This is a genomic window from Pedobacter nototheniae (assembly GCF_004335085.1).
GTDB classification, from domain to species: domain Bacteria; phylum Bacteroidota; class Bacteroidia; order Sphingobacteriales; family Sphingobacteriaceae; genus Pedobacter; species Pedobacter nototheniae.
The window spans coordinates 128,027-185,697 of the sequence record NZ_RQRS01000006.1; the positions used below are offsets into that span (position 1 = coordinate 128,027).

A 57,671-nucleotide genomic window follows, 5' to 3' on the forward strand; every position below is an offset into this window, starting at 1 on the left:
ACGGGCGATACTTATGTTTACAATGGTACAAGCTGGGTTTCAAATGGAAATATTAAAGGTGCAAAAGGTGATACAGGTGCTGCTGGTACAAATGGAACCAACGGTACATCATTAACAAGTGGTACCACAGCTCCAACTGGAACTGGCGCAACAGGCGATACTTATATTAATACAACTACAGGCGATACCTATGTTTACAATGGTACAAGCTGGGTTTCAAATGGAAATATTAAAGGTGCAAAAGGAGATACGGGTGCTGCTGGTACAAATGGAACCAACGGTACATCATTAACAAGTGGTACCACCGCTCCAACTGGAACTGGTACAACAGGCGATACTTATATTAATACAACCACGGGCGATACCTATGTTTACAACGGTACGAGCTGGGTTTCAAATGGAAATATTAAAGGCGCAAAAGGAGATACGGGTGCTGCTGGTACAAATGGAATCAACGGTACATCATTAACAAGTGGTACCACCGCTCCAACTGGAACTGGCGCAACAGGCGATACTTATATTAATACAACCACGGGCGATACCTATGTTTACAACGGTACTAGCTGGGTTTCGAACGGAAATATTAAAGGTGCAAAAGGAGATACGGGTGCTGCTGGTACAAATGGAACCAACGGTACATCATTAACAAGTGGTACCACCGCTCCAACTGGAACTGGCGCAACAGGCGATACTTATATTAATACAACCACGGGCGATACCTATGTTTACAATGGTACAAGCTGGGTTTCAAACGGAAATATTAAAGGTGCAAAAGGAGATCCGGGTGCTCAAGGTGCTCAAGGCCCAATTGGTGCAACAGGAACAACAGGTGCTGCTGGTCAAGGAGGGGTAACAACAGCAGGTACAGACATTAGTGTTACTGGTGCAGGTACTGCAACTGATTCTTATGTAATCAATAGTAAAATTACTGCGAGTAATGGCTTAACAAAATCATCAAGTGATATTCAATTGGGAGGTGCATTAACCAAACCCACTACCATTACAACAACAGTAGCAAATACATTAGCTGTTGCAGGTTTACAAACAGGTGTCTCAACTGATAAAATAGTGGTCGCTGATCCAAACGGTGTATTAAAAACGGTAAATGCTTCGTCTTTAGCTGCAAATAACATTTATAATGCAAATGGTTCTCTTACTGCCGATCGTGAATTAGACTTTAATGGGCGTAGTTTAACTTTTAAAGGCACAACGGGATCGTTTGATTTAGAGACAGGTGGCGGTTATGCTACTTTACATGGATCCAACCCAGACAGGGCTCGTTTTAGATTATCTACAGATGACATCAATGCTAATGGAACAAGTTCGGTTTTTGATATGAGTTTATTTTCAGATAATTATCTTCAAATGTTCGCCATGGGCGAAATGAATGGAATATCTTTTGGAACACATGTAACACTAAATCCTTCACCTATTGAGTTTGTTACCAGTCCTGGGGCTAATGCTTTGGGAGAAACCAGAATGAAAATTGAGGGAAATGGAAATATCGGTATTAATGAAAGTAATCCAACAGAAAAATTAGATGTAGGCAATGGTAATGTTCGTATTAGAGATATCAATACCATTACAGGAAACATTACAACAGATAAAATGATAGTTGCTGATGTAGATGGTGTTTTAAAAACAATTTCTCCTAGTAATTTAATAGTTGAACCTTGGCAAGTGCAAGGAACCACAGCGCAAGCTACTACTAATGCTCAAAATATTTATCAAACAGGCGCTGTAGCTATTGGTGCAAATACGATTCCTTCGTTTACAGTAGGCTCTGCGACTATTAACCCAATGCTTCATGTTGCCGGTGATATTTCTACAACTGGTAAAATTTATACAACCAATAGCGTTTATGCTGATTATGTATTTGAAGATTATTTTGATGGTTTTTCGAAAATCTATAAAGATTACAAATTCAAATCATTGAAAGAAGTTGCTGAATATATTAAAGCCAACAAACACTTACCGGGTGTAACGCCTATTGATGAATTAGCGAAAAGTAAATCTGGTTATACCATTGATTTAACGCAGCTTTCTGTACAGCAGCTTGAGAAGTTAGAAGAACTTTATCTACATGTAATTGAAATGAATGATGCCTTGAGCCTAAAGGACAAAGAAATCAAAGCACTACAAAATAAAACTAACGACTTAGAAGAGCGATTGAAAAAACTGGAGTACTTATTAATCAAAAAGTAAGCTATTTCTATACAAAAAAGCCCTAACAGTATTCAAAATATTAATTCAATATCCCCTTTCCTATAGCAAAAGGAGAGGGGGATATCAAGTTTGCATCATGAAAGATATATCCTTATTCATATTGTCTGTGTATAATAATTGTGCTGCTGTTGCAAAAGTATCTGTCAAGCTGCATTTAGGTTTGATAAAAAATGTGGCCTTTCTTTTATTGATGAGCCTATCCGCAAATTCGCAAAATATCAGTAATCCTAATTTTGAAATTTTTTCTGCATGTCCAAATAACCAAGGGCAATTAATCAGAGCTACAGGCTGGACACAGCCAACCACTTTAGGTACTCCAGATTATTTTAATGTTTGTACACCTGTTAGTGGTTCAAGTTTAACTTTAAATCCAACGGCATTAATTGCTCAAAATGGAACTGGTTTTGCAGGCGCTTATGCAGAGGTTAGCAATACATTTACTAATTATAAAGAATATCTTACCAATAGGTTATCTGCTCCTTTAATAGCTGGCATTACCTACCGTTTCTCTTTTTATGTAGCGCATTTGAATGGCGCCTCGCCAACCAGGCTATTACCACCAATGACTTATGTGGATCTTCCTGCTGCAGAGCAAGGCTATATCGGAGCAGTATTTTCTACTTCATCACCCAGTAATACCAACACCGTTACTGACGGTTCTCCATCAAGTAATGCTGGTTATGCACCACTCAGGAATAGTTTTGGAAGCGGTAGAGTATTAATTCCCGCAAGTAATACCGCTGTATATGGGGCCGAATCCAGAAACGCTTGGGTGCAGGTAACATTAGAATACACAGCAGTAGGAGGTGAAGAATACATGACTATTGGACAACTAAGGGAAGGACATACAAATCTGCCAACAGCAAACGCCGTTTATTATTTATACGATAATTTTTCATCAGCTCTCGAGTCAACCGATTGTACACAATTAGGCAATTTCGATGCGCCGGGAGAAACCAGCAAAACTGGTATTTCTGATTTGGTGGGTTTTACAGGTGGTACAACAGGTTGGCCAGCTAATGTATCCAATGGATTTATTGTGATAGAATCTAAGAAAAAAGGTTTTGTAATTACCCGGGTTAGCTCTTCTTCAGCAATAACAAATCCAGTAGAAGGTATGCTGATTTACGATATCGGTGCAGCTTGTGTAAAGCTATACAATGGCACTTCATGGAAATGTTTGGAAAAAGATTGTAATCCTTAAACGAATTAACATCAATACAATGAAAAAATACTTCATGCTATTAATCATCAGTTTAGGATTTTGCAGTATTGCAAGTGCCCAAACAGCGATTGAAAAAAAATCAGTTGACGGCTCAGCCTTATTGGACTTTGCTACAGGCGATACAAAAGGAATTATTTTGCCGGCAGTTGAAACTTTACCTATTACGCCAGCTAATGGAACATTCTTATTTGATAAAACAGACTTAAAGGTCAAAATGTATCAAAATAATACGTGGATTGGATTATCCGATGTAGGCAATAGTACCTCCCTTGTTCCTTATAGCGGAACCGTAGACAACGGCAAACAAACAGTAATTGGATCGAGATCAACAACAGTAGATGGCGTTTTGGTGCTAGAGTCTATAGATAAAGCTTTGGTTTTACCGAAGATTTCCAGCCCGCATTTAAATGTGAAAAGCCCTTATCCGGGTATGATGTGTTATGACACCGATAGAAAGGCGCTAGCCGTGTTTAATGGTACAGTTTGGAATTACTGGAAGTAGCAGAATATAGATTACTATCTTTTTTTAAAAGGAGAAATTATGAAAGGACATTTACAGTTATTAATATTTATCTCGTTTGCATGCTCACTACAAACCAGTATTGCCCAAACAGGATCTGGAAGCATGACTGTCGATAATTCTGTTGTTACCGTTTCTACTGGCACAACAGAGCAGCGTTTTAGCGAGGGTACCTATTTTGGACCAAATGCAAACTGGCAAATTGATGGTACGTTGGAAATTTACAGTAAAAACATTTGGGTAGCTCCAGGTGCAACCTTTACCGGAGCTGGGAAAATCGTGATTTACAATCCGGGGAATAATCCTTTCTATACCACCATGCCGTCTGGGCCGAGCAATATAGATGGAAATAATTCAGGCTTTATCAACCTATTATTGGAGCATCGCAATGCAAATAACATTTTATTAAATGATGTTACAGATCCCGGTTTCGGGACTGTTAATCCAGGTGGAGCTTCATCAGCTGCCTTAAATATTGGAGGTACTTTAGATCTTGCCATAAATGGTGCCGATGTAATTTTAAATGGTAAGAATTTAGCTTTTAGTAACAATGGAAAAATTACAAATTACAGCAAAGATCGTATGGTGGTTACCGGCAATAGCATTGTTGGGCACATGATTAAAGAATATGCAGGCGCAGATTCATTTGTTTTTCCAGTGGGTATTTCCGAAGGTGATTATACACCAGTAACGTTAACTCCTCAAAGTGCTAACAAGTTATATGTTAGTGTTCAGGATTATGCTGCGGCATCAAAAGCAATAAAAAACACATTGCTTGGAATGGATCGGGTTTGGCACATCTATGGTTCACCTGCTGCTACGGTTTCAATGATTTTGCAGCACAATAGCATTACCAATGGCAATCTTTTTAAAGATGAAAATGCAGCAATTTCCCGTTATGTAAGTGGCGATAAATGGGATATTTTAAAGGGTACAAATCCTGCTCCGGGCGTACATACTCGTAATAACATCGCATTATCAGCAGATATGGCTGCCAACGGTGGTTTCTTTACCAAGCTTGCCGTTTCGGGCTCGACATTATTTATCCCTAACCTTTACACGCCTAACGGAGATGGAAATAACGATACGTTCGAAATTAAAGGGTTAGAGTTATTTGCCGAAAATGATCTGATGATCGTAAATCGTTGGGGTAATCAAGTATATAAATCAGATAACTATCGAAATGACTGGACGGGAGATGGCCTAAATGAAGGAACCTACTATTATGTCCTTCGTGTTAAAGAAGCCTCAGGAAGTGAATGGCAGGTGTTTAAAGGATATATTACCCTAATTAGAGCATTTAAATAATAAACCTGTCAAGTATTCAAAGGCTTATCCTATTTAAGTTATTTGATGGATTAAATCACAAGAACACAATTGAAAACATGAAAAGAATATTACAGATACTAAGCTTGCTACTTTTCTTATCCAGTATGGTCAAAGCCCAACAGGATGCACAGTTCAGTCAGTATATGTTCAATGGGATTTATATCAACCCAGCTTATGCCGGATATAAAGAGCAATTAAATGTTCATGCGTTTTACCGTAATCAGTGGACCGGGATTACTGGTGCACCAAAAACCATGTCCATAGCTGTTGATGCTATTGCAAATGACGGAAATGTTGGGCTTGCGTTACAAATCTCAAGCGATCGTTTAGGCGCCCAACGCAATGAATCTATTTATGGAAATTACGCCTACAGAATAAGAATGAATAACGACGGTTCTGCAAGGTTGGCATTTGGTTTAGGGGTAGGAGCGGTACAGTTGGGTATTGATGGTGCAAAGTTAAATCCTAACAATCCTGAACTTTATCAGCCAGCAGGCGTACAAAGTACAATTATACCTGATGCAAGGGTTGGTGTTTACTTTTCAAATGATCGTTTTTATGCAGGTTTATCGGCAGATAATTTAGTCTCTCAATATATCAACATTGATAGGTATGCCTTTATTGCGCAACCAAAACCACATTATTATTTAACAGCAGGCTTATTAGTGCCATTAAATCAAGACATTTTATTAAAACCATCTTTCTTATTAAAGGATGACCGTGGTGGGCCAACAAGCTTAGATTTGAACGCTTTTATAATTTTCGCCAGTAAATTCTGGGTGGGTGGTTCATATCGAACAGGTGTAAAACTTTATGATAAAAATTATCTTCAAAAAGATTTAAGTCAATTGAATTCGGCAGTTGCAGCTGTACAATTTTTACCAACCGAAAACATTAGGATTGGCTATGCTTATGATTTTTCCATTGGCCCTCTTCAAGGATATAGCGGTGGTACACACGAAATTTCAATCAGTTATTTATTCAATAGAAAAAATGTGAGAATGCTTACGCCGAGATATTTTTAATCGTCGATATGCATTTAAATCAATAAAGAAAGCATGAAAAAATATATAAACAGATTAATTCTTTTTGCCACCATATTATTTTCATATCAAAGTAAGGTGCTTGCACAATATGTATTGCTCGAAGCGGATAAACAATATGATCTTTATAATTTTAGTAAAGCTATTGATTTATATGAGCAGGCCTATAAAAAGAAACCAACACTTCATGCGGCAGAAAGGCTTGCACAGGCCTACAGGTATCAAAATGATTATAAACAAATAGAAAGCTGGTATGCAATAGCTGCTGGAATGACAAAAACCGATCCTGAAAACATATTGCAATATGCTAAAGCATTGCAACAAAATTCTAAATATGCAGAAGCAAAGGCGCAGTACCAAAAGTATATTGGATTAAATAAAAATGTTGATGCAAAGCAGCAAAATCTTTGGCTGTTGAGTTGTGATTCTGCCAGATTTTGGATGAAAAACCCAACGGCAATAGCAATTGTAAATGAGAAAAAATTAAACAGCCCACAATCAGATTGGGGCGCCACCGTTTACGAAAATAACCTAATTTTTTCATCAGATCGTGGAAATACTTCAAAAGATAAAGCATCTGGAAACAGACCATTCTTAAAATTTGATGGTGCTAAAAAACCAGATCGTTTGATTTATGGCTGGACAGGAAATCATTATCTAAAGCTCTTTAGAAAAGATAAAGACAGTATTTATAATTTCAATATACATGCAGATTACCATGTGGGACCTGCAAGTTTTACCAGAGATGGAAATGAAATGTTTTTTACATTAACTAAAATGCCTAAAAAGCCTGTCTATGTTAATGGAAAACTAGCGACAGTTAACGTTGAAATTTATTCGAGTAAAAAAGATGCAGATGGTAAATGGGCAGCCCCTATTCCTTTCAAATACAACAAAGTAGACGATTATTCTGTAGGTGATCCTTTTATCTCTGCTGATGGTAATAGCCTTTATTTTGTTTCAAATATGCCAAAGGGATTAGGTGGAACAGATATTTATGTAAGTCGACGTACTGAAAAAAACGATTGGGAGCTGCCTGTAAATTTAAAAGAGATTAATACAGAAGGCAATGAACGCTCACCTATAATTGATTCTGAGAATAATATTTATTTTAGTTCTGACGGTCGGGTAGGGATGGGCGGCTTGGATGTTTTCAAAGCCAAAATAGTCAGCTGGAAATTTACCGAACCCAAAAATCTGGGTTACCCAACAAACTCTCCACAAGATGATTTTACCTATTTAAAAACTTCGCCATTAAGTGGATATTTTACTTCAAATAGAATAGGCGGAGCCGGCAGTGACGATATCTATAGTTTTACCGAAGACCAAATTTTAGCTTTCAAATTGATTGGCAAGGTGTTCGACAAAAAGAGTAATCAGCCATTAGTAAATGCCATTGTCACGCTTTCTAAAGTAAACGGACAAGCAATGAAAGTACAAACAGATGAAGAAGGCAGTTTCAGGTTTAACCTCGAAAGGGAGTCTGACTATAATTTAACGGGGGAGAAAACCAATTATAGGGCTGATGTTGGAACATTTACAACAAACAATTTAGCGGTTTCTACTGAAATCAAAAAGAACCTTTACTTGGAGGAAATTGAACTCGAAAAAGCAATAAAGATTGAGAATATTTATTATGATTTTGATCAATCGAATATCAGGCCTGATGCAGCTATAGAATTAGATAAACTGGTTAAAATCTTAAAGGATAATCCAACAATTTGGATTGAATTAGGCTCGCATACCGATAGCAGAGGTAACGATCAATATAATCAATGGTTATCACAAAGTAGGGCAAATTCTGCCGTTCAATATATTATTGATCACGGCATTGATAAAAACAGGATCACAGCTAAAGGTTATGGAGAAAGTAGGCTGTTGAATAAGTGTGCTAATGGTGTAAAATGTTCAGAAGCAGCGCACCAGTTAAACAGAAGAACAGAGTTTAAAATCACAAAACAATAATCAAAGACAAATTTGCTAAGAAGAAAGAAATTTAATGATTCTTTCAGATGTTAATAGTTAGGCATGGGATGAAAAGTGAGATAGCAAGCATGCGGTTGGTGGATGCCGCTCGCTTGCTTTAATTGGTAAGTGTTTGAATAGTAAATTGATAAAGAAGCTACTAATAAAAACCGTTTAAGTTAAGCAATATGATGATGGTAATTTCAAACTGGAACAAAGAATATTCTAACAACATCTTTTTAAATAAACTTCAAAATGAGAACTTATTGAGCACCGAATATGAAAAATGAATTAATAAGCGCTAAGCCAATTTGTGTTGAATTGACTTTGGCAACACATAAATTTAATCCTTCAGAAACAGCAACCTATAAGGTGCTTTCCTCTGTTGATATTATTGCTGCAATTAATTATTATGGCATAACAGAACTATTGGATACAATTGGAGAAGAAAACCTAAAGGCGCATCTGGAATTGGATAAAGTGTATCATATTGATTCTTACATCTCCGTTTAAAAATTGAAATTTCGGTTGGGATGATGATATTTTAAGCCCAAAAGATATGCTGGCATGTTATACTTGCAGAATTTTCAAAAAATCGCTTATCTCAATTTAATTCGTTCACAAAATGGTTAGAATAACGCACTAATTTAATTTTGGACAATTTGCAAATCTTAGAGTAGAAAAAATTAAGCCTGATTTTTGGTTCAAGGTTTATTGTCGTAACAGCTCAATTAGCATATTGATTTCACTCAAAGAGTCCTTTTAAATTATAGATAATATAGATTTTTTCATATTCGTATATTTGAAAATGGTAAGATTAGATCTGCAAAATATTTATGTTATAACTGCTGTAAATGATAATGGTATTGAATTAATTGCAGAATTCGATGCACCACAGACAAATGGAGAGCCTATACCAATACATGTTAAACTTTCTTTGCATCCAGATCCCTTCTTATCGAATGTTTATAATCTCTGTTTAGGTCCAGTTGATGAAAATGGGGCGATAGATGATAAGATAAGACTCAAACATCACGATGTAAGCAAAGTTTTATCGACTGCTATTTTTGTTGCCTATTATTTTTTGAATGATAAACAAGATAGCATTATTGGTTTAGATGGTTCCGATGATATTCGTGCAAATCTATACCATAGTATGTTTATACTAAATAAAGAATTAATGTCAGATTTTTTTGTTTGTGTTGGGGTAGATTGGTATGTTAAACTATTGAGAAATAAAATAGATGTGGAAAGAGATGGACAAGGAAATCCACTCTTTAAACCTATTATTGAGCCATTTGACTACTCAAGGGATAGAAAACAATTATATGGTTATTATATGTTTTCATTAAAATAAATTTTATTATTATATTTGTAATATGAATCCACGTATGCAACAACAGCTAGAACATTTTAAGAAAGTGGCTAGCCACCAAAAAGCGTCTGGAGAAACAAGACGCACAAGCAATAATTCCTATGAAGATAGCCTTTCAAAAGCTATCCGTACAGAAGAAGATGGTAAAAGATTTATGGCTAATTTAAAAAGCGTTTTAAAGAAGTCAAAATAATTCAAAGGAAGATAACATAATAAAGCAACTTGTATAAAGTTGCTTTTTTTGTTTAAATAGATTTTCAGATACTTAATATAACTTCAACTGATAGAGGAGTTTTTGGTTAGGATCAATAATCCAACTTTCTATTTCTCCTTCCTCTAACGTTAATAATTGTCTGCCGGATTTAAAATCAAGAATTTTGTTCAAACGAGTTCCATCTTTCAAAAGTATTTGAATTTCAAGTTGAAAAAATAATGGCTCGCCCTCTTGCAATATTTCTATTTTAGATTTGGAAGACTTAACTTTAAGACAAGGGATTTGTTTACTTTTTAACCAAGAAACTATAAAAGGTTTCATATTCTTGTTAGCAACCCTGCTCATTTCTTTGATAAAAGCCTGAATTGTATGTTCATCTGCACCAATAAACTTTCTCATTCCCACTAAAAATTTTTCTCTGCCCAACTGAGTTTCCAGCATGTAGAACAACCATGCGCCTTTAGAATAAGATATTCCACTGTTGCTATAGTCATCCCACAAATTCTTTTTTCCGTCAAAATTTCCATTGAGATAGTTTTGCTTTTGCGATTGGAAGAACGGTCGTACAATTGAATCGCCGTAGGTACTTTTTAACAAAATTGATTCGGCATATGTAGCCCATCCTTCCATCAGAAAATTAGTGGCGGGCCCTGTAGGATTCGTCCAGCCATGGGCAACCTCATGCCCAAAAATAGCCCGGGGATTGGGCTTGTCGGTGATCAAATAACTTCCGCTATTTCCGGCAACAACAACACTATTTGCTCTGTTCTTCCAACCATTTCCACCAGTACGATCTTGCACAATCCCGAAATAATTGCTGATCGGATTACCAAAGGTTTCCCGTAGGATGTCGTAATTTTTAGAAAACTGATCGTACAATAACGCATTGCTCGGAGCGAAATCCGGTGTTGCGTAGATAACCAGATCGATCTGATCCTTCTTCAATGTTTTAATATTCCAATTTTTATCGTAATAAATAGATAATCCAAATGTTGGTATTTCAGAACTTCCAATAATGATCCTATTATCTCCAGAAAGGCTATCCCTTTGTGATAAACTTGTTGCTAGTTGGAAAGATTTTGGAATTTGACAATGAACTTTGAAATGTGCCCTATCATTAGGACTCGAAAAGCTAAAGAATGGATGCCAAAAGTATTGGTTCCTGAGATGTCCGTAAGATGATCCGAAATAACTGCTATTTGTGTTTTTTTCATCTTTATCTACTTCTATTGAATACTTGATAATCAACTGCTGATTTTTCTTCGGTTGTGAATTTAACCATAGCATGCCACCACTAAAAAGGTAATCAACTGCCAAACCGTTTAATAAAACCTTTTCCAAAACCGCCTTATGGTTCAACTTTGCTGCAAATCCCAAACGATCATTCACATCAATTGTCAATGTGTCGATAATTTTTATGTCCAATCCCGGGTTGACAACCATTCCAAGACCTTGCTTTTTGATGATGTTCAAACGGTCTATTTCTATACGTTCCACTAATCTCCAAGATTCTTCAGAGAATGTAAACCTGTAAATTCCTGTATATTTTGTGGATGTATTAGTTTCGTCTCCAGAATTACCATGTAAAAAGAGTCCGCTTATAAATACCTGAGCTGTATTTCCCTTGATGGATATGATTCTAAATTTACCAGGCGCTCTCTTTATATTTTCCTTTACTACCGAAGCAAATAATTCTCTTAGGCTGCTAAGTTCCACTATTTGGTCGAAAACTTTCTCATCTCCAGCACTAAAAGCCGAGTTTAAACATTCAAGTTGATGGGTGAGTTTGTTTTGCGCAGATATTTGTTGAGACCAACAAAGCGTGGGTAAAATAAAGCTAAAAGAAACTATAATAAGATAATGCCGGATCTTTGAAAGAATATTTTTGACGTAAAAATTGTTTTGCACTGGCGTTAATAGGGTTAATTGTCTCGAAAAATTTTTATACTTTTCGTAATGACGCCAAGAACTCAATAATGTTGCATAGTGCTACAGTAGTAAACAAAAAAGCAGCTTTAGAAAAAAAAACTGCTTTTTTATTTTAAGAATTAATTAGAAGAAAAGTGCTTCACTTTTTAATCGATTTCCAATTTTCTTATTTTTTAGATAATGTTGCTAATAAATTATCAAGGTTATCAATACTCATTTTAAAGCCTATTTCAAAGCCCATTTCAATCATCTTTTCTAAACGGGAAAGCGATTCGTTTACAATAGTAATGTCTACTTTTGTGATGCCATTTTGCTCACTGAAGTCATAATTCCAAGCCGAGCCAGGTAATTCTGCATTTTCATCCGCATCTGCAAAAGTGTTATACATCTTAAAATTAGTTTTTGGTGTAATAGAAGTGTATTCCTGTAAAGCCCAGCGCTCCATTCCTTCTGGACTTACCATAGCGTAAAATCTACGACCACCAACTTCGAAATTCATGTGCTTAGTTTTGGCCGACCACGGTTTAGGTGCCACCCATTGATCCAATAGCTCTTTTTTTGTAAATGCATCCCATACTAATGGAAGTTCTGCAGCAAATTCTCTGGTAATGTATACAGTTTTTTCAGGTTTGTTAACTGTAAATTCAAATAATAGGTTCGTTTCCATGATTTTTTATTTTTTAGTTTGTGTTTTCATTTTTTCTAACAGCTCATCTAGTTGGTTAAACTTGGTTTCCCAAATCGCTCTAAACTGCGCTAACCATTTGTCTATTTCTTTCATTTTGTCTACTTCAAGAGAATAATAAATTTCTCTGCCCTGAGATTCTTGTTTGATAAGTTCGCACTCGCTGAGGATACGCAAATGTTTTGATACCGCTTGCCGGGTTGTATTAAAGTTTTCTGCAATGGCATTTGGTGTCATCGCCTGCAAAGCAATTAATGTAATAATAGCCCTTCTCGTTGGATCTGCTATGGCTTGAAAAACATCTCTTCTCATAATTATTGTAACTATATGAAACTATTTGGTTGCAAATATATGTGCAACTTTTCGGTTTCGCAAATTTTATTATAAAAAAAAAGTCAATCAGTCTGCAAAAAGGGTGTGGCCTGCAGTATGTTACGTAATTTATAGAGTAATGTGATGGGAATTTAATTTTCAAAAACAGCCTATTGCAATCAATTCATTATATTAAAAGGCTTGAATTGTGCGGCATTATTGAATTAATAATTTATTTAGATTAGTCGTTTTTATTGGTTTCTATTAGCGACGCCATTTTTGAATTAAAGCTAGGAAGATTTTCGTTCAGCATAGAAAAAAATTCTAAGTCTGCAGTTTCTACACAGATAATAGCTTTTTGAAGTATTGTTTCTCCAACCTCGGTTAAACTAATAGTTTTTGCCCTGGTATCGGTTTTATGTTCTTTTCTGTTGATGAATTTTTTTTCTTCCAAAGTGCGTAATACCTTAGATACCATCATTCGATCGGCGTTACCTTGATTGGCAATATCAATTTGAGTAACATTATCATTTTCCTTAGAAAGCCAAGCCAACGCACATAGTAAAGCAAATTGCGTATGGGTTAAGTCTAGTGGATCAAGTACACGCTTCAATTTACGTTGCCACAACATGGTTAATTGTCCTAGCAAGTAACCTGGGCTATCAAGAGGGCTTTTAAAATGAAATTCTATTTTTTTAGGCATTATCTTGTTTTAACATTTGTGAAGATATCAATTCAAAGTCGTGCTTTTTGATCTCAAAAAAGCCAAAACGAAAAGGATAGCCCCAGCTTTTTTTATTCTGGATAAAATCCAGTTCGTTTATCAAAGGTAAGATAGAAATATCTTTACTAGGCAAAAAAACTATATTTCGCCTCGAGGGGCAAAAGTCGTCAGAAACCTGAAACTGATAAATATCATCATCCATTACTTTACCAATAGCGGTAAACTGTTGGCAAGGTTGTGGTTGACCCATGGTTTGTTTTCCAGAATAGTAAATGATAAAATCACCTTTATGCATTCTTTTTAGAGGGGATGACTTTCCGTGGCAAGCTTGCGCAATACCTTCTGCCAATCCTTTTTTAACATGGTCTTTTGAAGCTACAAGAATCCAATATTTTACAAGCTGATTATCCATAACACTTGCAATTAATTGGCTTGAAGGAATGTTATATTATATCCGTCAGGATCTTTAGCGATGAGGATTTTTCCAAAGGGAGTGGTGGTAACAGGTCCCATCAACTTTACTTTGTTTTTGGTGAGCTGATGTTCCAAATCCTCAATAGTGCCGTTTATAGCAAACCACAATGAAATACCTACGCCTAGTTCTTTTCCCTCCAAATTTGCTAATGGCTTTCTGATGGCAAAACTGGCCTCCCCCTGTTTATAGCTAAAAACACAGGCTTCCGGCGATGAAACAGATATTTCAAATCCTAGCTTATTAATGTAAAAATCTTTTGAAATGTCTAAATCTCTAACTTGAAGAGACGCAAAATCTAATTTTCTCATGGAATTTATTTATTGTTGTCACAAATATAGTATACGCGACAACAATATGCAAACATTTTTATGTTTAACGTTGTTTTATTGAAAATTTTCTTCTGAAATAGGGTTAGGGCTATGGAGGCGTAACTTGGTGTATAGCTAAATCAATTCGACAAAAAAGGGGGCTTTTTCAAGCATATCTAATTGGATAACCTTGCAAACTTATTTCTGTATTCAATTGGAGTAAGCCCTGTAAGTTTTTTAAATATATCTCTAAATGATTTTGTATCTGTATAACCAACGTCAAACATTATTTCGGTAACATTTTTTCTCGACGCTTCAAAAAAAGTTTTTGCGGCTTCTATTCTTACTCTTTGTATATACTCGAGTGGAGTGTTATTTGTAGCTTCCTTAAATCTTCTTTCAAAGGTTCTTCTGCCAGAATTAATTACTTTTGCTAAAGTTTCTATTGATATTTTATCGCTATAGTTTTTTTCAATATAGTCCTGAACTTTTTGAATATCGTCATCACCATGATTTCTCTGCCCCTTAAATATGGCAAATTGAGATTGACTATCTCGTCCGATATCCAAGGCAAAGTATTTGGAAACCATTATAGCAATTTCTCTATCAGAAAACTTTTCTACCAGATAGAGTATCAAATTCCACAAGCTGCTTGCGCCGCCGCTGCTATAAATATTATCGTGTTCTGTTATTATTGCGCCATCTTCTACACCTACATTGGGGTATCTTTCTTTAAATTCGTTAATATAAGCCCAGTGTGTTGAACATTTTTTGCCATCAAGTAAACCTGTTTCGGCTAAAAGAAAAGCACCAATACATAAACTGGCGAGGATTGACCCGTTATTGTGTAGCTTTTTAAAATAAGGAATGGCTTCTGCATTGGCGTTAATACCTTTTGTGGTATCACCAAAAGTAGGCGGTATAATTAGTAAGTCTGTTTCGGTTACATCTTTAAGCAACCGATCAGTTTTTACCATGTATTCGCCATTGTTTGCGGGTACATATTCATTTAAACCAACATATTCAACCTTAAAAATTGGTTTTTTACCAAATGCGGTTAAAAACTCGTTGGCGGTATGGAAGGTTCTAAAAGGTGGAGTTACAGCTTCAATTACTCCATACTCCGGTACAAATACAGAAATCTGCATATAAATAAATCTTATTTAGATACAAGGTAGAAATTATTTTGTCATAATTCACCCCTTATTTGTCGTTTTCGCAACAGCAATATTTTTAATCTCTGCCGTATTTTTGAGTTATAAATTTAACCTAAACAAAATGACACAATTAGCAAGAATTACAGTAGAAGCAACAGTGAATGCTCCTGTAGCAAGTGTATGGAAAGCTTGGAATACGCCAAGTGATATTATGAAATGGAATACCCCAGATCCTAGCTGGCATACGCCAAGCAGTGAAAATGATTTAAGAGTTGGCGGTAAGTTTAAAAATAGGATGGAAGCGAAGGATGGAAGTTTTGGGTTTGACTTTGAAGGAACCTATGATAGTGTTGTAGTAAATCAGGAAATTACTTACACACTTGAAGATGGCAGGCAGGCTACAACTTTATTTACTGAGCAGGATGGTAAAACCCACTTGGCAACCACTTTTGATCCTGAGACGCAAAACGATCCAGAGTTTCAAAAACAAGGATGGCAGTCCATCATAAACAATTTTGTGAAATACGTTGAATCAAACTAATTTATAAATCATTAATAACTAATAAAATGAAAAGGAATAAAATCATCTTTTGGGTGGCAACGGTCATCATCGTACTTTGGGAAGGTGTAATGCCACTAGGTACTCTTCTTTTTGCGCCAGAGTATGTAACCGTAGGTACAAAAGCATTGGGCTATCCCAATTACTTTGCCTATGCGCTTATCATTTGCAAAGTACTTGGTGCATTGGTAATTATTTATCCTAAGGCACCAGCTAAGCTAAAGGAGTGGGCATATGCAGGATTCACTTTTAATCTGATTTTTGCATTTATCAGTCATGCATGTGTAGATAAAAACATAGGATATATGGTAATGCCGCTTATTGTTTTAGCCATACTTATAGTGTCTTACCAGTATAATCAAAAACTAAATTTAAATAACAATGGAAAATAACTCAGTTTCTTTGCACAGGGTAATCAAGGCGAGCCCAGAAAAAGTATTTAGAGCATTTGCAGATTCTGTAGCTCATGCAACCTGGCTACCACCATATGGTTTTTTATGCACCGTACAGGAAATGGATTTTAAAGAAGGTGGCAAATTTAAGATGACCTTTACTAATTTCAGTACGGGAAATGGGCATTCATTTGGAGGAACTTACCTTGAAATTAAGCCAAACTCATTTATTAAATATAGCGATAAGTTCGACGATCCTAATTTGCCAGGAGAAATGATAACTACCATACAGTTGAACAAAGTTTTATGCGGAACTGAGCTTAAAGTGTTGCAAGAGGGCATTCCTGCAGTAATACCTGCCGAAATGTGCTATTTGGGCTGGCAAGAATCTTTAGAGAAGTTGATAAAATTGGTAGAACCAGAAATTCCAGATGCTTAAACGTACTGTTATGACTAACCTTAACCATAATAAATTTGAGAGTGCTATTTTTCTTACCTTTTCTGGGAATTGTAAGGAGGCACTCACATTTTACCAAAACTGTTTTGGTGGTACAATACAATTTGTAACTTTTGAAAAACAACTGCAAGGCTATAATGAAATGCCTGTTATTAGTGGTTCATTGGTATCAGATGGTATTGTAATTTATGGTTCTGATTTGGTGCATGATGAGGGAAGGATACCCGGAAATTATATGGCAATTTTTGTCAGGTGTAAAAATACTGAAGCCAGAAAAGCACTCGTTGAAAAATTAGAGTTTAATAAAAAGGCTTTTTTGGACAGAAATTATGAAGAAAAGCTCATAGAAATTACGGATGCTTTTGATGTAAGATGGATATTACAGGTTTAAATTAAGCTCCATTTTATAAAACAACGATTAAAAGGTCTTAGGGGATTGCTAAGACCTTTTTTATCATAAGCCAAAATTATTTAATATCCCAGATTCCTGAAGCCCTTTCAAGCTCAACTAAAGCCTTTGCATAATTTGTTTGGGCTTCATAAAAAGCCTGTTGCATATCATTATACGTTCTTTGAGCATTTAGTAATTCAAGTAAGGAAGTATCACCTCTTTTATAGCTGTATATTTTGGCATCCAGTATCTTTTTTCCTTCGGCCAACAACCCATTTTGATATTGTTTGCTTTGCTTTTGCGCTGCTATATAGTTTAAATATGCCTGAGAAACTTCTGCTTTAATTTGTTGCAAAATGCTTTCATACCTTAATTCTGTTTGTTCAATAGTAAAATGTGCAGCTTTTAGATCTCCTTTATATCTATTTGAAAATTTTAAGGGAACGCTAATTCCTGCAGTAACCGTTTTGTAGTAAGGACTTGGGGCACCTTCATTTGTAGATTCTCCATTAAATTGAAGCCCGGCATTTACACCTAAATCAATTACCCGATTTGCTTTAACTAATGCAAGGTTTTTTGTTGCTACTTTTTTGCTATTTAATGCAGCTAAAATATCTGATCGGTTATTTTGTGCTTGTTCCACCAGTGATTTAAAATTAAGTGAACGATCTAAATTCTCAAAATTCGTTGCAGGACAAATCAATGTATCAGGGTTTTTGCTTCCAATATAGGTACTCATTATTATTCTGGCGCTTTTCCAATCGGCCATATTTTGATAAACGCTATTTTGGAGATTGCTTGCTTCCAGTTTGGATTGTCTGGCATCAGTTTCAGAAATTGAACCCAGTTTATGTCGAATGGAATCCGCATTAGCAATTTGTTTCATTGTTTGGTAGGATTGTAAGCTTAATTGGAGCAAAAAATGTTGCTCTATTGCGGTATAATAAGCTATTGCAGCATCAGCCCTTAAATTGCGTAAGTAATCAAGTAATAAATTTTTGTTTAATTCAGTTTCACTTTTTGCCAGTTTAATTCTGGCTGTTCTTTTGCCACCAAGCTCTAATGTGGTTGATAACCCAAGTGTAACACCCCGGCTTAATTGTAGTTTAGCGTGTTGATTATCAAATAATCCGGCAGAAAATTGAGGATCGGGAAAAATACGGGCACTTTCAATTCCTGCTTCAGCTATGCTTACATCATATTTTTGAGCTGCGTAAGCAATGTTTTTTTGCCCAACCAGGTTTAGGTATTGTTCTATAGATAGCTTTAAAGAATCTACATTAATTTGTGCACATGCTTGAAAAAAGCCAAATATTAAGATTATGGATAGAATATATTTATGTTTCATATCAATTTTGGATTGAGTTGGGTGAATTAAAATCGTTCTTACCCCATTTATTTTCAAGTAAATAATAAAGAGCAGGCATAACAAATAATGTAATTGCGGTGGCTGCAAACAAACCGTAAACTATAACTGTAGCGAGGGGGCGTTGCACATCAGAACCTATCCCTGTAGCCAATGAGGCTGGGAGCAGACCTAAAGCTGCAACGGTAGCCGTCATAAGTACTGGGCGGAAGCGATGCCGTGCACCTTCTATTACTGCTTTTAATAAATCGTTACCTTCTTTACGGAGATCGTTTATATGCGAAATAAGTATTACTCCATTTTGTATGGATACACCAAATAATGCAATAAAGCCTACGGCAGAAGATACATTTAATGTCATGCCTCTTAAATTGAGTGCCAACATTCCGCCGAAAAGCGCCAATGGAACAATTCCTAAAATTAATGCCGCCTGCCTAAATTTACCAAAAGCCGCATAAAGTAAAAGGAACATAATGGCTAATACCAATGGAGTAACAATAGCCAATTTTGAATAAGCACGGTTTTGGTTTTCAAATTGACCGCCCCATTCAATTTTATATTTCTCGGGGTCGTACTTTACATTGTTTTTTATTTTTTGTTGAGCTTTCTTTAGAAAATTGGTCAAATCATTGCCTCTTAAATTTAGCCTAACGGTGAGTTGTCTTCTATTCATTTCTCTGGAAATTGAACTTTCTCCCAGATTGGTTTTTACCTCAGCCACCTGAGATAGTGGAATTAATGCACCTGATGAAGAATGTAGCATTAGATTAGCGATTTTATCGGGGCTATTTCTGCTATCTTCTTTATAGCGACAAACAACATCGTAAACCCGATCTCCAGCAAATACCTGTGCAACTGCTTTTCCGCCAATAGCAACCTCTATCAGTTCGGCAACATCGCTCATGTTTAGCCCATATTTTGCAACGGCATCTCTATTTACGGTCACTTGCAGTTGTGGTAGCGGTGGTTCCTGATCTATTGCAATATCTACAGCACCTTTAACCTGGTGCAATGTTTTTACAACCTGATCTGTAATACGTCTGGTTTCTTTAAAATCATTTCCAAAAACTTTAACCACCAACTCGCTGTGGGCACCGGCTATTTTATCCATAACACCATCAATCATTGGTTGGGTAAAAGCAACGGAATAGCCCGGTAAAGCTGCATATTCTTTAGAAAGTGTTTCTATTAAATCTGCTTTGTTGCGCCCTGTTTTCCACTCGTTGTAAGGCTTTAAACCAATGGAAACCTCATAATGAGAAGGCGTAAAATAATCCGTTCCATCATCATTTCGGCCTGCTTGCACATTTACATAAGTAATTTCAGGATGTTTTAAGGTAACTTTTCTAAGGATATTACTCATTTCCTTTGATTTTTCGAGCGTAATTCCTGGCGGAAGCGATACTTGCAACCAGATAGAACCTTCATCAAGAGGTGGCAAAAAATCTTTACCTACTGTGATGGATAAAACAATTGCGGACGATAGGACCAAAATCAAAGGGAGAAATACTTTTTTAGGCTTTTTTAAAATATTAGTAATGCGATTGCGATACCATAGAGATAATTTTTCCAACCATTTGTTATGGTATATTTTGCCAGGTTTTTTATAAACAGCGTATGCCAAACCAGGAATCAATAATAGGGCAACAGCTAAAGCACCTAGCAGGGCATAACCCACGGTAAATGCCATTGGAGTAAACAACTTTTTTTCTACTCTTTCAAAGGAAAATAGTGGTAAGTACGCAGTGATGATAATTATAGTTGAAAACAGAATAGGTTTTGCAACTGCTAACGCTCTTTTGCCTATAGAGATTTCTTCCAGTTCGTCATTTTCATTTGCTTCTCTTTTCTTTAGGATGGTTTCGAGCATTACAATGGCTCCATCTACAATAATTCCAAAATCTATAGCGCCAAGGGAGAGGAGATTAGCAGGTATTTTTGTGAAATGCATTAATATAAAGGCAATTAATAAAGAAATAGGAACCGTTACGGCTACAATTAATGCGCCTCGCCAGCTTCCAAGAAAGATAATGAGCACAACAATAACCAGTGCCATGCCTTCTAAAAGAGTATGTGATACCGTATTAAGCGTAGTGTTAACCAAATTTGTCCTATCCAGATAGGGGCGTATAGTTACGCCTTTGGGCAAAATATTGTTGTTAAGCTCATTTGCCGCTTTGTGTATTCCTGCTAATACTACCGATGGATTTTGTCCTTTTAACATCACTACAATTCCTTCAATACCATCATTGTAATTCACATTACGATCGGTGTAGCCCAATATCCCTTTACGCTCCAATGTTCCATATTTCAGTTCGCCCAAATCTTTCACAAAAACAGGTACGCCTTTAATGGTTTTAACTACAACATTGCCCAAAGCAGGTAAATCCTTAACTAAACCAATTCCACGGATAACATAGGCTTGTTCTCCTCGATTTAGAATACTTCCACCAGCATTTGCATTGTTGCTATTTATGGCGATTTGAATATCATTAAGAGAAAGTTGAAACTGTGCGAGTTTTGCAGGATCAATTTCTATCTGATATTGGGTGGTTATTCCTCCAAAATTGGTTACATCTGCAACGCCTTGAACTTGCTTTATCTTTGGAATAATAACCCAGTTCTGCAAATCGGTTAGCGACCGTAGATCATGATTTTTACTTTCAATAATGTAACGATAAATCTCTCCGGTTGGAGAGGTTAGCGGATCTAAACCAGGCACTGCACCAAAAGGTAAAGTAACATCGGTAAGTCGTTCTTGTATCCGTTGCCTTGCCCAATAATCATCGGTGCCATCATCAAAAACCATTGTAATTAATGATAAACCAAATAAGGATCTACTGCGCATTACATGCATACCAGGTAAACCATTTAAGGCCCTTTCAATAGGAATTGATATTTGTTGTTCTACCTCTTCTGCCGCTAAACCAGGTACTTGCGTTACCACTTGCGAGGTTACATCTGCAATATCAGGGTAAGCTTCTACAGCCAGTTGTTTCCAAGAATAATAGCCAAAAACAGCCAATAGGGTAAACAGCGCAACAAAAAGCCAACGCTTTTTTATTGCCGTTATAATAATTTGTTTCATAAATTTTTTTATTTCTTAAGGGTTGCTAATTGGTTTGTAGTAAATAAAAACCACCTTCAGATATAATTTTTTCACCTTTGCTAAGGCCTGATTTAATTACGATGCGTTCTCCTGTGGTATCGCCAACCTCAACTTTCCTTCTTTTGTATTTTCCATCGCCATCCACAACAAACACAAAGCTGGCATCATTCATTTGCAATAATGCTTTTGAAGGAATTGTAATTGCATGGATGGGTGCATTTTGAAAATTTACGTTAACAAACATGCCTGGTTTTAAAGCCATATCGCTGTTGTTACACTCTATAAAAACTTGTATGCTGCGGGTTTCTTCATCAACAACTCTATTAATGCGATACACTTTAGCTTTTATTTTTGTGCCAGGCAGTGCCGCGATTTCAATTTCACAATCGTCTTTTTCTTTAATCTGCTGAATATCTTTTTCTTTAACCTGGCCAACAACCCATACTTTTGATAAATTGGCAACGGTTGCAACAGGTGAGGCATCATCTTTAATAAACTGACCAAGTACAACCTTATCTTCAATTATTTCTCCTTTTATTGGTGCATAAACGGTTAAAGCTTGCCCCAAGGATAGTTTTTCAGGATTTGCCTTGAAAATTTTAATGCCTATTAATGCATTCTCATATTCTTTTTTTTCAACCTCAAAGGCAGTCTGTGCCTCCTCCAATTCCTTTTGTATACCAACACCATGGCTCATTAAATCACTTTGGCGTTTTAATGTTCTTTGCGCCTGTTGCATTTGCGATTTTTCTTGTAAAAAGAACTTTTGAGCCGTAATAAAATCGGGCGAACTAATTTCGAATAATGGAGTTTCGGGAGTCGTTTTCATGCCAAGCTTTAAGTACGATTTAACTACCCGACCTTGAAAAGGAGGTGCAATTTCTGCGTACTGCGTAGGAATAGCTTTTACAATTCCTGTTGTTCCAATTTGGATATGATAAGATTGCGTATCTACCGAAATTTCCTTCAGTTTAGCCCTTAAAGGATCATTTTTAGCAATGGTAATCAAATCTCCCTGTTGTTTTAAACCCGTTTGCTCTGTTGTAGTTTGCTGCTTACAGGCACTGGCAATTGCCATTAAGATAATTAAAGACAAGTATTTGTAGTTATTTTTTAGTTTCATATTGATCTGTTTGTTTTATTAAGTGTTTCTTATTGCCATAAAAATGGCTATCCAACCAATCGATTAGCATAACCGTAAGGATTAGGTAAATAATGGCCAGAATCCAAAGTTTTTTTGAACGATTTAAAGCCATTGATTAAATTTTTTGATGTATAAATTTTTAATAAATTGTGTAAGCAGGCAGTAACCAATTAATATTGCAACCAACCATGGGAAGTAGGCAATAGGCAGAGGCTGCATTTTTAAGGAAGATGCAAATGGAGAAAAGGGAATAAAAATGCCAATAGCCATAATGAGTGAGGTTAATGCCACCACTGGTGTGGTTGCCCAACTTTGGATAAAGGGAATTTTTCTGGTACGGATCATATGTACAATCAGCGTTTGCGATAATAAACCCTCAATAAACCATCCGCTTTGAAACAATTGTTGGTGCTGTGGAGCGTTTGCCTTAAACACAAAAAACATAACAGCAAAAGTGGCATAATCAAAAATGGAACTTATGGGGCCTATATAAAGCATAAATTTACTTATGCTCGATGCATCCCATTTCTTAGGTTCTTTAATAAAATCATCATCCATTTTATCCCATGGGATGGAGATTTGAGATACATCGTACAATAAATTTTGAATGAGGATTTGTACCGGAAGCATTGGTAAAAAAGGTAGAAATGCACTTGCACCAAGCATGCTAAACATATTGCCGAAATTACTGCTGGCAGTCATTTTAATATATTTAATGATGTTGCCGAAAGTCCTTCTTCCATAAATTACCCCTTTACGTAAAACCATTAAATCTTTTTCAAGCAAAATAATGTCGGCGCTTTCCTTAGCAATATCAACAGCGGTATCTACACTAATGCCCACATCAGCATCGCGAAGTGCTACAGCATCATTAATACCATCGCCCATAAAACCTACCGTATGACCTTTAATTTGTAGTATTTTAACAATTCTTGATTTTTGAACCGGACTTAATTTTGCCAGGATAGAAACCTCTGCAATTTGATCCTGAAGTTGCTCATCCGTCATTTTCTCAACTTCTGCACCCAGCAATATTTTGCTAAAAGGAATCCCTACATCCTTACAGATTTTTTTAGTTACAATTTCATTATCACCCGTAAGAACCTTAATATTTATACCGAGTTTTTGCAGCGCTTCTATAGCTATTTTTGCTGAAGGTTTAGCTGGATCTAAAAAGCCAATAAAGCCGGTGAGGATCATTTTATTTTCATCTTCAACAGTATAATTCAAAGCTCTGTCATCAAACTCACGAATAGCGACAAGTAAAACTCTTAATCCTTCTGCATTGAGTTTTTTAGATGTGTTCAAAATCATTTGCCGCATGTTTTCATCCATCAGCATTACCTTATCAGATTCTATGTGCAACTGTTTATTATCGCCAGGATCAAAAGCGTGGCTACATAAACCGAGCATTTCTTCTACAGCGCCCTTACAAATAAGCAAATGCCTGCCATTACGTTGTTTTAACACGACTGACATTCTCCTTCTTTGAAAATCAAAAGGGATTTCATCGACTTTTAAAAAGCTTTCTTCAACTTTCAGGTAATCGTGTAGCTCTATATGTTCAAGTACGGCAACATCAAGCAAGTTTTTTAAACCCGTTTGGTGATAACTATTTAAGTAAGCCCATTTTAAAACTTCTTCATCGTCATCGCCAAAAATGTTCAGGTGCCTTTCCAACACAATTTTATCCATTGTTAATGTTCCGGTTTTATCGGTGCAGAGTACATCCATTGCGCCAATATTTTGTATAGCGTTAAGGCGTTTAATAATCACCTTATGTTTGCTCATACTTACAGCGCCCTTAGCAAGATTAGCCGTAACAATCATAGGAAGCATTTCTGGAGTTAAGCCTACCGCCACAGCAATGGCAAAAAGTAAGGCATCCCACCAGTTTCCTTTTACTAAACCGTTAATTAAGAAAATAAGAGGCACCATTACAACCATAAAGCGAATAAGCAGATAACTTACTTTGTTTACGCCTTTATCAAAATTGGTTTCAGCACGTTTACCTACAATTTCTTTGCTTAATGAGCCAAAATAGGTTTGGTTGCCAGTATTTACCACTACTGCAGTTGCATAACCGCTCACTACGTTAGTGCCCATAAAGCAAATGTTATCTAATTCTACCAATGGATTGTTTTCTGCATTTCGAATAGGTAGATTTCTCTTTTCTACCGGTAAAGATTCTCCAGTAAGCATAGATTGGCTAACGAAAAGGTCTTTTGATTGTACAATACGGCAGTCGGCAGGAATCATATCACCTGCAGAAAGTATAATAACATCTCCTGGTACTAGTTTTTTAATATCAACTTCCTTTTTACCTACCAGTTTCCTTAAAACCGTAGCTGTAGTAGTAACCATACTTTTAAGTTGTTCTGCAGCACGATTACTTCTATATTCCTGAAAAAAGCGCAATAGCGAACTCGCCATTACCATTATAGCAACCATAGTAACGGTTTTATAATCTTCAGATCCTGGTGGAGCCAGCCAAACATCGAGAATAAAGGAAATGATGGCAATAATGAAAAGTATGGCGATAAATGGGTTTATAAAAGCTTGTAAAAGCTGCTTAATCCATGATGGTGCTTTTTCATGATGAACCTCATTTAAGCCAAATCGATTTAATTTTTCCTTTGATTGTGTAACAGATAAGCCTTCGGGGCTGCTATCAAGCATAGCGAAATAAAAATCCTGATCTGATCTTGAAGCATTTTGCAATCTTGTGTTTGCAGCTTCCTGATTGTTGTTTTGCCAAGGGTTTTTATTCTCTCTTTGCATTTTTTTGAGTTCTTTTAAAACAGTCATCTGTGTTGCTGATTAAATATTATTTTCAGTTATTTTATAAATCGTTTTCATCACCAGCCTTGTTCCAGCTTACCTCGGCAACTTGCTGCTCTATAGTTAAACGACCTGCTATTTTCTCCATTAGTGCATCTTCATTGCTGTTCGCAAATATTTCTGCCGTAATAATGGCATCAGAAGGATCGCCACCATCCGTACTTTTTAATGATCTTAATAAAAGGTTGCTATCATGACTGGTAAATTGCAGAAGCAATACCCTGATGTGGTTTTCTACATGTTGCCGGCATTTAATAATGAGCACATACGGAATAGGAACGTGTGCATTTTTTAAGGGTAGGCGACTTAATTTTACGCCAACGGGCCGCATTAATAAGTGGGTTAAAATAACGAATGTGGTAAAAATGGAGGCTTCAGGAAGGAAACCTATTCCACAAGAAGCGCCAACGGCTGCCGAGCACCATAAAGTTGCAGCGGTATTTAAACCACGTACATTAAGACCATCTTTCATGATTACGCCAGCACCGAGAAAACCAATGCCACTAACTACATAAGAAACTACTCTGCCGGCAGCATCGCCTCCAATTTTAACGCCAATTGAAACGAACATACAGGCACCGAGGCAAACCAACATGTTTGTTCTTAATCCTGCCATGCGTTGCCGCCACTGGCGTTCAGTGCCTATAGCGGCACCTAAAATAAAAGCTATTGTAAGCCTGAGGGTGAATTCAAAAATTGTCATAAATTCCTTTTTTATGCCCAGGTTCGGGCATAAAAGAAATTTATGCCTGTAGGACAGTTAAATAATTAATTGTTTCGAAATAGGGGCCTGCGTCCATATTGTGTTGTTTTTTATTGTGCAGCAAAAGTAGAGCATCATTTTTTAAAAGCCCGTTAGAGGAGAAACAGAAATTCATTAGAAATTTATTAGAATTAAGATATACAGATGTGTGAAGTGAAAAAATTAGGGAGCGTAATTAACGACTAGCTGTTGTTTATTTTCCCTCGCTACCGCAAGCGTCTCGCTTGTGGTTGTATACTAAAGTCTGGGTACCTGTAATTATGGCTCATTAATTAAATATATTGTAGCATGTTTACTACTTGAGTACCACAAGCGGGCTATTAGAAAAACTTTTGGCATAAGAGCTTTTATATTAGAATTTGGAAATGAACGCTACGGTGTGCATGGCAATTGAAGCCCGGCTTTACACTGTATCCCGATAGAAAAAATCGGGATGCCGTTTCAATCCTGTTTAGACACAATGTTTGTGCGCTTGATTTGACAAATTTCCTCGCTGCATTTGTTAAATAAACCAGACCGATAGCGGTATTCCGATTTTTTTATCGGGATTTAGCAAAGGGCGGGACTGTGTGAGCCAAAAGCTACTGACAATAGTTTCCAAAAAAAAATAATGGTTTCCAAACCTATTTAGATTAGAAAAACTTTTCCCTCGCTGCCGCAAGCGCCTCGCTTGTGGTTGTATACTAAAGTCTGGGTACTTGTAATTACGGTTCATTAATAAAATATATTGTAGCATTTTACTATCTGACTAACACAAGCGAAACGCTTGCGGTAGCGGCGTGAATCCAGTTGTCGGGAAGGTTTTGTAGGTGTACAAAGGTCGAATCCGGTCGTCAGGAAGGTTTTGTAGGTGTACAAAGGTCGAATCCGGTCGTCGGGAAGGTTTTGTAGGTGTACAAAGGTCGAATCCGGTCGTCGGGAAGGTTTTGTGGGTGTACAAAGGTCGAATCCAGTCGTCGGGAAGGTTTTGTAGAGGTACAATGAGGAAAACTATTAGCCGCTGTTATGGGTAGCTTATAGAAACACACAGTTACATTAGCGACAGAATCACTGAATTCACAGAAAAAGATTGATCTCATTTGCAAGGACGAATTATGAGAGTCCAATCCTATCACTGTCTCAAGCGCAATGCAATTAAGTTAAGGTTATTTTAAGACGACTTTTTCTCTTAACTTAATAGCATTGGTAATAACACCGACCGTGGGTAACAATGGCAGATTGCTAAAGATGGGGGATACTTACCATAAAAATAGAACCTTGGTTTACAACAGAATTGAGTTGTATATCTCCCTGGTGCATAGAAATTATTTTTTGAGTTAGAGATAAACCAATACCATTTCCGGCACTAAAATCCTTGTTTTTACCTCTGTAAAAAGCCGTAAAAATATTTTGTAAATCTTCTGGTGGAATACCAATGCCTGTATCCTTAAAGCTCAAGTTAATTTGAGTGGCATTAAAATCAATCCCTACCGTACATTGGTGGCTGGAAGAAAACTTGCATGCGTTTTCCATTAGATTAATAAAAGCTACCTTCAATAAATATTCATTTCCCTTACTCGAAATATCGTTGTCATTATCAATTTCACGGGCAAACTGTATATCAACTTTATAATCTTCGTTAATTTTAAGTACAGCTTCTCTAGCATCCATTAAAAGTTCATCAATGCGAAGGGTTTTCATGCCAACGGTGCCTTGGTCATAACTGGCTTTTGCTAAATCCAACAAACCGTTAGAGAGTCGTACCAACCGCTGCGCATCGCTAAGAGAAAGTTTAATGATTTCTTTGTACTCATTTACGCTACGTTCGCGAATTAATGCAAGTTGCAACTCGCCCACAATAGTGGCTAATGGTGTTCTAAGTTCGTGAGAAATATTGCTTACAAAACTCTTTTGACTATCGAAAGATTGTTCAAGGCGATCGAGCATGTGGTTAAAAGTATGTGTAAGCTCACCAATTTCATCTTTTTGGTTTTTCACCTGAATCCTTTTATACAAGTTTGTTGCGGTAATTTCTGCTACTTTATTTACAATTTCTTTTACAGGCTTTAGTGCCCTGCCAACAAAGAAATAACCTGCGGCAATGGTTAAACTAATGATAATAATGAAGGAAATTATGAGTGTATATTCAAGTTCTTTTAAGCGGTTTAAGCCATATTGATCATTGGCTGCTGCTGTAATTACATAAGTTTTTTGATGGTGCTGATAAAGCAAACCTACCACTTGTAAAGATCCCTGATCAAAAGTAATTTCCTTTTTCATCACAATTTGATCGATCATTTTTTGCGTTTCCTTAACCTTATCTACCTGTACGGCATCATGGTAAAGCAAATTAAATGAAGTATCATAAATGGCTACTTCTTCTTCAAAAAGTGAGTTTGGCGAACTTTTGTAAATTAGCTGTAATACTTGTGGTGGTACTTTTGCATCAAAAAGTAGGTTAGCTTTTGTAATGGCCTCTCTTTTTAAGTGCTTATAATATTGATCTTTTCTTGTTTTTGCAGAGTAAACATAAATAAATACCGCAAAGGCGAGGAGTAATGAAGCAAAAAGCGTAAGAAATAACAACAGAAGTTTTACTCTTATTTTCATAATTAAGTTTACCCTTCTTTAAATATAAAGCCCATACCTGGTTTGGTGTGAATTAGCTTAATATCATGGTTTTTATCTATTTTTTTTCTGAGGTAATTGATATAAACATCGATAAAGTTGGTTCCTGAATCGAACGTATCCCATACCTTTTCACTGATTTCGGTTCTTGATAAAACCCTTTCAGAATTTCCCATCATATATTCCAATAATCGAAATTCTTTCGGCGTTAAGTTAATGGCCTCATTATTTCTTTTTACCAGCTTAGTTTCCAAATTCATTTCAAGATCGGCAAAACGTAAAATAAAACCCTGACTAATAGTACTATTCAATGTTTGGTTTCTTTTAATTAAGGCTCTTATGCGGGCATGCAATTCTCTAAAATCAAAAGGTTTTACTAAATAGTCATCTGCACCAGCATCAAAACCCTCAATTTTATCATCAGTTGTACCTAAAGCGGTAAGCATTATAATAGGGATATTTGGAAAGCTAAGGCGAATTTCCTTACACAAATCTATACCATTAATTTTTGGTAGAATTAAATCGATTAATATCAGATCAAATGATTTTGATAATGCCAGTTTTTTACCCATCTCACCATCGTAAGCTAGGGTAACCTGAAAACCAAGTTCGTTAAGTCCCTTTTGTATCAGCTCGGCTACTCTTTGTTCATCTTCTATTACCAATATGTGCATATGGATATATTTAGAAGTGCAAATCTCAGGATTATTTTACGTATTTACTTCCCTTTTGCGGATAAAAGTCATCAAGAAGAAAAATGAAAGCCACAGTAAAATTGCTGAAATGGCCATTATTACAAAATATTTTAAATCAGCATCTCCATAGCAACCATATTTATAGAAAAAATCAAAAGCATTTTCTTTAATTATAAAATCTTTTATCGTGTTGATATAAAAAGTTCGAATAGTAATTACAGAAAAAATAAGCGGTAAAGGGATCAAGATCAGGATGCTGATTATTAGCTTTACTGAAGTTTTTTTAGTGCTTTTGAATAATCGGAAAATCCAAAAACCAAATAATGCAAAATAAAGAGGCAAAATAATAATGGCTAAACTGTAATCATGCCCTGGCGTACCTTCGCAAATGCCAATTTCTTGATCTGCAAATGGCATTACAAATAACACATATATGTACCAGCATATAGAAAATATTAATGTTTGTAATCCAATATTTTTGGTGGTACCGTTGTAATCTTTGATCATTTATGGTTATAATTACTTTTTGCTTGGCGGTACTTTTACTGGCATGGGCTTTTCTTCTTCTTCATTTTTTTTGAACCCATTATAATGATAAGATTTTTCTGAACCTTCGCCACAAACACTAAAGAAAATACTTTTTGGGATTAAATTATTTTTAAGGAGCTCCGTATTCTCCAATATTTTGGGCTGCAATTTTACGTATTTACGTAAATATCTATCGTCATTATATTGGTTTTGCTGGTAATATGAATCGTTATCCCGATTAGGCACGTTTACATATTCATTTAATGCAACATCAAATTTATAGTTCAAGCTATCCGGTTCAGGAAAGATATTATAGTGTTTATTCGCAAAAATTGCATTTTGGTTTACATCTTTTGATTGATAGTATTGATTTTTCCACTCCATCATTTCCTGCATTTGGGCATTATCATCCCGACCTGCATTTTTCAAATAACCTGTATCTCCACCATAATTAGAGAGCTTTAAAATTTCGCCCTTTGGGTTGGTAACGATCATTCCAATAAAATCTTCATTCTCGCGTTTGGGTGCATTATAAACTAAAATAAAATCATTGTAGTCGCTTTCAAAATTAAAATGCCATACATTTTTTGTTTTACCATTATACCACGGCAATTTTTCCATTATAGCAAAAAGTGTAATACCCAATGCTTTTTTTGTACGCTCATAAACAAATGGCGAATTAAAGCAATTCGCGCCATCGTTAAAAACCTTCTGTGCTTTTTCATGATCAAACTGTATAAAAGTTCCACCATCTCTTTCAAAACCTTTAAAGTTTATTCTTACTCCGTTGCTAAGGCTTTTATTATTATTGGCAAAGACATTAAATAACTCAAACTTATCTGGATAAAATAATAGTTTATCTTTTTCTATTTTATAACTTCCAAATACCGCTGTGGCGTAACCAAACAGCAAAAATTTACCGTCATCAAAAAGGCAAACACCAGAGTTGCCACCATATTTACCCGCATATTTTTTATACATATCTTGATTAATGTTTTGAGCTACTGCTATCTTGGTGAAAATTAATAGCATTAAAAAGATTACAAATTGTTTCATTGGGCGCAAATTATAGATGACAAATAAAACTTCTTTTAACCTTTAATGCTAACAAGTTTTTTGCCAAATAGTATTGTTGTTTTTTTTAATTGCCTTAATAGGTATTAAGGTAAAGCTAGTAAAGATTTTTTTTATCTCAGCAATGGGATTTATTCATGTTTGGATTCAAGCATTTTTAATATGCAGTATTATCGTTACAATGATGAATGTATTTAAAATCTTCTTTGCATATTTGTGCTAATTTTTAAGATAGGATTAAATCTATTAGGCGCTCTTCATTCCCAAGCTTAAAGGCATCATCTGATTTTCTTAAAATAAGCCCTTATAATATTAATGATTTCAAGTTTTTACTGATTGTGAAGTAAGTAAGGCTGTTATTGTAATTTTTTTATTTATATCAAAAAACATACTAATGAAAAAGCTACACACTATTTTAGGTAGGGTTATTTAGCACAATTAAACTACACTAAGAAAGAAACTTATCTCAAAACGTACATAATTAAAATTACCTAGCAGATTAATTAACATTACTTCAATAGTTATCTAAATCACAATGAAAAAAATCATACTCAGTTTCGCCTTAATTAGCATAGCATTTTATTCCTTTGGTCAAGACCCAAACATACTGTTAGGCTTAAACTCACCTGCAAATGGCGTAAAAATAAAAGCCAATTTTCCTGCTTATAATGGCGGTTGGTCAAGAGGCTTCACTATTTCAAATGAAAATTCCGATCCGTACTTTGGGTTTGGTGCATTAGGCTTTACCACAAATGGAGCTAGCTCATTTGATAGAGGTTGGATTGGAAAGAGCTTTGATCAAGCCTATATGAACTTTTTGCCAAATGGTAATGTAGGGATAGGAACAGAAAGTCCAGAAAATCATGAGGGTTGGGGTAAGGTTTTTGAGGTTCACGGCAATGGAAATGCAAAAAGTCTTGTTTCTTCAAACCAGGTAATTAGTGGCCTTTGGTCGCATGATTACGGCTTTTATGGTGCTCCAGGAGGGGGGATTGTAGGTACATATAGCAATCATCCTTTTTCGATTATAACTAATAGTTCTTCTAAAGTCACGGTTATGCCAAATGGCAATGTAGGGATAGGATCACTCAATCCTTCTCATAAACTTACTGTAGATGGCGATATAAAATTAAATGGTCAGAGTAAGGGTTTTCTTGTTGAGTATGCTGCGTTATCTGAAACGGCCGGTGGTGCTTCAACAATACTTGGAAATAATATAATGGCTGGTGTTGGAAATAATAGTATTAAGAGATTCTATAGTCCAAATGATCCTGGAGCTTACATGTCTTTAAATTACCAGTATGGCATCACGTTTCATACTGGCATTACGAGTGCCTTAAATACTGAAGTATCATCTTCAGATAATGAGGTAATGCGGATTACTCATTCTGGTAATGTCGGTATCGGTACCACCTCTCCTAAAGAAAGGCTTGCAGTAAACGGTAATATTTCTGTAAATGGAAAAATAGGTGCTAAAGAAGTTAAAGTAGAAGCAAAAGATTGGCCTGATTATGTTTTTGCTAAAGATTATGTTTTACCCACTCTTGCCGAAACTGAAAAACACATCAAGGAAAAAGGGCATTTGCAAGGAATTCCCTCTGCAACAGAAGTAAAAGAAAATGGTGTTGAATTGGGTGAAATGAATAAAAAACTTTTGCAAAAAATAGAAGAGCTAACGCTTTACATTATTGAACAGGATAAAAAGCTAACAGAGTTAGGGCAAAGTTTTCAGCAACAAATACGCACTCAGCAAAAACAGATAGAATTATTAAAAAAGCAATAATAATATGCTAATGAAAAATACTGCGTTAATAATAATTTTCTCCATCCTTGTACTAACAACGAGAGGACAAACACTTCAAACAGTGACAAATAATGGGAGCACCACCTCTAATCCAATCTCGATTAGTACCGGAGCTGAGGGGTTAGCGCTCGTTGGAAACTCATATTTATCTTTTAAAGATATTGATGGTTCTGGCAGGAATGGATACATAAAGCACGATGGAAATGACTTAATGATAAGTGCTGATCTAGGAACGATCAGGCTTTATGGAAGAGTTGGCATTGGAGCTATGCGTGCATATGATCCATCTACGCTTCATATTAAAGCTTTGACTTCTTCCCCATGGGCATTTTTAACTGAGGCAAAAATAAATAGAAGGATTATTGGGATTAACCATACTGGTAATGAGGGAGTAATAGCGGTTAGTTATCTTGATGATGCTGGATTTACTCCGCTTCAATTTTGGACATCCAACATTCCAAGAATGACTATTTCGACAGATGGTAATATTGGTATAGGTACAACTTCCCCAAAAGAAAAGCTCTCCGTTAACGGTAAAATTCGTGCGCAGGAAATTAAGGTTGAAACCAGTAACTGGCCTGATTATGTTTTTGCTAAAGATTATGTTTTACCAACTCTTGCCGAAACTGAAAAACACATCAAGGAAAAAGGGCATTTGCAAGGAATTCCCTCTGCAACAGAAGTAAAAGAAAATGGTGTTGAATTGGGTGAAATGAATAAATTATTGCTTAAAAAAGTAGAAGAGTTAACGCTTCATTTGATTGAAAAAGAGAAAGATATTCTACTAGAAAAAACAATTAACGAAGCACAAGAGAATAGAATTTTATTGTTAGAAAAAAACTATAAAAGGCTAGAAAAAATCTTTAAACAAAATTTAAAATAAATTTAATATGAAATCTTTATTAACATTAGTATTCTTACTTTTTCTTGCAAGTATTGGTTTTTCACAAGTTAACGTTTATCCGACAACAGGTAGCCTAACTATTTACGATTATTCTCCTAGTATATTACTTCAACGCAATACTAATATAGGCGGCTTTACACAAGGTATACAAACACGATTAATGAATGGAACTGATAATTGGTATTTTGGGGCATTTCTTGATCAATGGATAGTAAGCAAGGGTAATCACGATGATATTAAATTGATAGTTTCAAATAGTGGAAATGTAGGATTGGGCACAACAACTCCACAAAGCAAATTACATGTATATCAGCCTGTTGCAGATCAGGTTGGATTAATTGTTCAGGGAAATACTATTAATACAGATTTTGCGCCACATTATGTTGCAATAACTTTAGACGGTGATTATGGAAATGCAACAGGAAATTATTCTCAAATAAGAAGTTACAGTAATCTATATAGTTCTTGGGGAAGCAGTTTAGCTTTTTACACTACTACTTCCTCTGGCCCTTCCAATACATTAGTTGAAAGAATGTATATTAATGCATTTGGGAATGTAGGCATAGGTACCAATAGTCCAAAAGAAAAACTCTCCGTTAATGGTAATATTCGTGCAAAAGAAATAAAGGTAGAAACGAATAACTGGCCTGATTATGTTTTTGCTAAAGATTATGTTTTACCAACTCTTGCCGAAACTGAAAAACACATCAAGGAAAAAGGGCATTTGCAAGGAATTCCCTCTGCAACAGAAGTAAAAGAAAATGGTGTTGAATTGGGTGAAATGAATAAATTATTGCTTAAAAAAGTAGAAGAGTTAACACTTTATTTGATTCAAAAAGATAAAGAAATGGCAGAATTGCTTAACAGAGTGAAATTACTTGAAGAAAATAGAAAATAAATTTAAATCGATATGTTAAAAATAAAATACTCATGTTTTTTGGTGCCATTCTTAATGCCATTTCTAGTTAATGCTCAAAGCCGAAATGATGCTGGTTTAAGTGGTGATGCGGGTGCAGTATCAGGCTTTTTTGATGCTAATGTACCAGTAAATTTCCCTACTGAAGCTAACAGTTGGTGGCATTTATTGGATGTAAGGCATTCTAATCATTCTAATAACTTCGCAATGCAATTTGCTGGAAGTTTTTATGATCAGCATTTATATTTTCGTAAAACAATTAATGATCCTGGAAATGAATGGTCAAGAATACTATTAGAAAGAGGAGGGAAAGTTGGAATTGGAAGATTGGATCCACAGTACGCACTTGATATTAAAGGTGAAGACTATAAACAGTTGCGTTTGAGTGGAGGCAATACTATGATTAAATTTAGCAATAGCGCTTTTAATAATGGTGATGGAGCTGAGTTTTGGCAAACTAATGATGGTAATTTTGCGCTAAACTTAACCAGCAATAAAAGAATTATAACATTTACTAATAATGGTGTTGGTATAGGTACAACAACTCCAGAATCCAGTTTAGATATCAATTCTGGAACCAATAATAATCAGTTAAGTTTAATAAAAAATACAATAGTTGGAGAAGAAGGCCCAGGAATTCTTTTTAAAAACTTAGTAAATAATGGTGTTCTAACAGAGATAGGAGGTGTTCAAGCTAAATTATTGAGCGGCACAAATAATTTTGTGGCTAGCTCTTTAAGTTTTTATACAGCCTATAATTCCTCTAAAATAGAAGCAATAACTATTAGTCCAAATGGGAATACAGGTCTAGGTACAACCTCTCCTAAAGAAAGGCTTGCAGTAAACGGTAATATTTCTGTAAATGGAAAAATAGGTGCTAAAGAAGTTAAAGTAGAAGCAAAAGATTGGCCTGATTATGTTTTTGCTAAAGATTATGTTTTACCAACTCTTGCCGAAACTGAAAAACACATCAAGGAAAAAGGACACTTGTCAGAGATGCCCTCAGCAAAAGATGTTGAGAACAACGGCCTTGTAATGGGGGAAATGTTAAAACTTCAGCAAAAGAAAATAGAAGAATTAACCTTGTATATGATTCAAAAGGATAAGGAAGTAATAGAACTTAAAAAACAAAATAAGCTTTTAAACGATAAAGTAGACTTAATTATAAAGAAATTGAAATGATTAACAGCTAATTAATAACTCAAATTTTAGTGCACGAATAATTATTTTTTAATGGCGTGGGGGTAGATGCATTTAAAGTTGTCATACAATCAAAACACAATAAAATATTCAATTATTCAACATGAAAAGTATGAAAACTAACAAGTTTTATTTATTAATTGCAGTTATGATTATAACGGCAGGAGCGGTAAAGGCACAAGATTCTGATGTAGTTTTTGGTTTAAAAGCTGGTTTAAATTATGCCACATTGCCAACTAGTTTTAAAGGAATTACCGACAAAAAGGGGAAGGTAGGCTATAATTTTGGTGCATTTGCACGTGTGGGGAAGGCTTTTTATTTCCAGCCTGAATTAAATTACGTAACTATTAAAAGTGCTTACACTTATGCTTCTAACACTTATACGCCAAAATTTCATCAGGTAAATTTGCCGCTAATGGTTGGCTATAAACTTATTAATACGGATGCATTAAATTTTAGGATTTCTGCAGGACCGGATGTTAATTATACGCTGAATAAAGCAGAAGGACCAAGTGGTTTCGACTATAAGAAATTTAATTTAGGTGGTGTAATCAATGCTGGTGTAGACATTGGTAATATAACGGTTGATGCAAGATATAGCCGAGGGTTTACAAAAATTAATAAAGGATTGGATGAAAAATCAGGTCTATTTAATCTTTCCGTTGGATTTAAAATATTTTAACTTTTATAGAAAAAGTTAAGCACTTAATATTCTCTCCAAAGTTTAAAAAGGTCAAAATCGTTAGATTTTGATCTTTTTGTTTTATCTGCTTTTGCTCCGATAAATTACACAAACGTTTGCGCACATAAACATAAATGGATTATTATAAATTTATTAATCAATAGACTGTCGTAAAATTCTGGTTTTAAAATTTGATATAACAATAATGCCTTTGCCGGTAGTATTAATTATTTGTACGTGCAAAATGTTCGAATAAAAAGTATAAAACATAGTATAACCTATATGCCTAATAGAAATTCTTTAAGCGATAATGAATTAATTGAGTTGATGAAGACCGGCGATCAGGCAGCATTTGCTGAAGTTTATGAACGATATTGGACAATGCTATTTTTGCATGCACGTAATCTTTTAAGGCAAAATGAAGAAGCCGCAGATATTGTACAAGAATTGTTTACAGGTTTATGGTTAAAATGCAGATCGTTGCAGCTTAACACTTCGCTATCTTCCTATTTGTATAAAGCGGTTAGAAATAAGGTTTTCGATCACTTGAAACATAAAAAGGTGATGAACGATTATTTAAAATCTATAAATGATTTTATGCTCGAAGAACATTTTACTTCAGATCATTTATTAAGAGAAAGGGAATTGGGCGTTATTATTGAAAATGAAATTAATGCACTGCCATCGAAAATGCGTGATGTATTTGTGCTTAGCCGCAAGCAACACCTTTCTTATCAGCAAATAGCGATTGAATTAAAAATTAGTGAACACACCGTAAAAAGCCAAATTAGTAATGCTTTAAGGATTTTGAGAACAAAAGTTGGAGCATCTTCATTCCTGATTTTTTATCTAATCCATCGTTAAATTATTTTTTTAATATTTTTTTAACATTCATCTCATACTTTGGTAAAAGTTAATCGTCTTAACAATAAATTAAGCGAAAAACTTTCTAATGAACCAAAGGGAACTACAATCTTTAATTGAAAAATATTTAGAAGGAAATTGCACTCCTAATGAAATTGTATTGCTCGAAAGCTGGTATCTCGCCAAATCCAAACAAGACAAATTGCCTGTAGAGGAAAAAGAACTCACGATATATAAAGAACTAATCTGGCAAAATATACGGCAGAATATTGATGTTATAGAAAAGCCAGCATCAAACCGTAAACGTTTTTTCACTGTAATATCTGTTGCCGCATCTATCACTCTTACCCTATTTATTGGAGGTTATTATTTAATTGTACACCACCAGAAAGAACGAATAACCAAGATAGGTATAAAAGAAAAGCAAGATATTTTACCGGGTACAAACAAAGCAATGCTAGTCCTTTCAAACGGAAAGCAAATTAGTTTAGCTAGCGTACAAGCAGGAATTATTGCACAAGAAGGAAATATTACGGTTAAAAAACAAGGAACAAATATTTTAAGCTATAAGCAGGTTTCCAATAATAATGGCGATAAACCGCTTGCGTATAATACAATAAGTACACCGAACGGCGGTCAATGGCCGATAATTGAATTGCCTGATGGTACAAAGGCTTTTCTTGATGCCGCATCATCCATTTCTTTCCCGGTATCTTTTAATAAGGAACGTAAGGTAACCATTACGGGGCAGGTTTATTTTGAGGTAATTCATGATTCAAAAAAGCCTTTTCGGGTTACTGTTAAAGGTATAACCATTGAAGATTTAGGTACATCTTTTAATGTAAATGCATATGATAACGAATCTGGCATTAAAACATCCTTAATAGAAGGTAGTGTGAGCGTTGCGAAAAGAAACGAAAAATTAATAATTAAACCTGGAGAACAAGCTCTAACATCTTCAGGAAGTGATAAAATACTATCCAAGCAAGTAGATATTGATGAAATAATTGCCTGGAAAAATGGATTATTTCAGTTTAATCATACCAATATAGATGTAGTTATGCGGCAAATTGCCAGGTGGTATGATGTAGAAATTATTTACAAAGAAGATGTTTCTAAAATTTCTTTCACGGGCAGCCTCTCGCGCAACTTAAAATTATCTAAATCGTTGCAAATGCTCAGTGTAACCGGCCTTCACTTTAAAATAGAAGGTAAAAAAATTATAGTAACTCCCTAATTAAAACAACTAAATAACTAAACTAACCAAATTAAAGAACTATGGAAAAATAAGTACCAACCAAATCAAGGTTAAAGAAAAATACCGGAAAGTGGTGGAACACTCCCCGGTAAAAAATCTGAGTTAACCTTCCTGTTTTTGTTTGAGCTAGAACAGGCAACATTATAGAGTAATATCTCGTAAACATTAACCCAAACCGAACAAAAGTAATGAAAATTTTCTCATTCAATTTGGCCATGCTACGCCTATGGCTACCACCCAAGCTATTAATGGTTATGAAATTAACCCTTATATTATTAATGATAACACTTACACAGGTAAGTGCAAAAGTATTCAGTCAGCAGATTTCATTAAATGAAAAAAATGCGCCTTTAAGCAAGGCCCTTGAATCTATTAAAAAACAAAGTGGCTTTTTAGTTCTCTATCAGGATCAGGTAATGCAAAGAGCCAACCCAGTAACGATTCGTAAAAAGAATATTTCGTTAAAGGAAGCACTAGAACATTGCTTTTTGAACCAACCTTTAACTTATGAAATTTTAGAGAATACGATTATTGTTAAGTACGAACCTGCAATAGAAAAAACCAAAATTCAGGAACCTGTTAATGCCCGATTAAATGTAAAGGGTAAAATAGTGGATGAAAGTAATAAGCCTTTGCCCGGTGCAAGTATAAAAGTAAAAGGTACAACAATCTCAACGGCTTCAAACTTAAATGGAGAATTTTCTCTGAATAACTTACCGGAAGATGCAATTCTTGTGATTTCTTTTTTGGGCTATAATACTCAAGAAATTCCTGCTAAGTCAAATCTTGGTAAAATACAGCTTATGCCAGCAAACTCTAGTTTAAATGATGTTGTGGTAGTTGGTTATGGTACTCAAAAAAGAATAAATGTTACCGGCTCTATTGCGCAGGTTAAAGGAACTGAGCTAGCAAAGGCACCTGTTGCTAACATAAGTAATTCGTTAGTTGGGCGCTTACCAGGTTTAAGAGCCATTCAAAATAGTGGAGAGCCTGGAAATGATGCAAGTACCATTGATATTAGGGGTTTTGGTGCTGCACTTATTATTGTAGATGGTGTGCCTGCTGATTTTTCTCAGATAGATGCTAATGAAATAGAAAGTTTTTCTATATTAAAAGATGCATCAGCGGCAGTTTACGGTGTAAGAGCTGCTAATGGAGTAATATTAGTAACCACCAAAAAGGGTGAAATCGGTAAACCACGCATTAATTATACAACTTATTATGGTTTACAAAATAATGCAACCAAATACCCTGAACTTGCTGATGCTGGCACTTTTACGGAGCTTAGTAATGAAGGCGCCGTAAATGCATGGGTAAAATTAAATAACCCATCTGCAGCTTTATCATTACCTTTTACTAAAGAGCAAGTAGCTCAATATAAAAGTGGTGCTTTGCCATCGGCAGATTGGTTTAACTCTACTATTCGTAAAAATGCCCCTCAATATTATCAAAACTTAAATGTAGATGGTGGGACAGAAGATGTAAAATACTTTTTTAATGTAGGTTATTTAAATCAGGATGCCATTTGGACAAGCAATTCTACACAATTTAAGCGCTACAACATTAGGAGTAACATAAGTGCGAAGATTAATAAACGCCTTACAGCTGAGTTTAACCTAAGCGCCCGTTTGGAAGACCTTAAAACTCCTGGCGTTTCTTCTGCTATAATAATGGGTACACTTAAAAGAGAAAGCCCGGTTTTTCCAATTTATGCAAATGATAATACCAATTATTTAGCAGCATCAAATGTGCAGCAAAACTCTCTAGCCCAGTCTGATAATAAAATTTCGGGCTATAGTACAGATCGTACCAAGTTTTTTTCGGGCATTGCCAGATTAACATATGATTTGCCTTGGATTGATGGATTGAATGCTAAGGTTACTTACTCTTACCAAAACTCTGATAGGGACTATAAAAGCTACATTAAGAAGTATAATTTATATAAATATAGTACCGCTACAAAAACATACGATGTGGATTACACCGCCAATAATCCAAGTAATTTAACCGTAAAAGATAATCATAAAGATAATCAGGCCCTACAGCTATCATTAAACTATGCCAAAAACTTCAATAATAAACACAATGTTTCAGGTTTGCTATTATTTGAAAGAACGCAAACCAATAGCTCTTTTCTTTCGGCATACAAGGAATTTCTTTTAGATAATTTAGATGAGTTATTTGCCGGTGTAGCCAGCAACCAGAGTAATGATGGCAGCTCAGCCCAAATTGCACGCGAAGGTTATGTAGGTAAGTTTAATTACGATTATTCAGGTAAATACTTAATTGAATTAGGCTTTAGGTATGATGGAACTTATAAGGTAGCACCAGATCATCGATTTGGTTTCTTTCCCAATGTTTCTGTCGGATGGAGAATAAATGAAGAAAGCTTTCTTAAAAACAATAAAACTATTGATAACTTAAAACTTAGAGCTTCTTTTGGTAAAGTTGGAGATGATGGTGGAGATGATGAAACAGCCGCCAATTACATTATTCCATTTCAATATATACCAGGCTATAACTATCCAAATAGCAATTATGTTTTCGGCAATCAAATCATTCCAGGTTTAACAACCAGTGGCTTAACTAATCCATTACTTACTTGGTATACCTCATATACGAGCAATTTAGGTGTTGATGTTTCTTTGTGGAAAGGAATGCTAAGTGCATCTGTTGATGTTTTTTATCGTAAAAGAGCAGGTTTACTGGCTACCAGGGTTTTAAGTTTGCCAAATACATTTGGTGCCAGCCTACCGCAAGAAAATCTTAATGGCGATAACACCAGAGGTTTTGAAATCGAAATTACACACAAAAATAAAATCGGTGATTGGAACTACAGCATCTCGCCAAACTTAACATTTACACGGAGTAAAAATGGATATTTAGAGCAAAGTCCACAAACCAGTTCTCTTGGTAATTATCAAGGAAACATGACGGATAGATGGATTAATATAGTAAGAGGTTATCAGGCGATTGGGCAGTTTCAGTCTCAGCAAGAAATTAATACAGCACCCGTACAGGATACTCAAGGTAATAAAACGCTTTTACCAGGAGATATTAAGTATAAAGATTTAAATGGTGATGGCGTTATTGATAGTAGAGATCAAACTGTAATTGGCAGAGCTGCAACGCCCGAAATATTTTACGGTGTTAATCTTAGTGTTAATTACAAAGGCTTTGATCTTTCTGTACTACTTCAAGGCGCATCAAATTTTAATAGATACTATAGCGAAGAATTGCAAAACCCATTTTTTAATAATGCCAATACATTATCAATGTTTAGCGATCGTTGGCACAGACAAGATCTTTACGATCCAAATAGCGCATGGATTCCTGGGAAATACCCTTCAACAATAATTTCAGGATCTGCCAATAACCAACTTTTTTCTACTTTCTGGCTTCAGGATGCTACCTATTTAAGAGTAAAAAATGTTGATTTTGGATATACTTTGCCTAAAGAATTAATTGCGAAAATTGGCATGCGCAAAGCAAGAATATACGTGTCAGGCCAAAATGTATTAACCTTTAGCAAGGTTAAGTTTATCGACCCTGAACAGCCTACTGGAAGAGGTAATTTTTATCCTCAGCAAAAATTATGGTCGTTAGGTTTAAATGTTGGTTTTTAATCAGAAAATTATGAAAAAAATTAGAATATATAGCCTGGTATTAGTGCTTTTAACAGGCGTAATATCCTGTAAAAAAGACTTTTTAGAAAGAGAGCCTAAAAACCTGGTATCAGAAGATGTTGCATACGGTAGCGTAAGTGGAATAACCGCATTAACGGTAACGCTTTACAATAATTTGCCCACCGAGGATTTTGATTATACCGTTAGTGATGAGGGTGGCTATCTATCAACCACAACAGATGAGGCAGTACGATCCTACGTTTGGGGTAATATTAATAATGCCATTATGGGAAATTGGTACGGCAACTGGGATTATTCGCGCATTAGAAGAGTGAATGATTTTATAGAAAAAATACCCAATGCAGTTATTGATAATGATTCGAAAAAACGCTTTTTAGCAGAAGCCAGATTTATACGTGCCTTTGAATATTTTTCTTTAGTAAAACGTTATGGCGGTGTACCTTTAGTTACTAAAGTACAGCAATATAAAACGGGAGATGATGTAGCAGGCTTAGTTGTTCAACGAAGTAAAGAGCAAGAAATTTACGATTTCATTTCTACAGAATTAGACGCTATTGTTGGCGATTTGCCCGAAAATTATGGAAATGATCCAGCTAATGCCTACCGTGTTAATAAATATGCCGCACTTGCTTTAAAATCCAGAGCAATGCTTTACGCGGCATCAAGCGCAAAATATGGAACTGTGCAACTTAATGGTTTGGTAGGAATTAACCCGAGCTTGGCAAACACATATTGGCAAAAAGCTATGGATGCCGCCGATTTAATTATCAAATCAAATAAATATAAATTGTATGATATTAACCCCGATAAGGCTGCGAATTTCCAACAGTTATTTTTAACACTTGGTAACCCTGAAGCGATTTTTACTAAGGTTTTTCAATCGCCTGATAAAGCCCACAGTTTCGATTTTTATAATGCACCACAAAGTTTTAGGGTAGATTATGGCAATGTAACAAACCCTACGCTAGAAATGGTGGAGGAATTTGAATATACAGATGGTTCACCAGGAACATTGAAGGTAAATGATGTAAGCGGAAACCCAATTGTTTATAACAAACCTACCGATTTGTTTAAGGATAAAGACCCAAGGATGTTCGCCACAATTTTAACGCCTTTTGATGCATGGCAAGGCGGTGTTGTAGAGGTAAGAAGGGGTGTAATTGATAATGGTGTAAAACATACTTCCGAAAGCCTATCAGCAGTTTATCCGGCTGGTGGTACATTCAATATTGTTGGTAAAGATGGCCCATTAACCACTAATGACCCAACAAAAACGGGCTTTTACATCAAAAAGTTTATGGATCCTGTAAACCGTGTTCCTTACGGAAGATCTACCACGCCGTGGATGGTTTTTCGCTATGCTGAAGTGCTTTTAAATTATGCTGAGGCAGCTTACGAACTTGGAAACAGTAATGCAGCAATAGATGCCGTGAATCTAATTCGCAAAAGAGCAGGGATAGCAACTGTAGGTGCAATCACGATTGATAAAATTAGGCACGAGAGAAAAGTAGAACTTGCGTTTGAAAATCACCGTTTCTGGGATATTCGCCGCTGGCACAATGCAACTTCCGTTTTAACTAATACACAGTTTCATGCCCTTTACCCGTGGATTATGTGGCAAAATGGAGTTGACCCAAGCAATATGAAATATACTTTTGAAAAAGCAGTTGCCCCAAAGCTTACACGTACTTTTCCTGAAAAGTTATACTTAGAGCCGCTGCCACAGCAAAACCCTCCATATATTCAAAATCCAGGTTATCAATAAGGTGAAAATATTAAAAAATATAAAATGAAAAAACTATTTATATATTTCTCTTTTTTACTATTTGTGTTTTTAAATGCATGTAAAAAAGATAATTACAAATTGCCAGATGCAGAACTTTATGGAAATATTATTGATGCAACAACTGGCAAAAATGTACCACAACAAACAAATGCAAGTGGTGGTTATCTACAACTTTTTCAAACAGATTACCCCAAGCCAACCGCAATACAAACGGCGTTACATGTTGATGGCAGTTATACCCGTGGTTTTATGTTTAGTGGCCATTATAAAGTGGTACCAACAGGACCTTTTTTCTATTTGGATACGCTAAATGTTAATGTAAACGGATCAACAAAGCTTGATATAAAAGTGATTCCCTTCCTTACCGTTACCAGCGAATTACTTAGCAAAACAGCTACCAGCATTACCATTAGGGTTAAAGTTGCCCAGCCAGCACAAAACACTCAAAAAATAGCTAGAATATTAGCCGTTGCAGCAACATTTAATACAGTTGATGTTAATAACTACAATAGCAATAGAGGCTTAACCAATACCGAAGCCATTGATAATGCGGTTGTTGTAAATACTAATTACGATTATACCATTACGGATTTAAAACCGGGCACACTTTATTATGTTCGTGGTGGGGGCAGAACAATAAATACCGGAAGTTATTATAATTATGCACCTATGTTAGCAGTAACTACAAATTCTCAATAAATTAGCTTCTCTAGTTGTAATGGGCTTCGTAAAACAAGCCCATTACTTTAAGTTCAATCCAATATGATGAAAAAAATAGCCTTAATTGTTAGTCTGGTAATTATTACGAACAGTTTTCTATTTGCGCAACGCGATAGCCTTATCGTTCAAACCGTAGCCAATATTCCCGTGCTAAAACTTGGCGATAAGAAAGTTATCCTTCCTCAAAGTCCAAAGGGATATAAATTGGTGTTAAGCGGGAGCGATCATATCCCAATTATTGATGCTTTAGGCAATATTACTGCCCCATTAGTTGCAACAAAAGTCAGCTTATATTTTCAGTTAATTAGCGAGGTAAGTGATACAATAAAGTATGATGTTTCAAGGCAAATTATTGTTCCTGGTAAATTTTCGGATGGCGGAATTAACCCCCAACCTTTCGTAATACCTGCTTTACGCGAATGGCATGGCAGTAAAGGCGAATTCTTTTTATCACCTAATAGCAGAATAGTATTAAATATTGCTGATGAAAAACAACTGCAAAAAGCTGCGGATATTTTAAGAGAAGATTTAAAAAATCAATCCGGATTTAGTTTGCCAATTGTAAAAGGCAAACCTAAAAAAGGAGATATTTTTTTAACCCTTAACACAAAAGATAAAACCATAGGTGAAGAAGGTTATTATTTTAATGTAGATGAATATATTTCAGTTAGCGCCATAAAATATCAAGGTTTATTTTGGGGAACAAGAACGCTGTTGCAATTGTTAGAGCAGAAAAAAGGTATTCCGAAAGGGGTAGCAAGAGATTATCCCGAATTTAAAGTTCGTGGTTTTGTGTTAGATGTTGGACGTAAATTTTTTAGCCTTCAATTTTTAAAAGATTACGTAAAATTTATGTCGTATTACAAAATGAATGACTTTCAAATTCATTTAAATGATAATGGTTTTAAAAAATATTTTAATGATAACTGGTCTGAAACCTATTCTGCCTTTCGTTTAGAAAACACAACGTACCCTGGGCTCACCGCAAAGGATGGATCTTACAGTAAAAAGGAATTTATGGCTTTGCAACAAATGGCTAACGATTATGCCGTACGTATTATTCCTGAAATTGATGCCCCTGCACATGCCTTGGCTTTTACTAAAGTTATTCCTGAAATTGCCAGTAAAGCATATGGAGCCGATCATCTTGATTTGCATAATCCACTTACTTATTCGGTAATGGAAAATGTTTTTAAAGAGTACATTGCTGGCGATAAGCCTGTGTTTATGGGTAAAACGGTTCATATTGGTACCGATGAGTACGCCAAAAAAGATGCTGAGGTTTTTAGGGATTTTACAGATCACATGATTAAATATGTAGAAGGATTTGGAAAAGATGTAAGGCTTTGGGGCGCATTAACTCATGCTAAGGGCACAACTCCCGTAAAGGTGAAAAATGTTACTATGAATACCTGGTACAATGGTTATGCTAACCCAATTGATATGAAGAAATTAGGCTATAAACAGATTAGCACACCCGATGGATGGCTTTATATTGTGCCCAATGCTGGTTATTATTATGATTATCTAAATATTAAAAATATTTATAATGAATGGACGCCTTCCATGATTGGTGATATAAGCTTTGAACCTGGCGATTCGACTATTTTAGGTGGCTCTTTTGCCGTTTGGAACGATATTGTAGGAAACGGAATTACAGAAAAGGATGTACACGATAGGGTATTTCCTGCAATGCAGGTACTGGCGCAAAAAATGTGGATAGGAGCCGATACAGCTATTAAGTTTGAGGATTTTAAGTTGTTGAGCAAAGAAATAGGAGAGGGACCAACATTGAACATTCGCGGTGAAATAACTAAAAGTAAAGCGCCATTTACAGTTTATTTTAATTTTGAGGGAAAAGACAAGAGAATAAAAACAGAAGGTGCAATTTATTCAAAAGGATATATCAAAAATGGACTGTCATTTTCTGGAAAAGATAGCTTTGCCAAGTTGCCTTATAAAGAAATAGGTTATAATTATACGATCTCTTTTTGGGTAAATCCTGCATCTAGCAATTCTGATGATGCTTTTCTGTTTAAATCTCCAAATGCTGTTGTAAAATTGAAACAAACTGGCACAGGTAAACTTGGTTTTTCAAGAGAGGGCTATAATATTGATTTTGGGTATGCGGTACCCGAAAATACTTGGACTCACTTGGTTATTACCGGAACCAATAAAGGAACCAGTTTATACGTTAATGGCAAGCTTGAAAAGCGATTGTACGATAATTATATTCTTTTTACAGATAAAGAGAAAACCAAAATGCGTAAATCGGAAACCTTGTTTTTTCCACTTCAAAATGTTGGTGGCTTTAATGGGAAGCTAGACGAGTTGCAAATTTGGAACAAAGTACTGTCAGATGAAGAAATATCTGTTTTGAAGTAATTAGAGTAACTAAGAAAACTGTTTAAATGTTTGTCTAAAAAATAATCGTCATTCTGAACTTGTTTCAGAATCTATCTTAAAAGACCCTGAACTAAATTCAGGGTGACGGAGTAAAATATTTAGTGAAATTTAAACAGTTTCTAAATGTCCTTTAAAAAGTGCATCTTATTGAAGGATATTTTGTGTTTTTAAGCTACCAATTATATTAATTATATCTTATTTTTGAATAAGACAATGCAAATTATGAGTATCGTAAAAAACAATAAGGAATTGCCTTCAAATGTACGTGAAGAATTACTTAACACTTTAAAAGCTCGTTTTAAAAAGAACAAAAACTTTCATAATGATATTGATTGGGAAGCTGTTGCTGCAAAATTAGAATCAAATCCAGCTAAACTTTGGTCGCTTAATGAGATGGAAAAAACAGGTGGCGAACCTGATGTTGTTGCTTACGATAAAACTACGGCAGAATACATTTTTTACGATTGCTCAACTGAAACACCAAAAGGACGCAGAAGCCTTTGTTACGATCGGGAGGCATTAGATGCTAGAAAAGAGCATAAACCCGAGAGTAGTGCGATTGATATGGCGACAGAAATGGGGGTTATTTTACTAAATGAAGAAGAATACCGGTACTTACATCAACTTGGAAAATTTGATACAAAAACATCAAGTTGGCTACAAACACCAACCAATATCCGAAAGCTTGGTGGTGCCATTTTTGCTGATTTCCGTTATAATACCATCTTTATATACCACAATGGTGCGCAATCATATTATGGAGTTAGGGGTTTTCGTGGCTCCCTAAGGGTTTAATATTTTTTTTGCTTTGCTACTCTTGAGTTTTTGGATATAAAAATTTAAATGCATTTGCTACAGCCGGATGAAGAATAGTTGCATGGTTTTCGGTAGGCAAATAATCGAAATGAACTTTTACGCGGTTACTTTTTGTGGTTTTTAATTTTTCAGCCAATAAATTTGCATCTACTTCCATTACTCTTGGTATTGCAGTTGGAGTTAGCCCTTCTTTACCTACGCCAATGTAAATGTCGGTTTGCTGGTTATAATTAGATTGTAAAATTTGTGAATTTTCATTCAATAGCGAACCATTATTCCACCATAAACTAGGACTTACAATAATATATTTGTTAAAAAGTGAAGGTTTTTTTAATAGAATTTCAGTTTCTAAAAGCCCACCTAATGATTGCCCAATTATAGTTTTAGAGCGATTTGTTTTATATTTTTTTTCTATAAATGGCTGTAATTCTTTTTCAATAAAAGCTATAAATCGATCAGAATGACCAGTTGTTGGATACTTTTTTTTATCCTCATCAATTGTTGATGGAAAAGTGAAATCCCTTCGTCTATCAACGGTTGCAATACCCACCACAATTGATTTTGGAACCTGATTTACCCATTCGAAACTATTAAACTGTACAAGGCCAACAATGTGAATAAAATCTTCATCGGCAGAGCCATCAAGTAAATAAATTACTGGATATTTAGTTGTATCGCTTTCGTTATAACCTTCTGGGAAATAAATGTTTAAAACCCTTTTTTCTGCTAATTCCTTTGATTGAATTTCATCTACTTTGCCCAATACAAAAGGTTTACCCGAATCTGTCTGTTTTGATTTATTAGCCTGACCGAAAGCCAATGTAGTGCATAAAATTAGAGGTATGATCGAAAAAAATCTATTCATTTTTAATGGCTGTACTTGTATTTTGGCAAACTTACAGCAAAATTTTGTACTTAAAGATGTCGCTGTTAATTTTGTTAAATAGTTTCTTTTTGATCCCTGATTTACTTCTCAATCGAAAGCGATAATGATGGATTTTTGGATTTTACATTATTGGCGATTTCAGTAGGCGTATGTCCAAATCGTTTTTTAAAGGTAAAGGAAAAATGTGATAGGTCTTCAAAGCCTAAATCAAGGTAAATATCACTTGGGCGATACCCTTTTTTCTGCAGTAGAAAATAAGCTTCCTCCAAGCGTTTTTTTATTAACCATTTATTTGGGGTTTCATTAAATGTTGACTGAAAATCTCGCTTAAAAGAAGATAAACTCCGGCCCGTTAAGTAGGCAAATCGCTCTATACTCACATTAAACTTGAAGTTTTTATTCATAAAAGCCTCCAGGTCAATTTTTCCTGGGATTCCAAAATCGAACAAAATGTTGGTGTATTCAGGATGTAATTGAAGGAGGATAAGCAATAATTCTTCTCTCTTCACATCTGCAAAGTTTAAAGGTAATTTCCCTTCTTCGCCATAATATGGCTGCAACGATTGTACAAAAGATGAGATTAATACATCTTGTTTAATTTCTAAAAATGCTTCATCAGATGCATAATTGACATGTGGCTGCTTGTGTTTGCTTAAAAAACTTTTTAAAAATGCTTCATCAAAAACAATAACGATTTTTTTGAACTCAGTTTTGTCCTTTTGTTTATTATAACGTACCAGTTGATTTTTTCTAATAATACAACAGTCTCCAGGCATTAGTACATGATGTTTTTTGCCATCATAACCATTCATTTTACCATTTATTAAAAATATAAAGATGTGTTCCTCTATAAACTGTTCGGGAGAGATTAATGGTCCCATATAGCATGATTTTATATCAGTAATTTTCATTTTATATTTTTTTAAACATTATTTAATTCCCTTCCACCATTGTTTAAAAGGTTGGTTGTTGCGGTCAATATAAATTATTTCTCCAATTAATGGAGTCGCCAGTTGATAAGGTTTACCTTCAGAAAGTTCGGTAATTTTAATCAATGGTTCATCCCAAGGGTGTTTTGCCAATGTAAATTTAGAATGATGAACAGGCAAAAGATGCTTCGCTTTTAAAGTTAAAGTTGCCTCTACAACCTCTTCAGGTAGTTCATGTACAGATTGCCATGCCTTATCGTATTGTCCACATTCCATAATAGCCCAATCTATGGCACCAAATTTTTTGTTTATTTTACTAAACCTTTCATCAAAACCGCCATCGCCGCTAATGTAAATTTTTGTGGTTGGAGATTGAATTAAGTACGACATCCAAAGTGATTGCCCGCTACTAAAAGCTCTACCACTTTCGTGATGTGAAGAAGTAGTGAAAATAGTAAAACCTTTGTCAATTTCCACTTTTTCATCCCAGTCTTTTTCTATAATTTGATGAGCAGAATAACCCCAATACTCAAAGTGTGCACCAACACCTAAACCACAAACTACATTTTTTACTTTGTTTTTTAATGCAACAATGGTTTCATAATCAAGGTGATCGTAATGGTCATGTGAAATAAGTAAGTAATCAATTTCCGGGAAATCGTTTGCGCTATACACATTACTCCCTTTGTAGGCTTTTACAGATACTGGCAAGGGCGAAGCTTTACCACTAAAATTAGGATCGATTAAAAATCTTTTGCCATTTAACTGAATAAATACAGATGAGTGCCCAAACCAAACGATTATGTTACTGTCTAATGGCAAATGCTTTAAATCATTTTTAACAGATGGAAGTGCCTCAACAGGGCTGCGGCGAGGCCATTTTTTAAACAATGTTTGATAAGTTTCGCCCAAAATGCTATAACCATCACTAATTGTCGGTTTCTCTACCAGGTTACGAAAACGTCCATTTTGGTAGTGGATAGATTGTTTTATTTTGTTAAGTCTATCGCCCGATGGCACCTTGCCAAACTGAGGTTGTTGGATATAAATTAAGGTTATAATGCCTAAAACAGCAATTATAGAAACCAGGATCATAACGGTCCACTTTAATATTTTAAAAAATCTTTTCATTTATTGTTTGGTCAATTCTTGCTATGGAATTTAAATATTTTTAAATTTTACCATACTTTCAACAGCAGCCAAAACAGCTTCTTTGTTGCTACGTGGTTGCCAGCCTAAAATAGTTTTTGCTTTTTCATTGCTTGCATTTCTATTTACGCCTAACATTGGAGCAATGGCTTTTGCCTTATCATTAAATAAAGCGGCAATTTTAACCTGCCAGTTGGCCAATACTTTGGTAGAAATATGCTTAGCCGCACTGGGCATTTTTTCCTTTAACAGTTGTGCTATTTGAGGAAGGGATAGCGTACCATCAGATAAAGCCAAAAAACGCTGCCCATTTGCTTTCGGATTTTCCATTGCTCTAATGTGTAAATCAATCAAATCACGCACATCAACAATACCCATTACTAAATTAGGAATGGCTTTCATTGTACCATCTATCATGTTTTTTAAAAGCTCGAACCCACTAGATAAAACTGGACTTAATGATGGTCCAAAAATTCCGGTAGGGTTAATTACAGAAAGTTCTAAACCTTTACCTTCGTTTTCTATAAAGCTCCAGGCTGCACGCTCTGCTAAAACCTTCGATTTATTATAGGCAGATAATCCTTTTTCATTGGGATCTGTCCAATCGTTTTCTGTAATAAAGGTGTTTTTATCTTTGTGGCTATAACCAACTGCACCAAAATTAGATGTTAAAACTACGCGTTTAACACCCGCTTTTTTTGCTGCTTTTAAAACCCTGATGGTTCCATCAACGGCTGGCCGTATCATTTCGTCCTCGTGTTTTGGAAGTTTTAAATGAATGGGGGATGCAATGTGCAAAACATATTTGCAGCCTTTTACGGCTTCATCCCAATTATTATCACTGGTTAAATCAGTTTCTATAAAAGATAGATTTGCAAAATCGTTAATGCCACCAATTTGTAGCATTTCAATAATATCATCTTTTCTTTTTAAAGATCGAAGAGTGGTTCTTACACGATAGCCTTTTTGCAATAATTGAAGAATAGCCTGAGCACCAACAAAACCTGTTCCGCCAGTTACCAGCACCAGGGGATTATTATTTAAATCAATCATCGTTTTACGCCTTAATTAAACCTAATGTACCAAAACTTATTTTAGCGGACATTACCACCTTTATATTTAAACTTGTCATTTCTTTTAAATTTGATTTAACAAAGTTCAATAAAAAATAGACTGGTAGTTTTGTTGTAAAGTCCAGATTGCTTTGTTGAAAAGCTCAGTTGTATGTGGTAAATTAAAGAGTAGACAGAAAAACTGTAGTAAGTAAATTAATTAATGAGCTACAATTTATCCAATTTGAAGTAGCCTAAATGAATTTCATCCTCAAATGATTCTGTTGTGGGCGTAATTTGAATGCGATACAATTTCTTTAAATCATCATCCAATATATCTTCCATTTTATAAATTTCATCCACATCTATTCCGTACTTTTCATCAATATGAGCATTGGCACCTTTTAAAGAATTTGTTTTAAAAAACACAGCTTTTTTTGCATGTTGCACAGCTATGGCACGGTTTTCTTGCACGGTTAAAATTGTATAATGCTGTTCTTCCAGTTTATTTTGTTGGTAGCCACCCAAATTAATGAAGAAAAGATGTTGTTCATTCTCCTCAAAGGTAGAAAGCCGGGGGATAATGCTAATTTTATAGCCATTAACAACATTTACTTCACGCCATCCATCAACATGCAAACTCGAACCCGCTTCGGGCCAAAACGCCTTAATTTGAGGAACAAGTTCTTTAAGTGAGCGGGCAATTCCAAAAAAATAATCATGCTGTTCTACATTCCTTTTAGGTGCTTTAGAACCTAATAACAATTGATAAAGCTTTAATTCTGGCTGTGCTTGCTCCATATTTTTCCCCTTTTAATAAATACTGATTTTTATAAACACATATATCAACAATTGGTTTCCCAAACAACTATTTATACGTATTAAAATGCAATTAGATTATTTTTAAAACAATTAGCGGTTTTTAAGATTATATACTTCGAGATTGAAAAACTCAATTAAATTAAAGACATGGTTAAAAAACGCATTGCAATACTTGGTGGCGGTCCTAGCGGACTTTTCATGTTTAAAAGATTAATAGAATCTGGAAATAGAGATTACGAAATTGAGATTTTCGAACGTAAAAATCATTTAGGTATGGGTATGCCTTACAGTGCAGAGGGCGCAAATGATGAGCACATAACGAATGTTTCTGATAACGAAATTCCAACCATTTTCAATCACATTGCAGAATGGGTTAAGGTTGCTCCAGAGCCATTACTTAAGCGTTTTAATATTATTCCTGAAAAGTATAATGAATATAAAGTTTTGCCCCGTTTATTTTTTGGTGAATACCTTTCTGCACAGTTTGATTTATTGATAAAACAAGCTGATGAACGAGATATACCTGTCAAAATACACCTTAATTCCAATGTTTTGGATATTATTGATGTACCCAATGAAAATAAAGTAGAGATTATAATTGAGGATCAGAAAAATGCTTATTTTGATGTTGCCGTAATTTGCATTGGGCACAATTGGCCTAAAAAAAATGAAGGTAAAATTGCAGGATATTTTGATTCGCCATACCCACCTAAAAAACTTGCCTTAAAGTTAAATCACCCAGTAGGACTAAAAGGTGCTTCATTAACTGCAATTGATGCCGTTAGAACTTTAGCCCGTCAAAACGGAAATTTTTACGAAGGGAGTGATGGAAAGTTATGCTTCGATCTTGATCCTGATAGCGAAGGTTTTAAAATGATAATGCACTCCAGAAATGGGTTGCTGCCAGCCATTCGTTTCCATTTGGAAGATTCTCACTTAGGTAAAGATGCCACATTAAGTAAGGCTGAAATTGCAGCGAGTATTGCAGATAACGATGGATTTCTTTCTTTAGATTATATATTCGACAAGAATTTTAAGGAAATGTTCATCACTAAAGAGCCTAGCTTTTACGAGCGGATTAAGGATATGAATATTGAAGCTTTTGTAGAGGCTATGATGAATTTAAGAGAGCGTGAAAATCCATTTGAACTATTTAAAAAGGAATATGTAGAGGCCGAACGATCGATTAAAAGAAAGGAATCTATTTATTGGAAGGAAATGCTCGCCGTATTAAGTTTTGCAATGAATTACCCTGCAAAATACCTATCTGCAGAAGATATGCAGCGGCTTCAAAAAGTACTTATGCCGCTTATTTCTTTGGTTATTGCCTTTGTGCCGCAAAGTTCTTGTAGAGAATTAATGGCTTTAAATGATGCAGGATTACTTGATTTAGTTGCTGTTGGCGACGATAGTGAAGTAAAACCTGATACAAATGGTGGCGCAAATTATATGTATACAAATGAATGTGAAGAAGAGGTAAACATACATTTTGATACTTTTGTAGATTGTGTTGGTCAGCCACATTTATCATTTGATGATTTTCCTTTTAAAGGATTAGTAGAAGGCAAAACCGTTAGTGCCGCACGTTTAAAATTTAGTGATGCAGCAAATGGCAAGTCCGAACTTGAAAAGGGAAATAAATTGGTAGAAAAAGAGGCAGACGAATATTACCTTAAAGTGCCTGGAATAACTATAAACGATACTTTTCAGGTGGTTGATAAAAACGGCGAAGCCAATAAACGCATTTATATTATGGCAGTGCCTTATATTGGAGGTTACAATCCAGATTATTCGGGTATCGATTTTTGCGAAGCAGCATCAGAAAGTATTATCGCATCTTTAGAAATAAATTCGGCTACTGCTCTAAAACAAGAAATTAATCTTTAATAATAAAAAGTCAGGTGGCTTTTTATTATTAACTTATTGTGTAACTTTTTTAAAGTTGAAGCCAAATATCAAACGTTTGCGCTATGATTTAATGAGAGCAAATCTTTTATAATAATTAGATTAGCCTAACTCAACAAAATTCTCTAACTATTAATAGAGAATTTGCCAAAATCAGTATAATGAAAATGTTTCTATCTTCTAACCAAAAAAAAGCAACGCTGCTTGCACTTACATTTCCTTTATTTTTTTCCTCATCGCCAATATTTGCAAACCAAAAAGTAAGCCCTGTAAAAACGGTTTACAAACAACCTCAAACGGTAATTGGAGCAAGGAAAATTAATTCTACAACAATTGAAGTTTTACTTTCAGATAATCAACGATTGACTTTAGATTTTTATGGAGATAATATCTTTAGACTTTTTCAGGATAATTCTGGAGGTTTTATTAGAGATCCCGAAGCCAAGCCTGATGCTAAAATTTTAGTTGAAAACCCTCGAAAACCAGTTTCGAAACTGAATGTAACGGATGAAAATAATCAGATTGTTATCTCTACAGGGAAAATAACGGTTCAAATAAATAAAAGTAACGCTTTGCTTAAGGTTATTAACCAAGCTACCAAAGCCGTGGTAGTAGAAGAAATAGAGCCAATCCGTTTCGAAAAGGGAAAAGTAACCCTTATCCTAAAAGAAAACCCTCAGGAATATTTTTATGGTGGAGGGGTTCAAAATGGGCGCTTCTCTCATAAAGGGAAAGCAATTGCTATAGAAAATCAAAACAGTTGGACGGATGGAGGAGTTGCCTCACCTACACCATACTATTGGTCTACAAATGGCTATGCAGTAATGTGGTATACTTTTGCAAAAGGTAATTATGATTTCGGGGCTAAAGAAAAAGGGCTGGTTAAATTATCTCATGATTCTAATTATTTAGATGCCTTTTTTATGGTAAATGATGACGCAGTACCTCTTTTAAATGATTTTTATCAGCTAACAGGCAACCCTATATTATTGCCGAAATTTGGTTTTTATCAAGGACATTTAAATGCTTACAACCGCGATTTTTGGAAGGAAGATGAAAAAGGTATTTTGTTTGAAGATGGAAAGCGATATAAAGAAAGCCAAAAGGATAACGGAGGAATTAAAGAATCGCTTAATGGCGAAAAAAATAATTACCAGTTTTCCGCCCGTGCCGTAATTGATAGATATAAAAAAAATGATATGCCTTTGGGCTGGATACTTCCAAATGATGGTTATGGTGCAGGTTACGGCCAAACAGAAACTTTAGATGGTAATATTCAAAACCTTAAAAGTTTAGGTGATTACGCCCGTAAAAACGGTGTAGAAATAGGTTTGTGGACACAGTCTGATCTTCATCCAAAATCATCAATAAGTGCATTATTACAACGTGATATTATTAAAGAGGTTAGAGATGCGGGTGTTCGGGTGCTTAAAACCGATGTTGCGTGGGTAGGAGCGGGTTACTCATTTGGACTTAATGGCGTTGCGGATGCTGCTCAAATTATGCCTTATTATGGCAATACAAGCAGGCCATTTATTATCTCTTTGGATGGTTGGGCAGGTACACAGCGTTATGCAAGTGTTTGGTCTGGAGATCAAACCGGTGGCGTTTGGGAATATATTCGCTTTCATATTCCTACTTATATTGGTTCAGGCTTATCCGGTCAGCCGAATATTACTTCGGATATGGATGGGATTTTTGGCGGTAAAAACTTAGCCATTAATACTAGAGATTTCCAATGGAAAACATTTACGCCAATGGAATTAAATATGGATGGATGGGGCGCCAATGAAAAATATCCTCACGCATTAGGCGAGCCTGTTGCCTCAATTAATCGTAATTATTTAAAGCTAAAAGCAGAGCTGATTCCTTATACCTATAGCATTGCAAAAGAAGCTGTAACCGGCTTGCCGATGATAAGAGCGATGTTTTTGGAGTATCCAAATGCTTATACAAACGGAACAGCAACACAGTACCAATATTTGTACGGACCTTATTTTTTAGTTGCGCCAATTTATCAGGAAACAAAAACTGATAATAAAGGTAACGATGTACGTAATGGAATTTACTTGCCAGAAGGCGTTTGGATTGATTATTTTACAGGAGAAAAATATACAGGAAACTGCATATTAAATAGTTTCGATGCACCGTTATGGAAATTGCCGGTATTTGTGAAAGCGGGAGCCATTATTCCAATGGCAAATCCAAATAATAACGTAGCAGAGATTAATAAAGGCATCCGGAAGTATGAACTTTACCCTGCAGGAAAAAGTTCGTTTACAGAATATGATGATGATGGCAGCACAGAGGCTTATAAATTAGGTAAAGGCGTTTCTACATGGATTGAATCTAATCTTGATAAAAATGAAGCCACCGTAATTATTCATCAAGCCAAAGGTGACTTTGATGGCTTCGTAAAAGAGAAGGCAACCGAATTTGTTTTTAATGTTACCGAAAAACCAAAGCGATTAACAGCAAAGATTGGGAATTCAAAAATTAAATTAGTAGAGGT

50 protein-coding genes (1 of these 50 cut by a window edge) are annotated in these 57,671 nt (G+C 35.3%); 28 read left to right on the plus strand and 22 right to left on the minus strand.

Features of this window, described 5'->3' with window-relative positions; translation table 11 throughout:
- Positions 1–730 precede the first annotated feature (730 nt).
- The 10 genes from EHC72_RS23180 (at position 731) to EHC72_RS22630 (ending at position 9,876) form a co-directional block, all read left to right on the plus strand.
- Positions 731–853 (plus strand): hypothetical protein, encoded by a 123-nt coding sequence (locus EHC72_RS23180; protein ID WP_262711059.1) that lies wholly within the window; start codon positions 731–733, stop codon positions 851–853.
- Between the two features lie 116 nt (positions 854–969).
- On the plus strand, positions 970–2,205 hold the full coding sequence (locus tag EHC72_RS07430; RefSeq protein ID WP_131537044.1) for a tropomyosin: 1,236 nt from the start codon (positions 970–972) through the stop codon (positions 2,203–2,205).
- Between the two features lie 97 nt (positions 2,206–2,302).
- Positions 2,303–3,430 carry a hypothetical protein gene (locus tag EHC72_RS07435; protein ID WP_131537045.1) on the plus strand — a complete coding sequence of 376 codons (1,128 nt, stop codon included), beginning with the start codon at positions 2,303–2,305 and terminating at the stop codon, positions 3,428–3,430.
- Between the two features lie 19 nt (positions 3,431–3,449).
- On the plus strand, positions 3,450–3,953 hold the full coding sequence (locus tag EHC72_RS07440; RefSeq protein ID WP_131537046.1) for a hypothetical protein: 504 nt from the start codon (positions 3,450–3,452) through the stop codon (positions 3,951–3,953).
- A 39-nt stretch (positions 3,954–3,992) separates the two neighbouring features.
- Positions 3,993–5,279, plus strand: coding sequence for a gliding motility-associated C-terminal domain-containing protein (locus EHC72_RS23065; protein ID WP_246029399.1), 1,287 nt, complete (start codon positions 3,993–3,995; stop codon positions 5,277–5,279).
- A gap of 77 nt (positions 5,280–5,356) precedes the next feature.
- A complete protein-coding gene (locus EHC72_RS07450) occupies positions 5,357–6,325 on the plus strand; it encodes a PorP/SprF family type IX secretion system membrane protein (protein WP_131537047.1) in 969 nt (322 codons plus the stop codon).
- Positions 6,326–6,358: 33 nt separating this feature from the next.
- Complete coding sequence (locus EHC72_RS07455; protein ID WP_131537048.1) at positions 6,359–8,308, plus strand: OmpA family protein; 1,950 nt, start codon at positions 6,359–6,361, stop codon at positions 8,306–8,308.
- Between the two features lie 279 nt (positions 8,309–8,587).
- Entirely contained in the window at positions 8,588–8,821 is a 234-nt protein-coding gene (locus EHC72_RS07460; protein ID WP_131537049.1) for a hypothetical protein, read from the plus strand.
- 295 nt (positions 8,822–9,116) lie between these two features.
- The gene (locus tag EHC72_RS07465) at positions 9,117–9,665 is read left to right on the plus strand and encodes a DUF6934 family protein (protein ID WP_131537050.1); all 549 of its coding nucleotides are present in this window, start codon (positions 9,117–9,119) and stop codon (positions 9,663–9,665) included.
- A 34-nt stretch (positions 9,666–9,699) separates the two neighbouring features.
- Positions 9,700–9,876, plus strand: coding sequence for a hypothetical protein (locus tag EHC72_RS22630; protein WP_211660290.1), 177 nt, complete (start codon positions 9,700–9,702; stop codon positions 9,874–9,876).
- Between the two features lie 72 nt (positions 9,877–9,948).
- Here the strand turns inward: EHC72_RS22630 and EHC72_RS07470 are convergent, their stop codons facing one another.
- From EHC72_RS07470 to EHC72_RS07500, 7 genes are all read right to left on the minus strand, one after another.
- Positions 9,949–11,613, minus strand: a complete 1,665-nt coding sequence (locus tag EHC72_RS07470) for a M1 family aminopeptidase (protein WP_131537051.1) — start codon at positions 11,611–11,613, stop codon at positions 9,949–9,951.
- A gap of 379 nt (positions 11,614–11,992) precedes the next feature.
- Positions 11,993–12,493, minus strand: a complete 501-nt coding sequence (locus EHC72_RS07475; RefSeq protein WP_131537052.1) for an SRPBCC family protein — start codon at positions 12,491–12,493, stop codon at positions 11,993–11,995.
- Between the two features lie 6 nt (positions 12,494–12,499).
- Positions 12,500–12,823 (minus strand): ArsR/SmtB family transcription factor, encoded by a 324-nt coding sequence (locus tag EHC72_RS07480; RefSeq protein WP_131537053.1) that lies wholly within the window; start codon positions 12,821–12,823, stop codon positions 12,500–12,502.
- A gap of 241 nt (positions 12,824–13,064) precedes the next feature.
- Positions 13,065–13,526: a MarR family winged helix-turn-helix transcriptional regulator gene (locus EHC72_RS07485; protein ID WP_131537054.1), complete on the minus strand. Its 462-nt coding sequence runs from the start codon at positions 13,524–13,526 to the stop codon at positions 13,065–13,067.
- Complete coding sequence (locus tag EHC72_RS07490; RefSeq protein ID WP_131537055.1) at positions 13,519–13,959, minus strand: EVE domain-containing protein; 441 nt, start codon at positions 13,957–13,959, stop codon at positions 13,519–13,521. Before EHC72_RS07490 ends, EHC72_RS07485 begins: the two co-directional genes overlap by 8 nt.
- An 11-nt stretch (positions 13,960–13,970) precedes the next feature.
- A complete protein-coding gene (locus EHC72_RS07495) occupies positions 13,971–14,330 on the minus strand; it encodes a VOC family protein (RefSeq protein ID WP_131537056.1) in 360 nt (119 codons plus the stop codon).
- Between the two features lie 176 nt (positions 14,331–14,506).
- Positions 14,507–15,478 carry a GlxA family transcriptional regulator gene (locus EHC72_RS07500; RefSeq protein WP_131537057.1) on the minus strand — a complete coding sequence of 324 codons (972 nt, stop codon included), beginning with the start codon at positions 15,476–15,478 and terminating at the stop codon, positions 14,507–14,509.
- A 130-nt stretch (positions 15,479–15,608) separates the two neighbouring features.
- Between EHC72_RS07500 and EHC72_RS07505 the strand changes: the two genes are divergently transcribed.
- Genes EHC72_RS07505 through EHC72_RS07520 form a run of 4 tightly spaced genes read left to right on the plus strand, consistent with a single transcriptional unit; the run spans position 15,609 to position 17,286 of the window.
- Complete coding sequence (locus tag EHC72_RS07505; protein ID WP_131537058.1) at positions 15,609–16,028, plus strand: SRPBCC family protein; 420 nt, start codon at positions 15,609–15,611, stop codon at positions 16,026–16,028.
- 26 nt (positions 16,029–16,054) lie between these two features.
- Entirely contained in the window at positions 16,055–16,438 is a 384-nt protein-coding gene (locus tag EHC72_RS07510) for a DoxX family protein (RefSeq protein WP_131537059.1), read from the plus strand.
- Entirely contained in the window at positions 16,428–16,877 is a 450-nt protein-coding gene (locus EHC72_RS07515) for an SRPBCC family protein (protein WP_131537060.1), read from the plus strand. The genes EHC72_RS07510 and EHC72_RS07515 overlap by 11 nt, the downstream gene beginning before the upstream one ends.
- A gap of 10 nt (positions 16,878–16,887) precedes the next feature.
- Entirely contained in the window at positions 16,888–17,286 is a 399-nt protein-coding gene (locus EHC72_RS07520) for a VOC family protein (protein ID WP_131537061.1), read from the plus strand.
- Between the two features lie 76 nt (positions 17,287–17,362).
- Here the strand turns inward: EHC72_RS07520 and EHC72_RS07525 are convergent, their stop codons facing one another.
- The 10 genes from EHC72_RS07525 to EHC72_RS07565 form a co-directional block, all read right to left on the minus strand.
- Positions 17,363–18,634: a TolC family protein gene (locus tag EHC72_RS07525; RefSeq protein WP_131537062.1), complete on the minus strand. Its 1,272-nt coding sequence runs from the start codon at positions 18,632–18,634 to the stop codon at positions 17,363–17,365.
- Between the two features lies 1 nt (position 18,635).
- The gene (locus EHC72_RS07530; RefSeq protein ID WP_131537063.1) at positions 18,636–21,740 is read right to left on the minus strand and encodes an efflux RND transporter permease subunit; all 3,105 of its coding nucleotides are present in this window, start codon (positions 21,738–21,740) and stop codon (positions 18,636–18,638) included.
- A gap of 25 nt (positions 21,741–21,765) precedes the next feature.
- Positions 21,766–22,884, minus strand: coding sequence for an efflux RND transporter periplasmic adaptor subunit (locus EHC72_RS07535; protein ID WP_131537064.1), 1,119 nt, complete (start codon positions 22,882–22,884; stop codon positions 21,766–21,768).
- Positions 22,868–23,017 (minus strand): hypothetical protein, encoded by a 150-nt coding sequence (locus EHC72_RS22635; protein ID WP_165585783.1) that lies wholly within the window; start codon positions 23,015–23,017, stop codon positions 22,868–22,870. The genes EHC72_RS07535 and EHC72_RS22635 overlap by 17 nt, the downstream gene beginning before the upstream one ends.
- Positions 23,008–25,713: a magnesium-translocating P-type ATPase gene (mgtA, locus tag EHC72_RS07540; RefSeq protein ID WP_246029400.1), complete on the minus strand. Its 2,706-nt coding sequence runs from the start codon at positions 25,711–25,713 to the stop codon at positions 23,008–23,010. Before mgtA ends, EHC72_RS22635 begins: the two co-directional genes overlap by 10 nt.
- A gap of 34 nt (positions 25,714–25,747) precedes the next feature.
- Complete coding sequence (locus tag EHC72_RS07545; protein ID WP_131537065.1) at positions 25,748–26,449, minus strand: MgtC/SapB family protein; 702 nt, start codon at positions 26,447–26,449, stop codon at positions 25,748–25,750.
- A gap of 1,281 nt (positions 26,450–27,730) precedes the next feature.
- On the minus strand, positions 27,731–29,098 hold the full coding sequence (locus EHC72_RS07550) for a sensor histidine kinase (protein ID WP_131537066.1): 1,368 nt from the start codon (positions 29,096–29,098) through the stop codon (positions 27,731–27,733).
- A gap of 8 nt (positions 29,099–29,106) precedes the next feature.
- A complete protein-coding gene (locus EHC72_RS07555; RefSeq protein ID WP_131537067.1) occupies positions 29,107–29,790 on the minus strand; it encodes a response regulator transcription factor in 684 nt (227 codons plus the stop codon).
- A gap of 36 nt (positions 29,791–29,826) precedes the next feature.
- Entirely contained in the window at positions 29,827–30,318 is a 492-nt protein-coding gene (locus tag EHC72_RS07560; RefSeq protein WP_131537068.1) for a hypothetical protein, read from the minus strand.
- Positions 30,319–30,330: 12 nt separating this feature from the next.
- Positions 30,331–31,395: a hypothetical protein gene (locus EHC72_RS07565; RefSeq protein WP_131537069.1), complete on the minus strand. Its 1,065-nt coding sequence runs from the start codon at positions 31,393–31,395 to the stop codon at positions 30,331–30,333.
- 553 nt (positions 31,396–31,948) lie between these two features.
- Here EHC72_RS07565 and EHC72_RS07570 point away from each other — a divergent pair.
- From EHC72_RS07570 to EHC72_RS07625, 12 genes are all read left to right on the plus strand, one after another.
- Positions 31,949–33,196 carry a hypothetical protein gene (locus EHC72_RS07570; protein ID WP_131537070.1) on the plus strand — a complete coding sequence of 416 codons (1,248 nt, stop codon included), beginning with the start codon at positions 31,949–31,951 and terminating at the stop codon, positions 33,194–33,196.
- A 10-nt stretch (positions 33,197–33,206) separates the two neighbouring features.
- A complete protein-coding gene (locus EHC72_RS07575) occupies positions 33,207–34,100 on the plus strand; it encodes a hypothetical protein (RefSeq protein ID WP_131537071.1) in 894 nt (297 codons plus the stop codon).
- 7 nt (positions 34,101–34,107) lie between these two features.
- Positions 34,108–35,019 carry a hypothetical protein gene (locus tag EHC72_RS07580; protein ID WP_131537072.1) on the plus strand — a complete coding sequence of 304 codons (912 nt, stop codon included), beginning with the start codon at positions 34,108–34,110 and terminating at the stop codon, positions 35,017–35,019.
- Between the two features lie 12 nt (positions 35,020–35,031).
- Positions 35,032–36,219, plus strand: coding sequence for a hypothetical protein (locus tag EHC72_RS07585; protein WP_131537073.1), 1,188 nt, complete (start codon positions 35,032–35,034; stop codon positions 36,217–36,219).
- A gap of 130 nt (positions 36,220–36,349) precedes the next feature.
- Positions 36,350–36,919 (plus strand): porin family protein, encoded by a 570-nt coding sequence (locus EHC72_RS07590; RefSeq protein ID WP_165585784.1) that lies wholly within the window; start codon positions 36,350–36,352, stop codon positions 36,917–36,919.
- Between the two features lie 282 nt (positions 36,920–37,201).
- Complete coding sequence (locus EHC72_RS07595) at positions 37,202–37,783, plus strand: RNA polymerase sigma factor (RefSeq protein ID WP_131537075.1); 582 nt, start codon at positions 37,202–37,204, stop codon at positions 37,781–37,783.
- Positions 37,784–37,871: 88 nt separating this feature from the next.
- Positions 37,872–39,020, plus strand: a complete 1,149-nt coding sequence (locus tag EHC72_RS07600) for a FecR family protein (RefSeq protein WP_131537076.1) — start codon at positions 37,872–37,874, stop codon at positions 39,018–39,020.
- Positions 39,021–39,295: 275 nt separating this feature from the next.
- Positions 39,296–42,667 carry a TonB-dependent receptor gene (locus tag EHC72_RS07605; protein ID WP_211660291.1) on the plus strand — a complete coding sequence of 1,124 codons (3,372 nt, stop codon included), beginning with the start codon at positions 39,296–39,298 and terminating at the stop codon, positions 42,665–42,667.
- A 10-nt stretch (positions 42,668–42,677) separates the two neighbouring features.
- Entirely contained in the window at positions 42,678–44,453 is a 1,776-nt protein-coding gene (locus EHC72_RS07610; RefSeq protein WP_131537078.1) for a RagB/SusD family nutrient uptake outer membrane protein, read from the plus strand.
- Positions 44,454–44,477: 24 nt separating this feature from the next.
- Positions 44,478–45,173 (plus strand): DUF3823 domain-containing protein, encoded by a 696-nt coding sequence (locus EHC72_RS07615; protein ID WP_131537079.1) that lies wholly within the window; start codon positions 44,478–44,480, stop codon positions 45,171–45,173.
- 63 nt (positions 45,174–45,236) lie between these two features.
- The gene (locus EHC72_RS07620) at positions 45,237–47,579 is read left to right on the plus strand and encodes a family 20 glycosylhydrolase (RefSeq protein ID WP_211660292.1); all 2,343 of its coding nucleotides are present in this window, start codon (positions 45,237–45,239) and stop codon (positions 47,577–47,579) included.
- Positions 47,580–47,822: 243 nt separating this feature from the next.
- Positions 47,823–48,395: a DUF4256 domain-containing protein gene (locus tag EHC72_RS07625; protein WP_211660293.1), complete on the plus strand. Its 573-nt coding sequence runs from the start codon at positions 47,823–47,825 to the stop codon at positions 48,393–48,395.
- Positions 48,396–48,411: 16 nt separating this feature from the next.
- On the opposite strand, the gene EHC72_RS07630 is transcribed toward EHC72_RS07625, so the two are convergent.
- From EHC72_RS07630 to EHC72_RS07650, 5 genes are all read right to left on the minus strand, one after another.
- The gene (locus EHC72_RS07630) at positions 48,412–49,281 is read right to left on the minus strand and encodes an alpha/beta hydrolase (protein WP_131537080.1); all 870 of its coding nucleotides are present in this window, start codon (positions 49,279–49,281) and stop codon (positions 48,412–48,414) included.
- Between the two features lie 101 nt (positions 49,282–49,382).
- Positions 49,383–50,213, minus strand: coding sequence for a helix-turn-helix domain-containing protein (locus EHC72_RS07635; protein WP_131537081.1), 831 nt, complete (start codon positions 50,211–50,213; stop codon positions 49,383–49,385).
- 18 nt (positions 50,214–50,231) lie between these two features.
- Positions 50,232–51,362 (minus strand): MBL fold metallo-hydrolase, encoded by a 1,131-nt coding sequence (locus tag EHC72_RS07640; RefSeq protein WP_211660294.1) that lies wholly within the window; start codon positions 51,360–51,362, stop codon positions 50,232–50,234.
- A 30-nt stretch (positions 51,363–51,392) separates the two neighbouring features.
- The gene (locus tag EHC72_RS07645; protein WP_131537082.1) at positions 51,393–52,433 is read right to left on the minus strand and encodes an SDR family oxidoreductase; all 1,041 of its coding nucleotides are present in this window, start codon (positions 52,431–52,433) and stop codon (positions 51,393–51,395) included.
- Between the two features lie 227 nt (positions 52,434–52,660).
- Complete coding sequence (locus tag EHC72_RS07650; protein ID WP_131537083.1) at positions 52,661–53,233, minus strand: DUF1543 domain-containing protein; 573 nt, start codon at positions 53,231–53,233, stop codon at positions 52,661–52,663.
- A gap of 168 nt (positions 53,234–53,401) precedes the next feature.
- Here EHC72_RS07650 and EHC72_RS07655 point away from each other — a divergent pair, with 168 nt between their 5' ends.
- Positions 53,402–55,141, plus strand: coding sequence for an FAD/NAD(P)-binding protein (locus EHC72_RS07655; protein WP_131537084.1), 1,740 nt, complete (start codon positions 53,402–53,404; stop codon positions 55,139–55,141).
- Positions 55,142–55,320: 179 nt separating this feature from the next.
- Positions 55,321–57,671, plus strand: partial view of a TIM-barrel domain-containing protein gene (locus tag EHC72_RS07660; protein ID WP_131537085.1) — the 5' portion only. The gene runs 1,510 nt beyond the window's last position; the window shows 2,351 of its 3,861 coding nt (coding positions 1–2,351); its start codon is at positions 55,321–55,323; the stop codon falls past the right edge of the window.

What these genes read in the sequence shown, in the direction of transcription:
- EHC72_RS23180 (WP_262711059.1), top strand. Translation starts at nt 731, where the DNA reads ATGGTACAAGCTGGGTTTCAAACGGAAATATTAAAGGTGCAAAAGGAG.
- EHC72_RS07435 (WP_131537045.1), top strand. Translation starts at nt 2,303, where the DNA reads ATGAAAGATATATCCTTATTCATATTGTCTGTGTATAATAATTGTGCT.
- EHC72_RS07440 (WP_131537046.1), top strand. Translation starts at nt 3,450, where the DNA reads ATGAAAAAATACTTCATGCTATTAATCATCAGTTTAGGATTTTGCAGT.
- EHC72_RS23065 (WP_246029399.1), top strand. Translation starts at nt 3,993, where the DNA reads ATGAAAGGACATTTACAGTTATTAATATTTATCTCGTTTGCATGCTCA.
- EHC72_RS07450 (WP_131537047.1), top strand. Translation starts at nt 5,357, where the DNA reads ATGAAAAGAATATTACAGATACTAAGCTTGCTACTTTTCTTATCCAGT.
- EHC72_RS07455 (WP_131537048.1), top strand. Translation starts at nt 6,359, where the DNA reads ATGAAAAAATATATAAACAGATTAATTCTTTTTGCCACCATATTATTT.
- EHC72_RS07460 (WP_131537049.1), top strand. Translation starts at nt 8,588, where the DNA reads ATGAAAAATGAATTAATAAGCGCTAAGCCAATTTGTGTTGAATTGACT.
- EHC72_RS07465 (WP_131537050.1), top strand. Translation starts at nt 9,117, where the DNA reads ATGGTAAGATTAGATCTGCAAAATATTTATGTTATAACTGCTGTAAAT.
- EHC72_RS22630 (WP_211660290.1), top strand. Translation starts at nt 9,700, where the DNA reads ATGCAACAACAGCTAGAACATTTTAAGAAAGTGGCTAGCCACCAAAAA.
- EHC72_RS07475 (WP_131537052.1), bottom strand. Translation starts at nt 12,493, where the DNA reads ATGGAAACGAACCTATTATTTGAATTTACAGTTAACAAACCTGAAAAA.
- EHC72_RS07480 (WP_131537053.1), bottom strand. Translation starts at nt 12,823, where the DNA reads ATGAGAAGAGATGTTTTTCAAGCCATAGCAGATCCAACGAGAAGGGCT.
- EHC72_RS07485 (WP_131537054.1), bottom strand. Translation starts at nt 13,526, where the DNA reads ATGCCTAAAAAAATAGAATTTCATTTTAAAAGCCCTCTTGATAGCCCA.
- EHC72_RS07490 (WP_131537055.1), bottom strand. Translation starts at nt 13,959, where the DNA reads ATGGATAATCAGCTTGTAAAATATTGGATTCTTGTAGCTTCAAAAGAC.
- EHC72_RS07495 (WP_131537056.1), bottom strand. Translation starts at nt 14,330, where the DNA reads ATGAGAAAATTAGATTTTGCGTCTCTTCAAGTTAGAGATTTAGACATT.
- EHC72_RS07500 (WP_131537057.1), bottom strand. Translation starts at nt 15,478, where the DNA reads ATGCAGATTTCTGTATTTGTACCGGAGTATGGAGTAATTGAAGCTGTA.
- EHC72_RS07505 (WP_131537058.1), top strand. Translation starts at nt 15,609, where the DNA reads ATGACACAATTAGCAAGAATTACAGTAGAAGCAACAGTGAATGCTCCT.
- EHC72_RS07510 (WP_131537059.1), top strand. Translation starts at nt 16,055, where the DNA reads ATGAAAAGGAATAAAATCATCTTTTGGGTGGCAACGGTCATCATCGTA.
- EHC72_RS07515 (WP_131537060.1), top strand. Translation starts at nt 16,428, where the DNA reads ATGGAAAATAACTCAGTTTCTTTGCACAGGGTAATCAAGGCGAGCCCA.
- EHC72_RS07520 (WP_131537061.1), top strand. Translation starts at nt 16,888, where the DNA reads ATGACTAACCTTAACCATAATAAATTTGAGAGTGCTATTTTTCTTACC.
- EHC72_RS07525 (WP_131537062.1), bottom strand. Translation starts at nt 18,634, where the DNA reads ATGAAACATAAATATATTCTATCCATAATCTTAATATTTGGCTTTTTT.
- EHC72_RS07530 (WP_131537063.1), bottom strand. Translation starts at nt 21,740, where the DNA reads ATGAAACAAATTATTATAACGGCAATAAAAAAGCGTTGGCTTTTTGTT.
- EHC72_RS07535 (WP_131537064.1), bottom strand. Translation starts at nt 22,884, where the DNA reads ATGAAACTAAAAAATAACTACAAATACTTGTCTTTAATTATCTTAATG.
- EHC72_RS22635 (WP_165585783.1), bottom strand. Translation starts at nt 23,017, where the DNA reads ATGGCTTTAAATCGTTCAAAAAAACTTTGGATTCTGGCCATTATTTAC.
- mgtA (WP_246029400.1), bottom strand. Translation starts at nt 25,713, where the DNA reads ATGACTGTTTTAAAAGAACTCAAAAAAATGCAAAGAGAGAATAAAAAC.
- EHC72_RS07545 (WP_131537065.1), bottom strand. Translation starts at nt 26,449, where the DNA reads ATGACAATTTTTGAATTCACCCTCAGGCTTACAATAGCTTTTATTTTA.
- EHC72_RS07550 (WP_131537066.1), bottom strand. Translation starts at nt 29,098, where the DNA reads ATGAAAATAAGAGTAAAACTTCTGTTGTTATTTCTTACGCTTTTTGCT.
- EHC72_RS07555 (WP_131537067.1), bottom strand. Translation starts at nt 29,790, where the DNA reads ATGCACATATTGGTAATAGAAGATGAACAAAGAGTAGCCGAGCTGATA.
- EHC72_RS07560 (WP_131537068.1), bottom strand. Translation starts at nt 30,318, where the DNA reads ATGATCAAAGATTACAACGGTACCACCAAAAATATTGGATTACAAACA.
- EHC72_RS07565 (WP_131537069.1), bottom strand. Translation starts at nt 31,395, where the DNA reads ATGAAACAATTTGTAATCTTTTTAATGCTATTAATTTTCACCAAGATA.
- EHC72_RS07570 (WP_131537070.1), top strand. Translation starts at nt 31,949, where the DNA reads ATGAAAAAAATCATACTCAGTTTCGCCTTAATTAGCATAGCATTTTAT.
- EHC72_RS07575 (WP_131537071.1), top strand. Translation starts at nt 33,207, where the DNA reads ATGAAAAATACTGCGTTAATAATAATTTTCTCCATCCTTGTACTAACA.
- EHC72_RS07580 (WP_131537072.1), top strand. Translation starts at nt 34,108, where the DNA reads ATGAAATCTTTATTAACATTAGTATTCTTACTTTTTCTTGCAAGTATT.
- EHC72_RS07585 (WP_131537073.1), top strand. Translation starts at nt 35,032, where the DNA reads ATGTTAAAAATAAAATACTCATGTTTTTTGGTGCCATTCTTAATGCCA.
- EHC72_RS07590 (WP_165585784.1), top strand. Translation starts at nt 36,350, where the DNA reads ATGAAAACTAACAAGTTTTATTTATTAATTGCAGTTATGATTATAACG.
- EHC72_RS07595 (WP_131537075.1), top strand. Translation starts at nt 37,202, where the DNA reads ATGCCTAATAGAAATTCTTTAAGCGATAATGAATTAATTGAGTTGATG.
- EHC72_RS07600 (WP_131537076.1), top strand. Translation starts at nt 37,872, where the DNA reads ATGAACCAAAGGGAACTACAATCTTTAATTGAAAAATATTTAGAAGGA.
- EHC72_RS07605 (WP_211660291.1), top strand. Translation starts at nt 39,296, where the DNA reads ATGAAATTAACCCTTATATTATTAATGATAACACTTACACAGGTAAGT.
- EHC72_RS07610 (WP_131537078.1), top strand. Translation starts at nt 42,678, where the DNA reads ATGAAAAAAATTAGAATATATAGCCTGGTATTAGTGCTTTTAACAGGC.
- EHC72_RS07615 (WP_131537079.1), top strand. Translation starts at nt 44,478, where the DNA reads ATGAAAAAACTATTTATATATTTCTCTTTTTTACTATTTGTGTTTTTA.
- EHC72_RS07620 (WP_211660292.1), top strand. Translation starts at nt 45,237, where the DNA reads ATGATGAAAAAAATAGCCTTAATTGTTAGTCTGGTAATTATTACGAAC.
- EHC72_RS07625 (WP_211660293.1), top strand. Translation starts at nt 47,823, where the DNA reads ATGAGTATCGTAAAAAACAATAAGGAATTGCCTTCAAATGTACGTGAA.
- EHC72_RS07630 (WP_131537080.1), bottom strand. Translation starts at nt 49,281, where the DNA reads ATGAATAGATTTTTTTCGATCATACCTCTAATTTTATGCACTACATTG.
- EHC72_RS07635 (WP_131537081.1), bottom strand. Translation starts at nt 50,213, where the DNA reads ATGAAAATTACTGATATAAAATCATGCTATATGGGACCATTAATCTCT.
- EHC72_RS07640 (WP_211660294.1), bottom strand. Translation starts at nt 51,362, where the DNA reads ATGAAAAGATTTTTTAAAATATTAAAGTGGACCGTTATGATCCTGGTT.
- EHC72_RS07645 (WP_131537082.1), bottom strand. Translation starts at nt 52,433, where the DNA reads ATGATTGATTTAAATAATAATCCCCTGGTGCTGGTAACTGGCGGAACA.
- EHC72_RS07650 (WP_131537083.1), bottom strand. Translation starts at nt 53,233, where the DNA reads ATGGAGCAAGCACAGCCAGAATTAAAGCTTTATCAATTGTTATTAGGT.
- EHC72_RS07655 (WP_131537084.1), top strand. Translation starts at nt 53,402, where the DNA reads ATGGTTAAAAAACGCATTGCAATACTTGGTGGCGGTCCTAGCGGACTT.